Origin of the sequence: Actinomadura sp. NPDC048955, assembly GCF_040649435.1 — a bacterium.
Taxonomy (GTDB): Bacteria; Actinomycetota; Actinomycetes; order Streptosporangiales; family Streptosporangiaceae; genus Spirillospora; species Spirillospora luteofluorescens.
Window position 1 is genome coordinate 164875 of the sequence record NZ_JBEZJI010000005.1, and the last position, 57367, is coordinate 222241.

Here is a 57367-nt window from a genome sequence, read left to right on the forward strand (position 1 = left end):
GCTCTGAATCCCCGTGGTGGCTGGTTCTCAATCGCTGTGGCGGTCAGCAGGGTTCCCTCGATCCCCGCTGAAGTCAGCTGGTTGGTTGCTGGGTCTATCCAAAGTTAGCTTTAACTTTTCAAGATCCGCTATCAGATAATCTACTACAAAACTATCTCTTTTCATATAATATTCTATGAGATGAATCTCATTAAGATATAATCTTTGTAGACAATCTTGCTTGAGTCTATTGTGTATATATACATGTCATCTAATAGATTTTCTCAATCAAGATAGATGAGATGTAGGCCACTGAGGCGGGGCGCTCGAGAGTGTTTCCTGGGCCGGGCTTGTCTCGGGTGTGGTGAACTCTCAACCGAGTGATGCGGTTTCCCTAAGCCTGCGGTTCCGGTGTACATTGCCTATGGTTTCGCCTTCCCCCAGGGACTCTTCCAGCCCTGGTTAGCGGATCTTGCTTGAACAAATCGCACCTGCCAAGAACGAAAGGAGCCCCCTATGACGGGGCCCGTATTGCTGTTGCCTGGGGTTCTCGTGATCCTGGCCTACTTCTCCTTGATCGCCTTCGTCGTCTGGGTTCTGCGGCCGCAGAACGCCCAGCCGCGTCCGCTCGTCAAGGTCATCGTGGCTCTGTCCGTTGTGATGGGCGCGTTGCCGCCGATCGTCTATGGCTTGTACTGGATCTACTCGGTCTCCCAGGTCTAGCGCCCGCGCGGAACGGGAGCATCCCCACGGCGGAACGCCGTGGGGATGCTTGTCTGTTAGCTAGTGCAGGTCCAGGTTGCCGGCGACCGAGGTTCGAGTTCGGGGCCCGTTGGAACCGCTGGCCCGGGCGTCGATCCTGGCGGCCGGTTGACCCAAACCTAGTGCTAGAAATCAGCGGCACTCCCAGAGCGCTCCCAGAATCGGACATCTCGAAGAGGGAGCGTGGCGAAGGACGCGGAAAAGCCCTGGTCATCTTCGTGATGACCAGGGCTTTTCGCTGGGGTGAGTGAGGGGACTTGAACCCCCGACATCTTGGACCACAACCAAGTGCTCTGCCAGCTGAGCTACACCCACCGTGGCCGGGATCGCTCCCGGCTCCCAGTAGTGTAGCGGCTTCTTCGGGGTGGGTCAGCCGGAGGCGACCTGGGAGGCGATGGCGCGGGCCGTGTCGGAGTCGGGGCCGGGCTGCGGGACGAAGACGGCGGCGCGGTAGTAGCGCAGTTCCTGGATGCTCTCGGTGATGTCGGCGAGGGCGCGGTGGCCGCCCTTCTTCTCGGGGCTGGCGAAGTAGACGCGCGGGTACCAGCGCCGGGCCAGCTCCTTGATCGAGGAGACGTCCACCATGCGGTAGTGCAGGTGGGAGTCGAGGGCCGGCATGTCGCGGGCGAGGAACGAGCGGTCGGTCGCGATGGAGTTGCCGCACAGGGGGGCCTTCTTGGCGTCCTTCACGTGGCCCTTGATGTACTTGAGGACGATGTCCTCGGCCTCGGCGAGGGTGACGCCGCCGGGGAGCGCTTCCAGCAGGCCCGACGTGGTGTGCATGTCGCGGACGACCTTGGTCATCTGGGTGATCGACTCCGGCGGCGGTTTGATGATCACGTCGACGCCCTCGTCGAGGATGTTGAGCTCGCTGTCGGTGACCAGGGCGGCTATCTCGATGAGCGCGTCCTCACGCAGGTCGAGTCCCGTCATCTCGCAGTCGATCCAGACCAGCCGCTCGTTCATGCACTCACCCTACGGCCATGAACGACTGCGCGGGGCCGCGCGGGCGATCGAATTAGGAGGTCACACGCCGGGCGATATGTCCGGGGATGGGGATGCCGGGGCGCAGGAGGGGGTCGGGGTCCGGCGCGCCGAAGGTCCGGGTCACGGGCAGGACGCCGGCCCAGACGTCGAGGGCGTAGTCCTCTTCCTCGTCGCCGGGCGGGCCCTGCCGGACCTTCACGGACGCCTCGTCCAGGGAGAGCGCCAGGACGGAGACGCCTGCGAGTTCCTTGCGGTTGGGCTGGCGGGCCACGTCCCACTGGCCCGGGGTGAGTTGCTCGGTGATGACGCGGAGACCGGTCGTCTTCTCTTCTGGGTCGTCGACGAGGCGGGGCGTCCCGAAGACGATGGCGCTGCGGTAGTTGATGGAGTGGTGGAACAGGGAGCGGGCCAGGACGAGGCCGTCCAGATGGGTGACGGTGACGCAGACGTCCTGGGACGGCCCTGCCCTGAGGCTGCTCGCCCCGGTGGATCCGTGCAGGTAGAGGGTGTCGTCCAGGCGGCCGTAGCCGGTGGGGATGACGCGGGGTGAGCCGTCCACGATGACGCCGAGGTGGCAGATGATGCCGTCGTCAAGGATCTCGTACAGGACGGAACGGTCGGTGCTGGAGCGTTCCGGAAGGCGGCCGAGACGGGTGCGGGCGGTTGAGGAGAGCGGGTTCATGTCCGTTTACGCTAGGAGGCGAGTGGCCTGGCGGGTATGGCCACTTGACGCGTATAGCAGGTGACCACTTTGTCGATCGATCTGCCTCTTTCCGTGGAGCGGGACGCTCAGCGGCCGATGAGCGCGCAGCTCGTGGCGCAGTTGCGCGCCGCCATGGGGGAGGGACGGCTAGCCGCGGGCGAGCGGCTTCCGTCCAGTAGGGCCCTTGCCGGTCTGCTCGGTGTCAGCCGTACTGTTGTGACGGAGGCGTACGAGCAGCTCTATGCGGAGGGCTGGTTGGAAGGGCGGCATGGGTCCGGCACGTATGTGACCGAGGGTGTCGCCGCCGCGCCTATGCCGAGGCCACAGCTGGAGACGAAACCGGCGCAGAGGGCCGCGGCCCCTGAGGAGATCGACCTGAGGCCCGGTCTTGCCTGGATCGGGGCACTGGACACACCCGCATGGCGCAGGGCATGGCGGCTCGCTGCGGGGATGCCGCCGCAGCAGCGCCAAGACCCGCACGGTCTGCTCGGCCTACGGGAGGCACTCGCCGACTACATCAGGCGTAGTCGCGGCGTGACCTGTCCCTTGGACGGCCTTCTCATCACGCGTGGAGCGACGAACGGTCTCGATCTGCTTGCCGCGACCGTCCTTCGCCCTGGGGACCGGGTGGGTGTGGAAGAACCCGGCTATGGCAGAGCGCGTGCGGTCCTGAGAGGACGTGGCGCCGAACTCGTCCCCTGCCCTGTGGACGAGCACGGCCTCGTCGTCGATGCTCTGCCCGACGACCTGCGCATCGTCTACACGACGCCGTCGCACCAGTTTCCGATGGGCGGCGTGCTGCCCGTCCCGCGCAGGCAGGCCCTGCTGGCATGGGCGAGGCGCAACGGGGCGCTCATCGCGGAAGACGACTACGACGGTGAGTTCCGCTACGACGTCGCGCCACTGCCGGCGCTCTACGGACTGGACCCGGACGTCGTCGTCTACCTGGGCACGACCGCCAAGATCCTCACCGCGGACATGGGCGTCGGCTGGCTGGGAGGCCGGCCCGACCTGGTGGCGGAGGTGGCGCTCCGGAGGGAGGAGCTGAACGACCGCACCGCCGTGGTGCCGCAGGACGCGCTGAGACTCCTCCTGGAACGGGGTGACCTGGACAGATACGTCCGCCGGATGCGCGGGGAGTACGCGCGGCGCCGCGAGGTGGTGGTGCAGGCGCTGGACGGCCTGCCCCTGCGCGGCGACACGGCCGGCCTGCACCTCGTGGTGGACGTCCCGGAGGCGGCGGCCGCGCGCGCCGCGGGCGAGGCGGCCCGGCGCGGCGTCGTGGTGGAGACGCTGGAGCGCCACCACATGGGCCCGGTGCGCGCCTCGGGCCTGGTGATCGGCTACGGCTCCGCCGCGACCCTGGCCGAGCTGCGCAAGGGGTGCGAGATCGTCCGGACGCTCGCCGGGTAGCGCGTCAGTTGGACAGGGGGCCGACCGGGACGGGCTCCGACGCGGGCTGCAGCGGTCCGGGGCGCGCGGGCGCCGCGTCGCTCGGCGCCGGACGGACGGTCTCGGGCGTGCGGGACCGCGGCGGGACCAGCCGGGGGCCGGTGGGGGTGCCGGGAAGGCGGGGCTTCGGAATGGGGGCGACCGGGGTGTCGGGCCCTGTGATGCGCCGGATGTCGATCCCGCCGGGGTCGGGACGGTCCAGGAGCGGCACCTGGGACGCGCCGTAGTGCCCGCCGCGCGCCCAGTCCCTGCGGCTGCGCTGCGCGTGGTAGGACTGCGGCGACGGCAGCGGGGGGCCGGCGGGCCAGCGCCGCGCGACGCCCCACGCGTCCAGCCACTGGACGATCGCCTCGACGCCGGTGAGCGGCGAACCGGTGAACGGCGACCGCGACTGGCCGACCACCATGATCTGCGCGCAGACGCGGCCCTCCCTCCCGAGGGCGCCGCCGAGCAGCCGGGCCGCGCGGGTGATGGGCAGGAGCTGGACGATCTCGCCGGTGCCCGGGTGCCACACCAGGTGGGCCGGGCGGTTCTCCTTCAGCAGGTCGGCGGCCACCGAGCGCGCGGAGACCCGGTGCGGGTCGTGCTCCTCGGCGCACCAGACGACACGGGGAGCACCTCCCCGCAACGCTCCGCCATCGTTCGGTGCCGGTATGCGGCCGGCTCTTGGCAGCCATGCGTCTGCCACGGTGCGTCCCCCCCAATCGGGCGGTTTGACCCCCGAGTGGTCTCAGTTACTTCTCTTAGCCCAGCGAGACTCATAAGTCCAGCTCGCCGCCTCGTGGCGGGATGGCGGCTGACGTCCGGTCGACCGGGTTCGTTCCGGTTCCTTCGGCTGTGGCGGCAGACGGGCACCCCGCGTGTCCGAGCATTCCACCTTGTGTCACCTTTTTCCTCCCGGGGGTTCGGTCGAGTTGCTCACCCTGGGCGGAAGAGAGGCTGAGGCTCCCCGCGTTCGCGCAGGTCAGGGCCGAGTCTGAAAATCGGATTACCGCCGGCTGGAAGTCGGCCGGAAGTGGCCGGGGCACCACGGGCGGCGCGGCGGTACGGGGGTGGGGTTCACGGCCCTGGCCGAGCCGCGTTCTAATAGGGCCTCATGACCGTTGACGCAGAACTGCCCGCCGGGGTGCCCGGCATCGACGTCCCCCGGCTGGCGGCCTGGCTGGCCCGTGAGCTGCCCGGATCGGGACGGATCAGCGCGATCGACCTGATCGCGGGCGGGCGGTCGAACCTCACGTACGGCATCACCCTGGACGGCGGCCGCCGCGTCGTGCTGCGCCGGCCGCCGCTCGGCCACGTCCTGCCGACGGCGCACGACATGGGCCGCGAGTACCGCGTGCTGTCGGCCCTCGGCCGCGGGACGGCGGTGCCGGTGCCGGCGATGCTGGCCTTCTGCGACGACGAGGACGTCATCGGCGCCCGCTTCTACCTCATGGACTTCGTCGAGGGGCGCGTCCTGCGCACCCGGGAGGACGCCGCCGACATCACCCCCGAGCAGGCGCGCGGCCTCAGCGACGCGCTGGCCGAGGCGCTCGCCGCGATCCACACGGTCGACGTGGAGGCCGTCGGGCTGGGGGACTTCGGGCGCCCGAGCGGCTACATGGAGCGCCAGCTCAAGCGCTGGGGCAAGCAGTGGGACAGCTCGCAGGAGGCCGTCCGCGCGACCGGCGCCACCCGTGACCTGCCGGAGTACGACCGGCTCGTCGCGCGGCTGGCCGAGAGGCTGCCGGCCGACGCCCCGGCCCGGCTGGTCCACGGCGACTTCCGGCTCGACAACGCGCTGGCCCGGCTGGAGCCGCGCCCGGAGATCGCGGCCGTCGTCGACTGGGAGATGTCGACGCTCGGCGACCCGCTGTCGGACCTCGGGCTGACGCTCGTCTACTGGGCGGAGGCGGCCGACGCCGAGCAGCTCCCGGTGGGCGCCACGATCACCTCCGCGCCCGGCTTCCTCACGCGCCGCGAGTTCGCCGGCCGGTACGCGGAGCTGACCGGCTTCGACCTCGCCGACCTCGACTTCTACGTCGCGTTCGCGTGCTTCAAGCTCGCGGTCATCCTGGAGGGCATCCACGCCCGCTACCTGCAGAACGCGACGGTCGGCGAGGGCTTCGACCAGATCGGCGGCGGCGTGCCGCTGTTGCTGGAGCGCGCCCACAGCACGCTCGACGCGGGCTCGGTCTGGTAGGCGCCCCGCTCAGCAGCGGTAGGTGACCCTCGCCGAGGCGCCGGAGGAGAACGACACCGTCCCGGTCTGGCTGCCCCAGCAGAATCCGGAGGCGCGCGACACCTGCACGCCGCCGCTCCGCCCCGCGTCGAGGTGGCCGGAGCCGCCCGCCCTGACGGGCCCGGACGTGCCGGTCACCTGCCAGTTCACGTAGCCGCCCACGGCGGTGACCGTGACGGTGCAGGAGTCGTTCCTGCCCATGTCGCAGCCGCTCACCGACAGGGTGCCCGGCTTGGGCGGCCGCGGCGCGCTGGTCGTGGGCGGCGCCGGCGGCCTGCTCGTCGTCGGGGGCTTCGACGCGCTCTTGGACGCCGTCGGCGACGGCGACTTCGACGGCGACTTCGACTCGGTCGGGGACGCCGTCGGCGACGTCGGGGACGACGGGTCGGTCGGGATCGGCTCCGGCGGGGCCGAAGAGCCGGGCGGGGTGCTGCCGCCGGGGGTCACGGGGCTGGTCGCCGCCGCGTTCGACCGGTCGTCCCCGCCGCCCAGCCACGCCATCCCGCCGGCGAGCAGCACCAGGACGCCGACGCCCACCGCGACGGCGGCGAGCAGCGGCCCGCGCCGGCGTCCGGGCGCGCGGTCCCGGGCGCGCGGGGCGGTCGGCTGGTAGGGGAGCGGCCAGCCGTACTCGTCGAACGGCTCGGTCCAGGCGGCGATGGCGCGGCGGTTCCCGGCCCGGTCCTCGGCGGTCGCGGCGGTCAGCACGTCCAGCCGCAGGTCGGCGGGGATCGCCGCGATCGGCAGCACCGACAGCAGCCGGTCCGGCGGCAGCGGCGGCGTCTCCCGCGCCCCGCACACCGGGCAGTTCTCCACGTGCCGGACGAGCGCCGTCGAGGTCTGCGGGGACAGCGGCCACGACTCGGTCAGCGCCGCGACGCTCGGGCAGTCCTTCCAGTGGTTCTGCGCGATGAGGGACGCGTGCAGCGCGGCGGCGAGGTCCTCGCGGGCCTTCTGCGCCAGGGCGAGCGTCTCCTCCAGCGGCATGCCGAAGATGCCGGACAGGTCCACCTCGTCGAGCTCGTGGCGGACCGACAGGTCGATGGCCTCGCGCTGCCGCCCGTTGAGCGCGGCGAGCGCGCTGTGCGCGAGCAGCCGGCGCTCCTCGCGGCGGGCGAGCTGCTCCTGCGTCAACTCGTCCTCGGCCTCCGGGGCCTCCTGCCCGGTGTGCCGGTTCGGGCTGTCGCGGCGCCGCATGCACTCCTTGCGGGCGATCGCGTACAGCCAGCCGCGCAGCCGCGCCGGCTCGGTGAGCCGGTCCACGTGCTCGCGGGCGCTGATGACGACGTTGCGCAGGGCCCCCGACGCCTCGACGCGGTCGCGCAGCAGGCCGTGGCAGTAGTCGTAGAGGAACGGCGCGTAGGTGTCGTAGACCTCGGTCAGCGCGATGACGTCCCCGGCTCGCAGCGAGTCCGCCAGCCTGAGGTCGTCATTCTGCGCGGCCCCTGGCTCACCGGCCACGGGATCCCTCCCAGTCGAAATCGGTGTTCACGATCTGCCCCCGACGAGTCCCGACGCGCGTCGGCCGACTCAGGTTGCCTGATCTTGCCACCAAGTTGCTGGAATTTCTCCCATATGGGTGGATTTAAGTGACGAATCCGGTACGCCCCGTGGCCGTATCGCCTTGTGGGACGCCCCTCCCGCCATGCAAGTGATCTAGGTCACTTCCACGCTCAGCCGGGGCCCTGGCCGCCGTCCTCCGGCTGGCAGGACAGCGTCACGGTGCGCACGTCCCCGGTGGAGAAGCTGACCGTCCCGGAGCCGCCGGGCGGGGTGCAGGTGCCGCTGACGCGGGCGTAGCCGGCCTGGCCGCTGCGCAGCGTGCCGCCGCCGCTGGCGCTGAGCCCGCCGGACGCGCCCGTGACCGACCAGGTGGCCGTCCCGCCGACGGCCCGCACGGTGATGGTGCAGCTCCCCGGGCCCGGGCCCTGGATGGTGCAGGTGCCGATCGACAGCCGTCCGGGCTTCGGCTGGGTACGGGTCGCGGTCGGACGGGGCGTGCGCGACGGCGTGCGCGTTCTCGTCGGGGTCGGCGTCGGCGAGGTGGTCGTCGGCGTCGGGGTGGCCGACCGCGTGGGCGTCGGAGTGTCGGACGGCTCCTGCGACTCCTCGGGGGAGGACGGCGAGACGGTGGACGCCGACGTCGTGTCCGAGGGCCCCTGCGCCGCCGTCGGCTTGCCGGACGAGCCGGACATCAGGTAGTACGCCGCGGCGACGACCACGATGACGGCGGCGGCCGCGGCCAGCGCGGCCCACACCCCGCGCTGGCCGCCGCCTCCTCCGGGCGCGGCGCGCACGGGCTCCTGTTCGACCATGGAGGGCCAGCCCCAGTCGTCGAACGGCTCGGCCGCGTGCGCGACGGCGTCGCGGTCGGGCGCCAGCGCCGGGTCGGTGGCGGTCGCCATGACGAGCCCGCGCAGGTCGTTCGGCATCATCGCGACCGGCAGCACCTGCATGAGCCGCGCCGCCGAGACGCTGCGGTCGCACCGGGGGCCGCAGACGCCGCACGACCGGATGTGGTGGACGAGCCTGTCCACGACCGGCGGCGGGAGCGGCCATCCGGCGTCGTCGGCGATCGCCGCGGCCTCGGGGCAGTCGTCGCGTCCCAGCCGGGCGATGTAGGCGGCGGCGAGGGAGTCGTCCAGGAAGGCGCGGGCCTCGGCGGTCAGCTCCGCCGCCCGCCCCGCGTCCATGCCGAGGACGCCGCCGATCTCGTCGGCGTCCAGGCCGTGCCGCAGCATGAGGTCGAGCGACTCGCGCTCGCGTCCGCGCAGGCCGGAGAGGGCGGCGTGGACGAGCCGCCGGGCCTCCTGGCGCCGGGCGAGCTCCGCGTCGTCCAGGAAGCCGTCCTCGACCTCGGGCGCCTCGTGGCGCTGGGCGGGACGGTCCGGGCCGCGCAGCCGCCGCATGCACTCGTTGCGGACGAGCGCGTACGCCCAGCCGCGGAAGCGGTCGGGTTCGCGCAGGCGGGGCACGTGCGCGTAGGCGGCGATGAGCGCGTCGTGGAGCGCGCCCGCCGCCTGGTCCTGGTCGCGCAGCAGTGCGTGGCAGTAGTCGTACAGGCGGGCCGCGTAGCGGTCCATCACCTGGATGAGGGCGCTTGGATCGCCTGCCGCCAGCGTCCGCGCCAGACGCTCGTCGTCGGCGCGGTCGAGACTGGGCCAACCGGACACGAAGTCCTCCCGCGGGCTGTGCTGGGAATCCACGTCCGGGGCGTCCGGGACGCCGGGGACGGGCTGGAAGATCTCAGAGGGAGCGGTTCGCTCTCCCGGCCCCGGGTCGGTCGTCCGACCGGCGGCCGCCTCCCCGTCACGGGCCAGGGAGGGAAGAAGGTCGGAGGCCCGACGGCCCCGCTCCCCGTCGGGCCTCCACATAGATTGACGGCCGAATCCGGCGCCCGGTTGACATGGATTTCAGGGAAAAATCAAGAACTACCTGACGCATCCGGAAGATCACCGAGTGGTGATCACTGGATCCGGCGGGAGAGCATCTTCAGAAAGATCTTGGAGATCTCGCCGGGCGTCATGGCGATCTGCACGTTGCCGTTCGTCGCCTCGGCGATCTGCTCCAGCTCACCGCGGTCCACGCCCTTGCCGAAACCGATCATGTTCACCTGGATCGGCTTGTTCGGGTCCTGCATGTCCTTCAGCTGCTTCAGCGTGTCCTGCAGCGACGGGCCGTCCGGATCGTCGTTCTTGCCGTCGGTGAGCAGCAGGATCGAGTTGCCGAACTCCGGCTTGTAGGAGTCGTTCATGCTCTTGTACGCGGCCAGCATCGTCCGGTAGAGGCCGGTGTCGCCGTCCGGCTTCGGCTTCATCTGGTTCAGCGTGGACAGGACGAGGCCGCGCCGCGTGTTGGACCCGATCCGGTCGCCGAGGGCGCCGACCGGCACCGTCTCCTTGTAGGGCGTCTTGCCGTTCATGTTCGTCGAGAACAGCCACTGGCCGAGCTCGGTGTCGTTGGACATCATGCTGAGCCCGCCCTGCGACACCTGCGCGATGGCCTGGAGGCGGTTGACGTTCGGCCCGACCTTCTCGGCCATCGACCCGGACACGTCGATCAGCGTCAGCATGCGCAGGCCGAGCGACAGCTTCGACCACGCCTGCATGACCTTCGCGACGTCCTCGCTCTTCGGCGCGGGCAGCTGCCGCGGCCGGGCCGGGCTGACGCCGGCCGCCTCGCCGAACCCGGGCGGTGCCTTGCCGTCGGTCGCCCGGAACCCGGCGTCGAGGACGTCCTTGCGGGTCGCCTCGGTCCGCATCGCCTGTTCGAGCAGGCGGGCGGCCTTCCGCTGGGCGTCGCCCTTGGCGGTGACGGTGAACGGGTAGTCCATCGACAGCGTGCCCTCGATGGGGTACAGCGCGACGGCGGGCTCGGCGGGCCTGCTCCGGTTGTAGGAGTAGAGCGACTGCTCCGACGACAGCGAGATGGGCTGCTTGCCGGTGCGGTCCTTGCGGAAGTGCTCGAACTCCGCCTTGACGTTGGGGACGGTGCTCTCCCGGACGGTCCGGACGATGCCGGTGAAGATCGAGTCGCGGTTCGGGTCGTTCGCCAGCAGCGTGCTCGTGACCATCAGCGAGCCCATGCCCGCGGCGTTCCTCATCGGGTCGGGCACGACGAGCCGCACCGACCCCGCCGGGATCATCTGGTTCTTGGTGACGGCGCCGCCCGCGACGCCGCCCGCGGCCTTCAGCAGGTTGTCCCACGACGGGCTGGCGGTGATGCCCTGCTTCTTCAGGTCCAGCGCGAGCGTCCGCGGCAGCCCCACAACGATGGGGCTCGTCGCGAGCGAGGTCTTGGTGGACACGACGCCGCTCTTGTCGCCGCCGTCGCCCTCGGTCCGCGCCAGCGAGATCCACAGGGACGAGTCGGGGATCCACACGTCCGGCCGGTCGTTCGCCACGGCCTGCCCGGACAGCAGCGTCGTCACCGCGGAGGGCTCGACCCTCTTCACCGTCGCCTTGACGCACTTGCCGTCGACCTTGTGCTTGCCGTCGTTGAACCGTCCGGCGGCCTTCTCCACGACCGGCGCGATGTCGAGGGCGGACGCCACGGAGAGGTTCATCGCGTCGTCCCCGGAGCAGCCGCCGCCGCTCTCGGCGAACGCGTAGACGCCCACGCCGAGCAGCACGGCCAGGCCCACGGCACCGGCCATCGGCCCGATCAGTGCGGTCGCGCTGCGCTTGCGCCTGCGGCGCCCGTACTCGTAGCCGCCTGAGCCGCTGCCGTAACCCCCCGAGCCGCCGGAGCCGCCCGAACCACCGGAACCGCCTCCGTACCCGCCGGAGTCGCCCGGACCTCCGGAGCCGCCGAAGAACCCGGCCTGGCCGCCGTCCGACCTGCTGATGGCGTCGTACTCGCTGTACCCCGTCCCGGCCAGCGGCGAGGACGCGGGGGGAGGCCCCTGCGGGGACGCGGTCCTCGGCTCCTCGCCGTACCGGGCCTGCCCGTAGACCGGCTCCTCGGACGAGGTGCGGGGCGTGAACCACTCGGGCGTCTCGCCGGACGCGCCCGGCGCCATGCCGGGCGGGGCGCCCTGCGGGCCCGCCTGGGGCTGGGCGAGCGGCTGGCCCTGACCGTCCCGTCCTCCGAACCAGTCGGACGACCCGTCGTTGGCCGGGCCGAAGACGGGGGTCGACGGGTCGTACCCGCCTTCGCCCGTCCCTTCGGGGAAGTCATTGCGATGACGTCCGCTCACGGCTGCCCTCGATTCACCTGAAACCCGCCAATGTTCCCCGGCACTGTAGTAGTACGCCCCAGAGGTTACAAAGGACTCAAAACTGATGATGACGCAGGTCATGAGCGTGAGCCCCGACGAACCTGGCAGCGCGCGCGGCCGCCGAGCCCAGCGGTCGGAGGGGTAAGAGCGTACGCGAATCCCTCTCTAGAACCGGATTCAGAAGCCTCCCGCGGCCGGATCCGGCCGCCGCGCGGCCCGGGCACCGGGCGCCCGGCGGCAGACTTGGGAGATGGCCAGCCTGATCCCCGTCTCCGACCCCGCCGACCCGCGCCTCGCGGACTACGTCCGCCTCCGCGACGTCAACCTCCGCAAGAGCCTGGAGGCCGAGCACGGGCTGTTCGTCGCCGAGGGGGAGAAGGTGATCCGCCGCGCGGTCGGCGCCGGCCACCCCGTCCGCTCGCTGCTGACGTCCCCCCGCTGGACCGGGCCGCTGGCCGACCTGCTGGACGGCGTGGACGCCCCCGCCTACCTGGTCGACGACGCCACCATGGAATCGATCACAGGCTTCCAGGTGCACCGCGGCGCCCTGGCCTCCCTGGAGCGCCTCCCGCTCCCGTCCGTCGACGCCGTCCTCGCCACGGCGCGCCGCGTCGTCCTCTGCGAGGACATCGTCGACCACACCAACGTGGGCGCCATCTACCGGTGCGCGGCCGCGCTGGGGATCGACGCGATCGTCCTGTCGCCGCGGTGCGCCGACCCCCTCTACCGGCGCGCGGTCAAGGTCTCGATGGGCGCGGTCTTCGCGATCCCCTACGCCCGCATGACCAACTGGCACGACGACCTCGGCAAGCTGCGGGCGGCGGGGTTCGCCCTCCTGGCCCTCACCCCCGACCAGTCGGTGACACCGCTGGACGAGGTGCCCATCGGCGACCGCGCCGCGCTCATGCTCGGCTCGGAGGGGGACGGCCTGTCCTCCCACTGGCTGGACGAGGCCGACGAGCGCGTGTGCATCCCCATGAGCGCGCAGGCCATGGCCAACGGGGTCGACTCACTGAACGTCACCGCGGCCGCCGCGATCGCCTGCCACGCCCTGATGCGCTAGCGGGACCGTCCGAAGGCCGGAAGCGAAAGGTGCGGCCCTCCCACGCTGCCAGCGCAGGAGGGCCGCACCCGGACGGTCGGTTGTGGACGGTCAGCGGAAGGTCGCGCTGTGGATGTCCACCGGGTTGGCGGCCTGGCCGGTGGCCACGCCGTAGACGGCCACGAAGGCCGAGCCGGTCGAGACCAGGCCGGTGTAGTCACCGAGCATGCGGCCCGAGCTCGTCGACGGCACCGTGCGCGCGTCGAACGGGCCCTCGATGTGCCGCTCGCGCCAGGACCCGGGCTTCGCGCAGTCCGCCGCGCAGGTCACGGCCCAGAAGTCGGTGGGGAGGGTGGCGGCGGACGTGTTGTTCCGGAAGTCGTAGTAGGTGACCGCCACGGTGCCGCCGGGGGACACGGCGATCGCCGGGACCGCGGCCGAGCCGGTGGGCGTCCTGTCGACCCGGACCGGGGCCGACCAGGTCTTCCCGTTGTCCGCGGACCGCGCGTACGCGACGTGGAAGGTGCCGTCGGCGTCCTGGCTCTGCCAGACCGCGTTCACCGTCCTGCCGCCCGGCTGGGCCGCCAGCAGCGGGAGCGTCGCGTTGCGCACCGGGTCGCCCGAGCCGTCGGGGTCGGGGATCTTGGTGCCCACGGCGAACGGCGCCGCCACGTTCAGGGTCGGCGCGGACCACGTGTCGCCGCCGTCGGTCGAGCGGACGACCTGCGTGGCCGCGGTGGTGTTGGTCTCGTGGTGCATGCCGATCAGCAGCGTCCCGTCGGCCATGGGGACCAGCTCGGTGCCGATGACGCCGCTGTTGGCCGGGAAGTCGTACACCTTCTTCGTGGTCCAGGTGCGCCCGTCGTCGGTCGACTTCGCCAGGTAGACCGGCTGCACCCAGTCACCGTTCGCCTGGGTGTCGACCCGGTCCCACACCGCGTAGACCGTGCCCGGGTGGTACGGGTCGGCGGTGATCGCCGGACGGTCGTTGAAGAACCGCGGGTCGTCGTCGCGCTGCAGGGTCACCGGGGCGCCCCAGTGCCCGCCGCCGTCGCCGGACCGCGACACCAGGATCGCCGTCGTCTCGCCGGTGCGCGAGAGCGAGAACGACGCGGCCACCGCGGCGCCGGACGGCGTCATCGTGACCCAGTGGTCCGTCGTGACGTCGTAGTCCCCGCCGTTCGCGGCGGTACCGCCATCGCACCGGGAGAACGCGGGCTGGTCCGCCGACGGGCGCCAGGTCGCGCCGTAGTCGTCGGACACCGCGCTGGCGGTCCCGTTGCCGCCGTACCGGTTCCACCTGTCCTGCTGGTACATCGTGACGAGGTGCCACGGCCGCTTCGGATCGCGCGCCACCATGGGCTGGACCTCGGTGTTCGGGTTCAGGACGTAGCCGTCACCCTCGGGCAGCCCGCAACCCGGCGGGAGCGAGCTGGTGCCCGACACCGGCACCACGCCGGCGGGACCGGATCCGTCCGCCGAGGCGGACTGGACCGCGAAGGTGAAGGCGAACACGGTGGCCGCCGCGACCATGGCCGACCTGGAACGTCGTTTCAACGTGCCTTCCTCATCCTCGATGGGGGGTCTTGCGGGGGACGCCGCCGCCTCGCGGGCGGCGCGTTCCCGGCAGGCGCCGAACAGCACGGCCGACAGTACAGCTCAAGATCGTCTTTTGAGGGCCGCTTCCGTTAGGCGCACCCCTTTGCGCGTGACGGTGCGGGCCCGGTCGCGCGCATTGGACATCGTCCAAGCTGGTGACCGAATGGGCGCACCGATCAGCCAAACATGGGGACATCCCTAAATAGGATTCCGGCCAATCCGGATGTGGCGCCGGAGGTAGCGGCCAGAGCCTGTCTCGAACGGCCTCGGCCACGCGCGCGAACGCGTGAGCTGCCCGGTGGAGCGAAGCCGGAGGCGAGCGGAACCGGGCAGATCGCGAAGCGATGCCGCGTTCGCCAAGGCTCGGTCACGTAGCGAGCCGCTAGGCGAGCGCAGTGGGCCGGGACTTCGAAAACACCCCCTAGGCGACGGCGGCCTCGTCGTCCCGGTCGGCCAGGAGCCGGGCCAGCCGCTCCCTTTCCATGAACGCCCAGTCCTCCGGGTCGTCCTCCCAGTCGACGCGCTCGTCGATGTCGAGGCCGGCCATGAACTCCTCGTGGAGGCCGGACGGGTTCTGCCGGACCGGGTCGGAGAACTGCCACACCTCCACCGCGGCCCTCAGGTCGCCGCGATCGGCCAGCAGGTCGGCGAGCCGCCGCGTCGTCGGCGCGGCGTCGCCGTAGGCGCGGCCCCATACGTCCAGTGCGGCTGCCAGGTCGCCGTGCTTCGCCAGTAGCTCGCCCAGGCGTCCGGCCGCGTTCCGGTCGCCGGCCTCCGCTCGGGCGCGCAGCTCAACGATCTCGTCCTGGTTCGGTACGTCACCGTTTGTCCGAATTTCCATTACCGGTCACCTCTTCCGGGGGCAGCAAGGGCGCTGGCAAGGAACAGCCGCTTCGGGAAAGTAACCATTCCAGAGAGCCTCAAACCGCTTCCGACCGGGCAGTCGCCGGGACGCCCTCCCGATTCCTGGAGGACGCTCGCGCGGTCGCCGCCGTTTCACGGGGCATGCCGGACCTCCGCCGACGATCGGCAGGGCGCGCAACGCGAACCGGGGTATTCGCTCGCTTTGGAACGGGCCCGCCGGTGCCGCGCCGCCGCGCGGCGGACATGGACTTCCTCGCCCTCCATCAGTTTCGCCGGGCGGCGTCCCGGGCCGGCCCGGCCTCTTGATGTCACCGAGCGCGCGTATTTCCGGTCGCGTTCTCCGGCGACTCGGAAGGGCGGTCGTGAGATTCTCTGCCGAAGTCGCGCCGTTTCCAGGGGCGTTCCCGATGCGATGTGGAGTCGCCGGCGGCCGAGTTCCACGAGGCATGCCTATAAGGAACCCGCGCCGTCCGTCGAAAGCGTGACCGGCGCATGACCTGCGCTGATCATCTGGGTGAAGGACGCGGGCGTCCCGGAGTCACCGGCCGAACATGCCGCCCCGCGGTCGCCGGTGCGTTCCCCGGGGCCGCTTCGGGACCCCGGCGGGCAGCCGGCGGCGGCCGAGGCGCAGCTGCGTCAGCAGCAGCGAGAACGCCACCAGCAGCGCCGCCAGCCACGCGATCTGCGTGCTGGCCATCCGCTCGAACGTCAGATCCTGCGCGACGGGAGCCTGGTTGCCCTGGAGCCGGCTCTGCGGCGCCCCCGCGGCGGGGTCCGCGCTGGGCGCGACGGACGGGCTGGGCGCCTGGATGGACGGCAGCGCCACCTGCGGGTTCTGCGGCTCGAACGAGGAGTTGGGCGACGTCTGCACGGACCCGCCCGTCCCCCCGCCGTTGCCGGTCCCGTTCCCGGAGGAGCCGCTTCCCCCGCCGGACCCGCCGTGCGACGTCCCCGAGGACGAGGTCCGCGACGCCGTGGGCGACGGCGTGGTGGGCTTGCGCGACGGCGACTTCGTGGGCGTCTTCGTAGGCGTGGGGGTCGGGGTGGGCGTCTTCGTGGGCGGCTTCGCCGGGACGACGTACTTGAACGTCGTGCTCCCGGTCGCGGGGGAGAGGTCGGTCGCGTCGACGGTCACGATGATCGTGTAGACCGTCGTTTCCTCCGGCCCCTCCTTCGGGACCGTCACGTGCGACCTGACGGGCGCGCCGCTCTTCCCGGCGGCGAGGTCGCCGACGGCACACCCCGCCGACTCGAACGGCGCGCCGCAGTCACCGGTCACCGTCGTGCCCTTGAGGGTCGCCGTGACGTTGGTGACCTTGATGTTCGCGATGTCGCCGCCGACGGCCGTGACCGTCGTCGTGACGTCGAGCGAGTCACCGGGATCCAGCTTCGCCGCCGTCGAGGCGACGTTCACCTGGAGCCTGCCCGTCGCGGGGGACGCGGGATCCGACCCAGAGGGGGAGGGCGTGGCCTCGGCCACCGCGGACGCGCCGCCGGCGGCGAGGATGGCCGCCGTGCCGAGCCCAACAAAGATCGGTTTCACCGTCGCTCGGCAGATCACTGCCGCCGCACCTCCGTCGCGTCGCCGTTGAGCGCTTCCGTCCGAGGGATCGCCTCGGCACACATGCGAACACGGATCCAAGGGCCAAATCAACCCCGCTCGGGTCAGACGTACTCCTCCCGGACGTCCTCGATCTCTGACCCGGGCGCCCACGCCTGCCAGATGCCCTGGTCGACGCGGTCGAGCCCGAGACCCTCGGCGACCGGGGCCCGCCCGCCCGCGTACTCGACCCGAACCCACGTCTCGTGCTCCCCGACGATGACGAAGCGCTCGCCGCGCCAGCGGCACGTCGTCCGGACGTAGCGGAGTTCCTCGACCTCGGACGCGGGGACGATGCGGCGGAACCGCCCCGGCCGCAGCTCCTCGAACCCGTCCGTCGGGCCGGGCGCGTACAGCCTGATCTCGCCGTCGGCGCCCGGCGCGGCCTCGAAGTCGCGGCCGAGCCACCGCGCGACGTACCCGTCCCGGATCACTGCGCGGCCTCCGTCCGTCCGTCCCACGCCTCGGCGCCGGCGTCCGGCCGCAGCCAGGCGAGCCGGTCGGGGTCGTACATCGCGATGAACCGCTCGGACCGGTCTCTGCCGATGTAGTACATCTCCGCTCCGTACGGCAGCCGTACGCTGGTCACTTTGTACTCGCGGATGGACCCGGCGCTTCCCGGCGCGAAGCCGCTCCCGGTGAACGGCGGCCGCTCGATGACCCAGCCGGCCTCGCCCCACGACGCCATCTCCTCGTCGTCACGTCCGCCGAAGGGGACGCGGTACAGGTCGGGACAGTAGGCCGGCCACCGGATGACGTACACGCCCTCGTCGTCGGAAGAGAACGAGGAGTCGGAGAACAGCAGCCCCAGCGCCTCGTAGAGCTGGGCGGGCGTCTGCAACTCGGCCACGTCGTTCGTCGAGTGGACGAAGCCGCCGACGCGGTCGTACCCCTGCTCCAGGTACCAGGAGACGTGCCCGTGCGGGACGACCTTCTGCATGATGGCGGGCGAGGCGACGCGGTCCTCGGGGTCGGACGGCACCTGCGGCACCGGTTCCCGCCGCGGCGGCGGCAGCGGAACCTCCGGCCGCGCCTGGACGAGGCCGACCCGCACCGCCCACTCGCTGAGCGACCGCACCTGGTCGCCGTGCAGCGACGCCCCGATGTGCGTCCCCGGGTTGAGCACCATGGCCCAGTCCTCCCGGGGCCACGCGCCGATCAGCTCCCGGAAGTCGGCGTACACGAACCGGGACTCCGGCAGCACCTCGCGCAACCGGACCATCGACGTGAACACCTGCACGGACACCGCGTCCCGCATCGCCGCGTCCCAGCGGAACTCGCGCTGCACCGGCATCACTTCGAGCGGCGCGTCGTCGGGGATCGGCACGAGCACGTTCGCGTTCAGCAGCACCCGCAGGAACGCGTCGGAGTCGCCGCCCGAAGCCGCCTCGTAGAGCTCCTGGTCGATCCGGTTCCCCGGCTCGAACTCGGGCTCCGGCTCGCTGACGGCACGCAGCGCCCGGCCCGCCCCCGGCTCTCCCGCGCCGTCCCCGCCTGGGACATCGCGCTCCTCCGCCTGGTCGGGGCGCGCGGCGTCTGGGGGAACCGCCGCGAGGCCGGTCGGCGCCGTTTCACCGGGCACCCTGGGGCCGCCGGTATCCGCGCCGGGCGAGCCCTGCGGTGGTGTCGGCGCGCCGACCTGGTGAGCTTCCGCTTGCCCGGGGGCGCCGGATGTGGCACCTGGAGGTTCGCTGCCCTGGGCGCCGACGCCGGCGGGGCCGGTTGCCGGAAGGCCGACCGGGGACGGGTCCGACCCGCCCGCGTGGCCGGGCGCCGCCGCCTCGTGAGGCTTGACGGCCCCAGCGACACGGCGGTCGGCGCTTTCCGGCAGCCCTGGGAGGGCGCCGCCGGGTCCGGCCCCGTGGCCAGGATCGTCGATCGCGCCCGGTGGGACGCCGGGCGTGCCCGCGAAGGGACGGCCCGCGTCGTCTCGACCACCCGGCGCGGTGTTCGGCGGCTCGCCGCCCTGGGGCCCGGGGCCGGGAAGGCCCGGCTCCATGCTGGAACCCCTGGTCACGCCCGCGTCGTCGGGAGCACCCGGCGCGGCACCGAGCGGCGGGACGCCCTGAGGCGCGGGTTCGGGAGCGGTCGCGTCGGGCGGAGCGGCGGGCGCATCCGCGAGACGGCGTCCCGCGTCGTCCGGCATGTCCGGAGCGGGGCCCGGGGCTTCGGGGCCTTGGGGCGTCGCTCCGGAAAGGCCCGGCTCCACACCACCGATGGGCGAACCGGGTGCGGCGGGGCCGGTCGAGGCGGGCGCCTCCGCGTGGTGGCCCGCGTCGTCCGCAGGGCCCGGCTTGGCGTCGAGGGCCCCGGCGTTCTCAGGCGCAGGCCCGGGAAGGCGGGGCTCCGTGACACCACCCGGCGGGGTGGTCGTGCCGACCATGTCGGCGTAGGGGTGGCCCGCTTCCTCTCCGGTCGCGCCGGTCGTGCTGGGCACGTCCGCCTGGCGGCGGCCCGCTTCCGGAAGCGCCGGTCCGCTGGTCGGCGCCTCGGAAGCCTGAGAGGGGTTCGCGGGCAGGCCCGGTTCGACCGCGCCGCCGGGCGCGGCCCCGAGGGGGTCGGAAGCCTGGGGCGCGGGCCCGTGAACGGGGGCCGGCTCCGGCCCGGGGATGTGGCCGGGATCGACGGCCGTGCTGGACGGGTCCGCGAGGTGGCGGCCCGGTTCTCCCGGTACGGGGCCCAGGGGCGCGTCGGCCGGGACGTCACCCGCCTCGGGCACGGCCGGGTGGGGGACGGGCGCCTCGCCGAAGTGCGCGGGGGGCGGAGGCACGGCCTCAGGACGGACGGGCTGCGCGGCGCCGCCGGGCGTTCCCGCGTGGTGGCGGCCCGATTCCGCGGGAGCGGGGACGGTGGGCTCGTCCACCGGCGGCGGGCCCGCGTGGCGGCCCGGACCGGCGGCGGCGGCGGGGTCGGCCGGGACGGCGGGGGCCACCGGCACCGAGGGGGCGGCCGGTGGCGGCGGCGTCGCGGCGGACGGGGGAGCGGGCGGGCCGCTGAGGGTGCGGACCTGCTCGCCCGGCATGGACGCGTCGATGGGCGTGCCCGGGTTGAGGACCAGCGTCCACGCGGCGTCCGGCCAGGCGGTGACCATCTCCAGGAGGCTCGGCATGATGAAGCGCGACGAGCCGATCGCCTCGTTCATCCACTTCAGCGACGTGAAGATCTGGATCGACGTCCGGCCGTGGACGCGGACGGGCCGCCACGGGAACTCGGGGTCGCCGGGGACGATGCCCCACGGGGTCTCGGCGTCCACGGGCACGAGCACCTGGGCGCCGAGGAGGATCTTGAAGAAGGCCTCGGTGTCGCGGCGTCGGGCGGCGTCGAACAGCCGCTGCTCGATGTCGTTCTGGGGCTCGAAGCGGTCCGTCATCCGCTGGGCGGCGCGCTGGTCGGCCCAGGTCGCGAGGCCGGGGAGCTGCTGCGCGAGAACGGTGCCGCCCGCGGGCGAGCCGGAGTTGATGGCGAGCAGCCACTCGTGGTCGGGCCAGTAGCGCAGCGCGACGGTGAACGGCAGCGCGATGTGCTCGGTGCCGGGCCCGGACGCCTCGGCCAGGCGCTCCGGGGAGGTGAAGACCGGGACGACGGTGGAGCCGTCGACCTCCCGGGTCTGCCACGGGAAGCCGGGACGTCCCGGACGCAGCGAGAAGTCCATGTCCTCCGGGACGGGCAGCAGCACGTCGGTGGCCGCCAGCGTCTGCAGGAACAGGTCGTGGTCGTTGTTCGAGGCGGCCCGCAGCAGCTCGCGCTCCACGTCGTTGGCCGGCTGGAACTCCGGGCGCGGCGCCTCGCGGGGCAGGTCGCGGTGCTGGTCGCGCAGCTCCTCCCACGGCGGGGACGCGCGGCCGACCTGCGGGGGGCGGCCGTCGCCGTCGGCGACCTGCCGGACGAACCAGGCCGGCAGCCGCGCCTCGATCGGCAGGGCGGCGGGGACGCCGCGCGCGGGCGCGTCGACGGCGAGCCACCAGCGGCTGTCCGGCCAGCTCTCGGCGATGTCGCCGAACCGGACGGTCATGAAGTGCTGGTAGGACGGCCCGAGGCACGCCCGCATCGCCGCCGCCGACGTGTAGACCAGGACGTGGACCCGGCCGTCCTCCTCCTGCGTGGGCCAGGACGGCTGCGCCTCCCCCGCGAGGACGCCGTCCACCAGCTCGGGCGGAACGGGAACGACGAGGTCGGCGTCCCCGAGGAGGCGGAAGTAGCTCTCCTGGTCGCCGGCCCGTACGGTCTCCTGCAGCCGGTGCTCCAGTTCCGACGTGGGTCGCCACGCGTCGGCCACGGTCGCCACCCCCTGTATCTAGCGTGCTCGTCCCCGCGCGACTGCCTACGCTACATGGGCGAACAGGACCAAAGAGCATAATCATCTGACTGCGCGCGAGAGTTCGCAGGTCAGAAGCTGTCAGCGCGCAGTCAACGCGGCGAGGGCGGTGAGGAGCCGGTCGATGTGCTCCTCGTCCGTCCCGATGCCGATGCTCGCGCGGACCGCGCTCCGGTCCTCGCCCAGCAGGTGCCGGACGAAGGGGTGGGCGCAGAACTTCCCGTCGCGCACGCCGACGCCGTGCTCGTCGGACAGCGTAAGCGCCACGTCCCGCGCGTTCCAGCCGTCCACGGTGAACGACACGATTCCGACGCGCGGCGCCCGCTCGCCCCACAGCGTCAGCTCCCGGACGTGGGGGAGCGCCGCCAGTCCCGACCGCAGCCGTTCCACCAGCGCCTCCTCGCGGGCGGCCAGGTCGTCCCAGGCCGGGGACAGCGTCTCGCACGCGGCGGCCAGCGCGAGGGCGCCGAGGACGTTCGGGGAGCCCGCCTCGTGCCGCTGCTCTGCGGACGGGGCCCACCGGGTCGTCTCCCCGACCGAGGCGCTGGCGCCGCCGCCTCTGAGGTAGGGCTCGGCGGCGCGCAGCCAGTCGGCACGCCCGGCGAGCACGCCCGCACCGAACGGCGCGTACAGCTTGTGCCCGGAGAACGCGACGTAGTCCAGTCCCAGAGCGGTCATGTCGAGGGGGCGGTGTGGGACGAGCTGCGCAGCGTCGACCGCGATGCGGGCGCCGTTGCGGTGCGCGACGTGCGCGAGCTCCTCGATCGGCCACAGCTCGCCGGTGACGTTGGACGCGGCGGTGACGACGAGCAGCCGCGACCCGATCGGGCACCCGCGCAGCGCGCGGTCCGCCGCCGAGAGGGCCTCGGCCGGAGTGGCGGGCGCCGGGAGGCGCACGGCGCGCTTCCACGGCAGGAGCGACGCGTGGTGCTCGCTCTCGAAGACGACGACGCTCGTCCCGGCCGGGACGGCGTGCGCGAGCAGGTTCATCGAGTCGGTGGTGTTGCGCGTGAAAACCACGGCCGAGCGCCGCCACGCGCCGAGGAACGACCGCACGGTCTCCCGCGCGTCCTCGTAGGCGGCCGTCGTGACCTGGGACGCGTACCCGGCGCCGCGGTGGACGCTGCTGTAGTACGGCAGCGCGCGGGTGACGGCCTCGTGCACCGCCTCCAGGCAGGGCGCGCTGGCCGCGTAGTCGAAGTTGGCGTAGGGGACGTGGCGGCCGTCCCGCACCGGAACCGGGACGTCCGCCCCGATGACCCGGGGAAGCGGGCGAACCCGGACCCCCTCGGGGCGCGTCACAGCAGGAGTGATGGGGGAGCGGGCGAGCAGCGTGGGCATGCCGGGACCTTCCGGGGTCAGGGACCCCGGGACGTCCGCCGGGATCCGCGCTTGCCGGAACGCGGTGCCGCGTCCGGCCAGGTCCTCACCCGGGGCACCCCATCGCGGACGAAGGGTTGCCGGCCAGCTAGCCGGGGCTTTGCGCTGGCGCTCATGACCTCATGCGGAAGTATAGGCGGAGCCGAACGGGGATCAAGGGGAGGGTGCGATGCGGTACCGGGTGGTTCGGACGCTGGCCGGCGGCGCGCTGGTGCTCGGCGCCCTCAGCGGGTGCGGGGCGCTGGGCGGTGGCAACTCCGCCCAGGTGTGCACCGACACGAAGAAGGCGTTCCAGCAGTACGTCACCCAGGTGCGCGGCGTCCCGGCGGCGGAGCCCGAGCGGTGGCGGCAGCCGACCGAGCAGCTCGCCGGGCGCCTCGACGGGCTCGCGAAGCAGGCCGACGACGCCGACCTGGGCAAGGCGCTGAAGGCTGAGGCGGGTGAACTGCGCGCCGCCGCGCAGGGGGTCGGCGACGGCGACGTCTCCCGGCTCGACAGCGTGATCAGGGAGACGCCGGCCACCATCGGCGAGGCCTGCGACTGAGCGGCCCGGCTACCCGCCGGTGCCGAGCGGCCCGTCGCCCGTCCCGCCTCCGGGATCGCCTCCGGGGTCGCCGCCGGTCCCGCCGTCGCCGTTGCCTCCGTCACCGCCGCCGCCGGGCTGCTGCGGCGGGATGATCGTCGGCAGGTCGGTGGGGGGCGTCGGGACGTCGGGCCGCTGCGTGGACGGCGGCGGCTCGACCGGCCCGCCCGTGTCCGGCGGCTGCGGGCCGGTCGGCGGGGCGTCCTGCGTCGGCCCGCCCCAGCCGCCGCCGGGCGTCATCGACGGCTCCCCGAAGGACTCGGGGTCGTAGCCCTTGATGTTCACCGCCTCCGACATGTACGAGCGCCACATCTGCGCGGGCAGCTGCCCGCCGTACGCGCCGTACCCGGGGATGTTCAGCGGCTTGCCGTCGCTGCGGAACATCGAGACCGTCGTCGCCATCTGCGGGATGAAGCCGTTGAACCAGATCGCGCGGCCCGCGTCGGTGGTGCCCGTCTTGCCGGCGACGTCGCGTCCGTCGGGAAGCTGCGCGCCGGTGCCGGTGCCGCCCTGCACGACCTTCTGCATGGCGTAGGTGGCGTCACGGGCGACCTGCTGGCTGAACGCCCGCTCGCCCTTCTCGGTGAAGGTGCGCTTGTGGTTCTCGTTGTCGGTGACCGTCTTCACCACGAACGGCGTCCGGTGCACGCCCTCGGAGGCGAACGTCGAGTACACGCCCGCCTGCTGGACGGGGTGCAGCGACACGATGCCGAGCGGGAAGGTGGCGGCGTCCCGCTGCTCGGGCTTCATCTGCGAGGCGGGGATGCCCATCTTCTCGGCCATCGCGACGATCTTCTTGTTGCCGATGTCCTGGCCGAGGTTGATGTAGGCCGTGTTGATCGAGTGCTCGGTGGCGGTCACGAGGTTGACCGTTCCGAAGTTCTCGTTGCTGTCGTTGCGGATGGGCGTGCCGTGGAAGTACTGCGGGGAGCTGCCGTCGTAGCTGGTGGACAGCGTCTTGCCGTCGTCCAGCGCGGCCGCCAGCGCGATCGGCTTGAACCCCGACCCGGCCTGCGCCCAGTCGCCGAAGGCGCTGCTCAGCGCCTCCTCCAGGTAGCCGCGGCCGCCGTAGAAGGCGAGCACCTGCCCGGTCTTCGGGTCGACCGACACCGCGCCGGTGCGGATCTTCTTGCTCATCCCGTTCGGGGCGTTGGCCGCGACGGCCTGCTTCATCGCGTCCATCAGCCGCTTGTCGAACGTCGTGGTGATCTTCAGTCCGCTGCGGTTGATCTCGTCCTCGCTGTAGCCGCGGCGCTCGGTGAGCTCCTTCTTGGCCACGTTCACCATGTAGCCGCGCTGGCCCTTGAGGACGTCGGTGATCTTCTCCTTGGCGGGGGCCGGGAAGGTCAGCGAGGCCGCCTCCGACGAGGTGAGCGCCCCGTCCCGGACCATGTTGCCGACGATCGCGCGCCAGCGCTGCTCGGAGTAGGCGCGGCGGGGGCCGGTCGGGTCGGAGAAGTTGCTCGGCTGCTGGATCGCGGCGGCGAGGTAGGCGCCCTCCGCGGGCGTCAGCTTCGAGACGTCCTTGTTGTAGTAGGCGTGCGCGGCGGCCTGCACCCCGTAGGCGTCGCGGCCGAAGTAGATGGTGTTGAGGTACTGCTCGAGGATCCAGTCCTTGTCCTTCTCCCGGCCCACCTTCAGGGAGACCATGATCTCCTTGAGCTTGCGGGTGACCGAGCGGTCCTTGCCGATGCCGCCGTAGTAGTTGCGGACCATCTGCTGCGTGATCGTCGAGCCGCCCTGCAACTGCTTGCCGGTGGCGGTGGACCACAGCGCCCGCGCCGTGCCCTGGACCGACACCCCGGGGTCGTTGTAGAAGCTGCGGTTCTCCGCGGCGATCACCGCGGCCCGGGTGCTCTCGGGGATCTTGTCGAGCTTGACCGCGTCCCGGTTCATCCCGGTCTTGGCGATCTGCGTCTTGCCGTCGGAGTAGTAGAACGTCGGGCCCTGCGCGATCGCCTGCTCCTGCGCCGACGGCACCGGCGTGAACAGGTACGCGACGCCGAACGCGACGATGCAGAACCCGATGAAGCCGAGGATCAGGAACAGCGCCCGGCGCAGGAACCGCGACCTGCGGCTGCGCGGCTTGCCGGGCCCCTTGCCCCCGCCGCGACCGCCCTGGCCCGGCCCGGAGCCGGGCGGCGGGCCCCCGGGATGGGAGCCGCGCTGGGTCGAGTCGCGCTTGGAGGCGGCGGGCATGCTCTTGGTATCTCCGGTCACCGCCCCATCGACACCATCGACCGCGGTGGCATCGCCGGACGCACCGACCTCGTTCGCCGCTCCGACCTCGTCAGAAGCGGCCCCACCGCCCGCCACGACGCCGTCGCCGGACGCGACGCCCCCAGCGGCGGCGCCGCCTTCGCCGGTCGCGGCGGCGTCTTCGGTCGTGGTGGCGTCGCCGGTCGAAACGGCGCCGTTGGACGCGGGGGCCTCGCTGGGCACCGCGGGGTTGTCAGTCGCGGTGGCGTCGCCGGTCGGGCTCGCGCCGTTGGAGGTGGGGGCGCCGGTGGGTGCGGGGAGCTCGCTGGACGTGATGACTTCTTCGGTGTCGGAGGCGGGGGCGGGGGAATCCGCGGCGGTATCGGGGGAGGTCGTGGGGTCGTCCGCGACGACGGTGTTATCCGCGGCGCGCGATTCGGGACGCTCGCCCGCGTCGCCGCTCTCTTCGCGATCCTTATCTTCGTTTCGAGATATGTCGCCCTCGTCGGCGAATTCGGCGTCACCGGCGGATTCTCCGGCGCCGGATTCGGTGTCCGCGGTCAGCGTGGCGGTCGCGGGACCGTCCGTGCCGGCCGGTGCCCCGGCCTCGGTTTCGTGCCGGTCCGCCTGGCCCGTCCCGGAGCGTTCCTCTCGCTCCGGGATCTTCTCGCTGTCGCTCACAAGCCCCCCGTGATTAATGCGTTACAGACGATACCTGAGGGAATCCGTGCGCCGACCGCCCAATGCGCATCCGCGTCTCCCAAAGGAGGACGGGCAATCCGCCTCTCCGGTTGTCGTGACGGATGTCGCAGTGGGCGGTCTTTCGAGAAAAGCCGAGCGGCGGGGACCCGACCGGGTGCCCCGCCGCTCCCGCGCACGACCGCGCCTCGGTCAGCTCACTTGTAGACCTTCGCGAGGATGTCCACCACGAAGACCAGGGTGTCGTCGCCCTTGATCTTGGGCGGACTGCCCTTCTTGCCGTAGCCCTCGTCCGGCGGCAGGACGAGCAGCACGCGGCTGCCGACCTTCGCGCCGGTGAGCCCCTTGTCGAATCCCGGGATGGTCTGCCCCAGGCCGATCGGGAACGTCGCGGGCTGCTTGTTGTCCCAGCTGGAGTCGAACTTGTCGCCGGACTTCCAGATCTTGCCGGTGTAGTTGACGACCGCCTCGTCGCCCTTGGCCAGCGCGGGCCCGTTGCCGGCGACGAGCGTCTTGGCCTGGAGCTTCTTGGGCGCGTCCTTGTCCGGGACCGTCACCTTGGGCTCCTTGCCGGCGCCCTGGTCCTCGACCTTGGGAAGCGACTTGTCGTCCAGCTTCTGCGCGGTGCCCTGCGGCTGCTGGCTCTTCGGGACGACCGCCTGGACGTCCATGATGAACAGGATCGCGTCCTTGTCGGTGATCTGCTGCGGGCTCAGCTGGGTGAGCTCCTTGGACGGCGGGAGCTGCATGACGAGCCGGCTGCCGGCCGACTTGCCGACGAGGCTCTTGTCGATGTCCTTGAGACCGCTCTTGCCGATGACGAGGTGCATCGGGCCGCCGCCGCCCTGCTGCTGCTGGCCCTCCTCGTAGGAGGAGCGGACCTTCTCGCTGGAGCTCTTCACCCGCGAGTTCTCCTCGTCCTTGTCCTTCGACCACTTGTAGGTCGCGAACTGGACGTAGACGGTGTCGCCCTCGGCGGCCACGGGGCCGCCGCCCTTGATCGGGGTGCTGACCTTGAGCGTCTTGGTCGGCTCCAGCTTCTTCGGGATCTCGACCTTGGGCTCGGCGGCGAACTTGCCGGTCACCTCGACCTTCGGGCCGGGACGGCTGACCCACCAGTACACCCCGCCGGAGACCGCGAGCGCGACGACCACGATCCCCGCGATCATCATCAGCCGGCGCTTCTTGGCCTCCTTGGCGGTCAGCGCCGACGGCCGGTTCAGCCCGCTGCCGCGGCCGGCGCTGATGCCGTGCGGGGTGAACTCGGGGCTGCGGATGCTCTGGGCGTTCGGGATCTTCGCCTTCGCCTTGACCGCCGGCTTGCCCCGGGGCTTGTCATCCTCGGACATGTTTCCTCACTTGCTCCGGGTTCGACGACACCACAACCGTGACCACCCTTCCAGGGCCGGGCTAAGCACAGCGTGAAAACCGGGTAAAGGAGGCCGACCCGCAATCTACCGGTCACGTACGAGGAGCGGTGTCATCTGGCAGGGGACAGGGGAAGGCGTCAGGATATCCCCGCCGGACGTGTGGCACACGCCTCCACGCCGCCGGGAACGGCGGGCCGGGACGTTCAGAGCCATCCGCGGCGCTGGGCGACGATCGCTGCTTGGAAGCGGCTCGTGGTGCCGAGGAGGGCGAGCAGTTCGCTGACCCGGCGGGCGTAGGTGCGCGCCGACAGACCGAGGCGGGTGGCGGCGGCGTGGTCGGGGAGGCCGTCCCGCATGCAGGCCAGGATCGGGGCCAGGTGGGCCGGCGGCCGGTCCGGTTCGCGGTCGGGGACGAGGTCGTCGCCGGACGTCCAGGAGTTGTGGTGCGTCCGGGTCAGTGCCCTGACCACCGCGGGGTCGCGGATGACGAGCATGCCGTTGTAGAACACGTCCAGATCGAGCGGGATGACGGCCGTCGTGCGGTCGAACACGGCCAGGCGGAAGGGGATCTGCTCGATGAGCCGTGCCTGGCCGCCGTTGCGCCACTGGATGGTGTCCAGGTCGGTGTCATGGGCCAGGCCCTGCGGAGACGTGATCTGGCGGAGGGTGGGAACCTGGGCGGCGGCCTGGCGGACGCAGGCGGCCGCGTGCCGGAGCATGCGCTCGGGCACGCCCTGGCTGACGCAGCTAGAGGGGTCGTCGAAGGTCAGCAGTTCCTGGCGGGTGGCGCCGGCCAGGCGTGCGACCACGGCGCCCACCTTGGGCGGATCCACGCGCTGGGTCGGGGGCCGCAGGCCTCGGGCCGCATAGAAACCGGCTTCTTCCAAGGCCTGGCTCACGGCTTCGCGCTCGGCGGCGCGTCGCGGAAGCCGCGGCGTTCCGTCGCCTGACCGTGTCACCTGGCGGCCCCCCTCCGGCATCGCGTCGAGGCGTCCCTTCGGCATTGACGGTTCAACCGCTGGCATCTCTACGCCATGAGATTGTCCACTCACTCTAGGTAGCCGGAATATGGAGGGCAAGGGCGATGCCGCGCCCGTCCCCACGACGGGCCGGGCCGCCCGCGTCCGCACTCCAGGTGAGGGTCGACCATGATGAAGATCGTCAGCGCTGTGGCCGTCGTGATCGCCGCGATTCCGGCGACGCCCGCCATGGCCTCCCACGCGCCCGCCGCACCGGCCGCCGGGCGGGCCGCCGTCCCGGCACGCGCCGCCGACATCGGCGGTGACTTCACCGAGCCCGGCGTCAGGATCCGCGCGACTCCGCGGCTCAACGGATACGTCCGCGGGCTCGGCAACCCCGGCGACGGCTACACCTGGAACGGCGGCCAGAGTTTCGCCGACCCGGTGACCTGCCCGAACGGCGACGTCAAGGACCACTGGACCTACGTGATCAACGACAGGACCAGGGTCGAGGGCTACGTCTCGGACTGCTTCATCAGGGAGCGGCCGTGACCCGCCGCCGCCACGAACCGCAAGGAGCGCTCATGCCCCTGCTCGGAAAGATCGTTCTCGCCGCCTCCGCGGCCGCCGCCACCGCGGCGGGCGCGGTCCTGACGGCACCCGCCGCCACGGCCTCGGCCAGTCCGTGGTGGGCGCTGCGCACGGTGCAGCAGGAGGACGCGGTCGGCACGCTGTGGTACCACCCGGGTAGCAGATCGTGGCACGCCGACATCCGCGACGCCCCCGTCGGCTCCGAGGTCTCGGGCCAGGAGGAGCACGGCTTCCGAGGAGCGCGCGCGACCGTTCCCATGGGGGCCTCGTCGGTCAACACCGCGGACTGGTTCGGGGGCGGCTCGTTCCGGGTCTGTGTCCAACTACCTGCCCGCCCCCAGGCCTGCTCGACCTACGCCAACCCCGAAGCCCGGAAGAGGAGCGCGGGCCCGGCGAACGCGGCCCCGTACAGGGCCGTCGCCTCTCGCGGGGAGCCTTACACCGACTTCCGGGTTCCCGGCGTGGTCATCTGGGACAACCCGCTGAACACCGCCGGCCGTGTCGGGCTCGGCTATCCGGGCCAGAAGTTCGACGCGATCCGCGGCAGCGGCCCCTGGGACTACTACCGGTGTGACAACGGGGTGACCAGCAACTTCTGGATCTACGGGCGGAACGTGGCCACCGGCGTCGTCGGCTGGGTTCCCGACTGCAACCTGACCCCGTAGGTCCGCGGGTGGCAGGCTTGGAGGATGCGCCTCGCGACGTGGAACGTCAATTCCGTCAAGGCACGCCTTCCCCGCCTTCTCACCTGGCTGGACGAGACGAAGCCGGACGTGGTCTGCCTCCAGGAGACCAAATGCCGCGCGGACCTCTTTCCGGCCGCGGAGGTCGAGGAGCTCGGGTACGCCACCGCCGCGCACGGTGACGGGCGGTGGAACGGTGTCGCCGTCCTCTCGCGGGTCGGCATCGAGGACGTCTCGAACGGCTTTCCGGGCGAGCCCGCCTACGCGGGTGAGGCGGGGGCCGAAGGCGAGGACGAGCAGATGGAGTTGAACGAGCCCGTCCTGCTGGCGCCCGAGGCCCGGGCGATCGGCGCCACCTGCGGCGGCGTCCGGGTCTGGTCGCTGTACGCGCCGAACGGCCGCACCCCGGAATCGGCCCACTACGCCTACAAGCTCGCGTGGTTCGCGGCCCTCCGCGACGCCCTCGCGGAGGAACTCGCCGCGGGGGCGCCGCTGGTCGCCTGCGGCGACTACAACGTCGCCCCCACCGACGAGGACGTCTGGGACCCGGCCGTCTTCGTCGACTCCACGCACGTCACGCCCCCCGAACGGCAGGCGCTCGCCGACCTGCGGGCCCTCGGCCTCCGCGACGTCGTCCCGACGATCGAGAAGGGGCCCCACCCCTACACGTACTGGGATTACCGGGCCGGCGCGTTCCACAAGAACATGGGCATGCGCATCGACCTGTTCTACGCGAACGAGGACGTCGCCGGACGGGTCGCCTCCGCCTACGTGGACCGGGAGGCCCGCAAGGGCAAGGGCCCGTCCGACCACGCCCCGGTCGTCGTCGACCTCGATTGACCTCGCACGTTGCGGATGACGTGGAAGGCCGCACGGTCCAGGGCAAGGTCCGGCTGATCATTTCCAGCTGGACGCAACTGAGATGGAAGGAAGCTGGTCATGGCGATCAACAATGCCCCGCACCACGCCGACTACCCCCGTGCCCCGTACGGCCAGTACACCGGGTCGTCCGGGTCCGCCTCGTCCGGGTCCGGGTCGTCCGGGTCCGGGTCGTCCGGGTCCGGCTCGTCCGGGTCGGACGCCACGGCCAACCTGGACCCCCAGGTGGCCAAGGCCCTGGAGGAGGCCGCCAACGTCATCCGTGAGGACTGACGTCTGACTGACTGCCGTCCACACGGCAGGTGAACCAGTGTTCCGGCGAGCGAGTGGCTGCGTTACGCGCCCGCTCGCCGGAACATCTTCCCTCCGGCCCGCGTAGGAGGCGCTAGTCGCCGCGGCGGGCGAGGAGGCGGCGCTTGCCGCCGTCGTCGTACTGGTCGAGGACGGTGAAGCCGTCCGGCAGCAGCGAGGCGGGCTCACCGGGCTTGAGGCACCACGCGGCGGGCAGCCGCGGCCGGTCGCGGCGGGCGGCCTCGGTGAACGCCTCCCAGGCCAGCAGACCGCCGGGCAGCACGGCCCCGGCCGCGCGCTCGAACACGGCGCGGTCCCAGAACCCGGTGCACAGGACGAGCGCGTACCTGTCCGGGCCCGGCCGCCAGCCGCCCAGGTCGGCCTGGACGGGCGTGACCAGCGGGCCGAGCCCGCGGCGGCGGGCCTCCGCGCCGAGCCGCGCGAGGGCGATCTCGGAGATGTCCACGGCGGTCACGCGGCGCCCGGTCCAGGCGGCCAGCAGGGCGCTGCCGGACGGTCCCGACGCCAGGTCGAGCACTCCGCCGTCCGGCATCCCGAGCGACAGCGCCCGCTCCGCGAGCGGATGGGCCCGCGACGGGCCGGACGACTCCGCGTACTTCTCGTTCCACCGGAGCCTGTCCGGATGCCCCGCTAATTCCGCCGGCACGTCCTCCATGGAGACGACTTTAACGGCGCTCCGCGATCAGGAGCATGAACATGGCCGTGGGGAAGCCCTTGCGCCACCACGGGTCGTCGCGCATCTGCTCTTCCGTCGGGTGCGGTTCGCGCAGGTCGGCGATGACGAATCCGGCGTCTCGGAGCGTTCCAGCGTAGTACTCCAGCGGCCGGAGCCAGCTTGTGATCATCGAAGGGGATTCCAGGCCGTCCACCATGAACCGCTGGTCGATCCCGCGCGAGGTGAAGTACCGCGATGCCGGGACGCTGCTCGCCGCGCCCTGCTCGGCGTTCTCCACGTAGAAGCAGGGGTGCAGCGTCAGCAGGATCAGCCGGCCGCCGCTGCGCAGGACGCGCGAGAACTCGCCGATGGCGCGGGTCGGGTCCTGCAGGTGGCTGAACAGGTGGTTGCACAGGACGAGGTCGAACCGGTCGTCCTCCAGCGGCAGGTCCTCGACGCTGGCGCGGGTGAAGGTGGCCTTGCCCTCCTGCTCCGGGTGCGACGAGGCCGCGTCGATCAGGCCCTGCGCCGCGTCGACGCCCGTGACCTCGGCGCCCATGGAGGCGAGCCTGCGCGACAGGTAGCCCTCGCCGCATCCGGCGTCCAGGACGCTCTGGCCGGCGCAGTCGCCGACGGCGTCCAGGACGGCGGCGTCGGTCAGTTCGGTCCGGTACCGGTCGCGGCGCTCCCTGATGACCTTGACCCAGTACTGCGCGTTCGCCTCCCATCGCGCGCGCGTCAGTTTCGCGATGGCTTGCGCCGTGTCCTCCACCGGCTCCCCATTCTCCAAGGCCTGGTTCAGGCGAGGCCCTTGAGCCGCCGCACCAGCGTGTTGCAGGTCTGTCGGATCCTTCTGTCCCGGCAGTCGACCCCGCGCAGTTCCAGCGCACGGATCAACTCGGGGAGCTTCCCGCCGAACGCCGGGTCGCGTTTGAGCGCGAGCGGGATGTACGTCGACACCAGGTAGTAGAGGTAGGCGTCGTTGTAGACCGCGATCTCGCGGAGCACCTCGGTGGCCGTGTTGCGCAGCGACAGGGAGCTCGGGAGGGTGAAGTCGCTGCTGATGCGGCCGTCTCTCGTGTAGGTGGGGAACGACCATTCCTCGAGCGCCGCGTAGACGGGCGTCGCGTCGAGTTCCTGGCGGTAGCGCTCGGCCAGGTCGAAGTCGTTCGAGCTGATCAGGGAGCCCATCACCACGCCGCGCATCATGAAGGCGGTCTGCCGCCCGGGCACCTCGAAGCCGAGGTCGGCCTCCAGCGACCCGGTGACCTTGCTGACCTGGTGCGTGAGGATGTTGAGCGCGAGGATCGAATGGAACGAGTAGGTCTTGCGGTTCAGCCGCGGGGCCAGGTCGATGGACGAGTCGAAGAGCCTGCGAGGGTCCTCCAGGAGGCCCCGGCCGGCCTCGGTGGAGTAGAGCGCCTCCAGCGCGGTGTCCTGTTCGCGCCCCCAGAAGCGGGCGATGAACGAGGACGTCTTCTGCGTCGCCTGGCCGCGCATGATGTGCAGCCCGGCCTCCAGCGCGTTCAGCAGGTGCTGCTGCGCGACGGCCGAGTTCTGCAGGGCGTCCAGATCGACGGTGAGCCCTTCGCCGTGCAGGTCGGCGACGAGCCCGTCGCGCCTTTTCCGGACGGCGTGCGCCATCGAGTACTCGGCGATTCCAGGAACGGACGACATGAGGCTCTGCAGCGACCGCCCGCTGACCCGGTCGAGCCATTCCGCGTTGTCCCACAGCCGGAAGATCGTGCTCTCGTCGAGTCCGGAGAAGGCCGCCACGTCGGACATGTTGAGTCCCATGTCCCTGGTGATGTCGGAGAGAGACTTCGGCTCGCCGTCCGCTGTCATCACTCGCCCTAGATGTGGCAGTTGCTGGCGCTTCGATCGTAGCGAAGCGCCGCGCGGAAGGGACGGGCGATCAGCAGAAGTCTCGGCGAGCACCGCGGGCGACATGCCGTCCTCAATCCGCCACGCGCCCGACGCAGCCGATGAGCGGCAGCGGGCCTCGGTCGGCCGGGGCGGCGGGCGCCGCCAGCCGGGCGGGGTAGGGGTCGAGCATCCGCAGGCTCGCGCAGATGCGGGCGATCTCGTCCGTGCTCCGCGGCCGGAACGGGGTGTCGACGCCCTCGCACGGCCCGGAGATCGGGTCCAGTTCCGGCGACCTCACGGCGTGGCTGATCACCACGTGGCTGCCGGGGGCGAGGCCCGCGGCGAGCGCGGCGACGATCCCGGCCGGGTCGTCCTCGTCGGCGAGGAAGTCCAGGACGCCGAGCAGGAACACCGCGACGGGCTCGGAGAAGTCGATCAGGCGGCGCAGGCCGGGGTCGGCGAGCAGCGCGGCCGGGTCGCGGACGTCCCCGGCGAAGGCGCCCGTGCCGGCGTCCACGGCGAGCAGCGCCCGCGCGTGCGTGAGCACCATCGGGTCGTTGTCGACGTAGGCGACGCGGCACGCCGGGTCGGCCCGCCGGACGAGGTCGCCGAGGTTCTCGGCGGCGGGCAGCCCGCAGCCCGCGTCGACGAACTGCCGCAGCCCGGCCTCCCCGGCGAGCAGCGCGGCGGCGTGGTCCAGGAAGCCCCTGTTCGCCTGGACGAGCCGCGGCAGCGCCGGGCAGCCGCGCAGCGCACGCTCGGCGGACTCACGGTCCGCGGCGTAGTTGTCCTTGCCGCCGAGGAGGTAGTTGCACATGCGGGCGACGCTGGCCTGCGCCGTGCCGAGCCCGCCCCCGGGAGGGGACGGTTCGGCTCGGCGGGCCGGGCTCAGCGCCGCCCCGGAGGTCACGGCAGCCGCCATCCGTCCCGGACACCGACGCCGAACCAGAAGGTCGAGGCCCCGCCCTTGCCGCGGCAGGTGCCGTAGTCGGTGGCGAGGGCTTTGATCAGGGCGAGCCCGCGGCCGCCCGTCGGCAGCGCCTCGTCCACCGCCCGCGGCGGCCCCTGGGCGGCGCCCCCGTCGGTGATCTCGACGCGCACGTAGCGGTCGACGTGCAGGACGGTCAGCGTGATCGTGCCGTCCCGGCGGGGCCGCGCGTGCAGCACCGAGTTGGTCATGGCCTCGCTGGTCAGCAGCTCCAGGTCGCCGAGCTCGGACCGGTCGGCGCCGAAGTGCTGCCCGACGAGCTCGCGGACGTAGGAGCGGCCGAGCCGTACGGCGGGCGGCGTGGCGGCGAGGTCGATCTCACCGATGAGGCGCCCCGAGGACTTGCCGTTGTGGTTCCAGGCGGACGGGATCCCGACTTCCAGCGAGGGAGCGGGTGCGGGCACCAGCACGGGCGCCCCGGACCATGTGTCTGATGCGTTCATGGCGGTGTCGGCTTCACGTCTCCGTGTCGGGCTGTAAGCGAACATGTGCTTCTCGGCCAAGTCGATGTCGGACGTGGAAGTGAAACAACACACACTCTTACGCAGGCTCCGGGGACCAGTCACCAACGCTTGCGCGCATGCAAGGGCCTTGCCGCACCCTGCGGGACGTCACACGCCGTCCAAGATCCGCCACATGGCGGCGCCATACCGGTCGCGCCGGACTTGCGCAACCGGACGGGCGTCAACCACCGGGCCTGCGGCCCAGGACGGAGATCAGCGGCGCGAGCGTGAGGTCGAGGCGCCCCGCGGCGATGGCGGCCAGCAGGTGGCGGATCTCCTCGGCGGTGGCGTGCCCGCCCTCGATGAGCCGCTCGCGCACCTGGAGGATGGACGCGGTCTCCAGGACGCCGCAGGCGGGGGACGCGAAGGGGAAGTAGGCGTCGGCGCGCACGTCCTCCAGGCCGGCGTCGCGCAGGAGCCGGGGGAGCCGGCGGCCGTAGGCGAGGTCGGCGCCGCGCTCGGCGAGCAGCGCGCGGAAGCCGCGCCGGACGGCGTTGGCGAGGCGCTCGTCCGGACCGTGCTCGTCGGGGCAGGCCAGCGGCTGGAGCCCCGGGTCGGCGTCCTCGACGAGCAGGACGCCGCCGGGCCGCAGGGCCTCGATCATCGTCCGGAGGGCCCGGTCGCGGTCGGGGAGGTGGACCAGCACGAGCCGGGCGTGGACGAGGTCGAACGGCCCCTCGGGCGGGGCGTCGCGCACCAGGTCGTGGCGCTGGATCTCGACCGGGGCTCCGGCGAGCTCCGGCGCGTCCGCCAGCCAGGACACGTCGATGTCGGTCGCCAGGACGCGGCCGGTGGTCCCGACGCGGCCCGCGAGCCAGGACGGCACGGTCGGCCCGCCGGCGCCGACCTCCCAGACCCGCCAGCCGGGGCGCAGGCCCGCGTCGTCCATGTGGCGGAACGTCCACGGGTCGAACAGCTCGGAGATCGCCTTGAAGCGGACGCCCGCCTCGGCCTGCCGGTTGTCCAGAAGGTAGTCCACCCGTCCGATGATCCCCCCGCCCGGCGGCGCGGGCGCCCTTTTCAGGGGATCAGTTCCGGAAGGAGGGCGTCGCGGAGCTTCGCGAGGGCCGCGCTCTCCGCGGCGGCGGCCTCCACCCGGCGGGCCAGCGCGGCGGCGAAACCGCCGAAGGCGCGGGCGGCGCCGTCGCCGGGCCAGGGGACCGTGAAGGCGGCGATGTCCTGCCACCGGGCGCGCGGCATCCGCGTGCCGTCGCTGACGGCGCGGGCGTGCGCGACGACGTCGTCGCTGGCCAGGGCGGCGAGAAGCCACCCCCGGCGGTCGGCGTCCTTCGCGCGGACGACGAGGATGTCCGACGAGGCGACGCCGTCGACGAAGGCGAGCCCCACCTTGTGGAAGGCGGGGCGGAGCTTGCCGAACAGGACGTCGCCGGCCGCGAACCGCCGCTTCGCGCTGGTGACGCCGGACGCGTCGGTCCAGGTCGAGAGCCACATGTGCCGCTTCGGCATGTGCTCCAGCGCGATGTAGTTCTCGTCCCGCCCGATCCGCTGCGGCGGGACGCCCCGGCGCACGAGGTCCCCGAGCTCGCCGATCGCGATGACGGCCCCGGCCCCGGCGGCCGCCTCGTCGTAGCGGGCGCGGACCAGCGCGTCCCCGGCGGCGGCGATCCGGCCGTTCACCTCGATCTTGTCGTCGAGCGCCCCGAGGACGGACGCCGCCGCGTCCTGCTCCGCCCTGCCCAGCCGCGGAACGCGGAGGCCGTTCAGGATCGCGTGGGTGAGGAGCGGCTGCCCCGAGCCGATGCGGTACCTGTTCAGGTCGAGCCGCTTGAGCAGGTAGTGGACGTAGCGGGGGTTCACTCCGTCCCTGGCCGTGGCGATGATGGCGTTGTCGGTGACCCAGCACCGGCCGGGGCTGTAATGGACGGTGCCGCAGTAGCTCCCGACGCGGCCGACGACGGTGGAGCGGGGCCCGGCGTTGAACTCGCCGGACGTCCCGATGACGCCGTTCGCGCCGTACGTCCGGTAGCGGGTGCCCGCGGCGGGACGCGCTCGGCCGTTCGAGAACGTGACGAGCTCGCCCAGCTCAGCCACCGAACCGCTCCAGCTCGTCCCGGACGACCCCGTCCAGCCGCGCCGACTCCTCCAGGTGCGTGAGGAGCTCCTTGGTGAGCCTCTCCACCCGGTCGGCGGCGGGCTCGTCGCCGCGGTCCGCCTCGGCGGCGCCGACGTAGCGGCCCGGCGTGAGGACGTGGCCGTGCGACCTGACCTCGTCCAGGCCGGCCGCGCGGCAGAAGCCGGGGACGTCGCGATGGCCGTGGTCGCGCCAGGCCCGGTACGCGCCGGCGATCCGGGCGATGTCGTCGGCGGTGAGGATCCGCTCGGTGCGGTCGACCATCGTCCCCATGGCGCGGGCGTCGACGAACAGCACCTCGCCCGGGACGCTCTCGCGCCTGTCCAGGAACCAGAGGCAGGCGGGGATCGGGGTGGTGCGGAAGAGCCGGTCCGGCAGCGCGACGACGCACGAGACGAGGCCGGCCTCCACCAGCGCCGCGCGGATCTCGCCCTCGCCCGACTGCCGCGACGACATCGACCCGTTCGCCATCACCACGCCCGCGCGGCCGCGCGGCCCGAGCTTGGCCACGATGTGCTGGATCCAGGCGAAGTTGGCGTTGCCCGCGGGCGGCACGCCGTAGCGCCAGCGCGCGTCGCCGGGATCCCGGTACCAGTCCGACATGTTGAACGGCGGGTTGGCGAGCACGTGGTCGGCGGCGAGCCCGGGATGGGCGTCCTCGTAGAAGGTGTCGGAGCGGCGGACGTCGCCCGCGATCCCGTGCACGGCCAGGTTCATCCTGGCCAGCCGCCACGTCCGCTCGTTCGCCTCCTGCCCGTACACCGCTATGTCGTCCGGCCGCCCCCGATGGCTCAGGACGAACCGCTCCGCCTGCACGAACATGCCGCCGGAGCCGCAGCACGGGTCGTACACCCGTCCCCGGAACGGCTCCAGGACCTCCACCAGCAGCCTGACCACGCCGGCCGGGGTGTAGAACTCGCCGCCGCGCCTGCCCTCGGCCCGCGCGAACTTCTCCAGGAAGTACTCGTAGACCTCGCCGAGCACGTCCCGCGCGGGCCGCTCGCCGGGCCGCGCCCCGAACCGCACCCGGCCGATCAGCTCGACCAGCTCGCCGAGGCGCCGCTGGTCGATCCCGGTGAAGATCTGCGGGAGGGCGCCGTCCAGCGCGGGGTCGGCGCGCATGACGGCGCCCATCGCCGCGTCGATCCGCGCACCGATGTCGCCGGCGGCGGGGGAGAGGTCCGCCCACCGCGCCCCGTCCGGCACCCGGAAGCCCCCGTCCTCGGACGAGTCGGACACGTACTTGAGGAACACGAGCCCGAGAACGAAGTCCCTGTACTGCGCCGCGTCGACGGATCCGCGCAGCTTGCCGGCGGCCTTCCAGAGGACGTCGGCGTTCCAGAGGGCATCGCCTTTCCCGAGGGCATCGCCTTTCCCGAGGGCATCGCCTTTCCGGAGGACATCGTCCATCCGCGTGACTCTAGCGTCCGGCCCGCCACGCCGCCGGGACGCCGTCGGTGGACGGGAGGCGGGCGCGGTGCGAGGCTGCGGAACGTGATGGTCGTGGGCGTCCTGGCGCTGGCGGCGCTGGCCGGGTGGCTGTACCTGGCGTTCGCGCACGGGGGCTTCTGGAGGACCGGGCCGGGCCTGCCCGGCGCGCCGGAGCCGGACGAGTGGCCCGAGGTCGTGGCCGTCGTCCCCGCGCGCGACGAGGCCGCCGTCCTCCCGGAGACGCTCCCGACGCTGCTCGCCCAGCGGTATCCGGGCGCCTTCCGCGTGATCCTGGTCGACGACGGGAGCGGCGACGGCACCGCCGAGACCGCCGCCGCCCTGGCGGGCGGCGACCCGGCCCTGACGATCGTGCCCGCGAGGGAGCGCCCGCGGGGATGGGCGGGCAAGGTCTGGGCGATGTCGGAGGGCGTCCGGGCGGCGGGCGAGCCGGACTTCCTCCTCTTCACCGACGCCGACATCGCCTACGCCCCCGGCACCGTGGAGCGGCTGGTGCGCGCCGCCGTCGCCGGGCGCCGCGACCTGCTGTCGCAGATGGCGACGCTCAGCACCCGCACGGGCTGGGAACGGGCGATCGTCCCCGCCTTCGTGTACTTCTTCGCCCAGCTCTACCCGTTCCGCCGCGTCGGCCGGGACGGGACGCGCACGGCCGCCGCCGCGGGCGGCTGCGTGCTCGTCCGCGGCGCCGCCCTCACCGGCGCGGGCGGCCTCGCCCGGATCCGCGGCGCGCTGATCGACGACGTGGCGCTGGGGCGGCTGCTCAAGCGCGCGGGCGGGCGCTGCCGGCTCGATCTCAGCCGCGACGTCGTCAGCCGCCGCCCCTACCCGCGCCTCGCCGACCTCTGGGCGATGATCGTCCGCAGCGCCTACCACCAGCTGCGCTACTCGCCAGCCCTGCTGGCCGGGACCGTCGCGGGCCTGCTGCTCCTCTACGTGGTCCCGCCCGCCGCGACGGTCGCGGGCCTGGTCGCGGCTTCGTCCGGCGGCGTGCTCGCCCTCGTGGCGGGTGCGCTCGCCTGGGCGCTCATGGCGGCCACCTACGCGCCGATGCTGCGCTTCTACGGCCTGTCGCCCGTGCGCGCCCCGGCCCTGCCGCTCGTGGCCCTGCTGTACGCGGCGATGACCGTCGACTCCGCACGCAGGCACCGCGCCGGCCGGGGCGGTGCCTGGAAGGGGCGGACTTTGTCAGGACGGCACAAATCCGGTGCCGCCGATGCGTCCCGGGCGACATTGGAGTAAGTGTCCAATTACGTTACTGTCGGGCTGCCGTCACGCCGACGGCAGGCGCGGAGACGCCGCCGCCACGTTGAAGGGTTACCCGCCATGTCCATCACCGTTCGCCGGGTCGTGCGCGCCGCGGTCGCGTCGTGCCTCGGCCTCGCCATGACGGCGGCCGCTCTGCAGGGCACCGCCGCCGCGGCGCCGCAGGACCCCAAGCCCCCGGCCGAGGATCCGTTCTACCAGCCGCCCTCCCCGCTCCCGGCGGGCGCGCCCGGTGACGTCATCCGGTCGCGTCCCGCGGTGTTCACCGTGGACCCGGTCGGCCACTCGCCGTACGCGGGCGTCAAGTCCTGGCAGGTCCTCTACCGGTCGGAGACGGTGCAGGGGCGGCCGACCGCCGTGTCGGGCATGGTCCTCGTCCCCACCAAGGAGTGGACGGGCCAGGGCGAGCGGCCGCTCGTCTCCTACGCCGTCGGTACCCGCGGACTCGGCGACGCCTGCGCCCCGTCCTACACCCTCACCCAGGGCATGGACTACGAGGAGCTGTTCATCGCGGACGCGCTCAGCCGCGGCTGGGCCGTCGCCGTCACCGACATGGAAGGCCTCGGCACCCCGGGGCAGCACACCTACGAGGTGGGCGGCTCCCAGGGCCGGGCCCTGCTGAACGTCGCCCGCGCCGCGCAGCGCCTCCCGGACGCCGGGCTCGGCGGAGCGCCGGTCGGCCTCTGGGGCTACTCGCAGGGCGGCACCACCGCGGGCTGGGCGGCGGAACTGGCGGCGACCTACGCCCCCGACCTGGCGATCAAGGGTGTGTTCGCGGGCGGCGTCCCGGCGGACCTCCAGGCCGTCGCCAAGAGCCTGGACGGCTCCCCGTTCGTCGCGCTGATGTTCATGGCCGCCGTCGGCTACGACGCCGCCTACCCGGAGCTCGACCTGGCCGGCTACCTCAACGACAACGGCCGCGAGCTGCTGGCCAAGGCCCAGGACATGTGCCTGGTCAGCTTCGACGGGCCCCTCACCGTCGTGCAGACCGCCTTCAAGCACATCAGCGACTACACGACCAGCGACCCGCTGGCCACGCCCGAGTGGCAGCGGCGCCTGGACGCCAACAAGCTCGGTTCCACCGCCCCGAGCGCCCCGGTGCTCCAGACACAGGCCGTCTACGACGAGATCATCCCCGCCGGGCAGGCCGACACCCTCCACAAGGCGTGGTGCGCGAAGGGCGCCAACGTCACCTGGAAGACCTACACCTTCGCCGAGCACGCCACCGGCATGCTCTGGAGCGAGCCCGACGCGATGACGTTCCTCGGCGACCGCTTCGCGGGCAAGCCCGTCACCGGCAACTGCGCCGCCTGACCTCTGTGCGGCCTGACCTCTGTGCCGCCTGAAACCCCTTTGCCATAGGGCCGTCCCGCTCCCCAGGGGGCAGGATGGCCCTATGGATTTGGTGGAGTTCCTCCGCGCCCGGCTCGACAGGGACGAGCAGATGGCCCGCGCCTGCTCCGGCGCCGCCTGGAGGGCGGCCCCCTCCGGCACGGTCAGCACCGACACCGGCGATCCCTCCGACGACGGCCCCTCCCACGTCGCGACGGCGGACAACGACGCTTACGCCGAGCACATCGCCCGCCACGACCCGTCGCGCGCGCTCGCCGAGGTGGCGGCCAAGCGCCAGATCCTGGACGACTACGAGAAGCAGGCCTGGATCCTCGGCCAGGGCCACCGCACCCCCGAGCTCGAAGCGGCGCGGTCCGTCCGCGAGTCGGTGCTGCGCCTCCTCGCGCTGCCCTACGCCCACCACCCCGCCTACCAGGAGGAATGGCGGCCCTAGACGTCAGTGATCAGCGCCGGGTGGCCCGGATCGTCCACCTTCAGGACGACGTCGGCGGTGCGCACGGGCGCGACCTCGGCGTCATAGCGCGCGTAGGCGGGAAGCGTCCACGCCTGGTCGCCCGCCGTGCGGCGGGCCAGCGCACCGCGCGACAGGGACAGGTGGACGGTCAGCTCGAACGGCAGCCCCCGGCCGAGCAGCAGCGAGCCGTCCAGCAGCAGGACCCCGCCGGGCCGGACGCGCACGTAGTCCGCCCTCGTCGCCCTGTCGAGCGCCGCGTCCCACAGGCTCGGCAGCACCCGCCCCGTGCCGGACGGCTCCAGCGGCCCCAGCACCTCCCGCACGAGCCCGCCCACGTCGAGCCACTCGTCGTAGAGGACGTCCGGATCGTCCCGCCCGTGCTCGAAGCGCAGCGACGCCGGGCGCAGGAAGTCGCGCGCCGACACCCGCACGACGTCCCGTCCCAGGGCGCGCAGCGGCGAGACGAGGGCGTCGGCCAGGTCCGAGGGCGCCGCGGGCGGCGCCCCGTCGATCACCACCCGCGACCAGGAGCCCGTCCCGGACGCCGTGATCCGGTCGGCCAGCTCCTCGACCACCAGGGACGGCGAGATCGGTCGTGCGCGCACCACCTCATCCTGCCCGCAACCCCGGGCGCGCCTGACACACCGGCCCCTCGGAATGTAACCTCGGTACCGGGCCGAGAGGCGCTGCAACGGGCGAGAGCCCGCCACGCTCGGCCCGAGACACCCGACCCCGCAAGGGCGCCTCCCAGATTCCATGGGAGGTGCTCGAAAACAATGACTCAGACTCCATTGCGCGAACTTCTTGAGCAGCGGATCGCGGTGCTGGACGGCGCCTGGGGCACGATGCTCCAGGGCGCGGGCCTGACCCCCGGCGACTACCGCGGCGACCTCATCGGCGACGACCACGCCAAGGACGTCACCGGCGACCCCGACCTGCTGAACCTCACCCGCCCCGACGTGATCCTGGACGTCCACCGCCAGTACCTGCGGGCCGGCGCCGACATCACGACGACCAACACCTTCACCGCGACCAGCATCGGGCAGGCCGACTACGGCCTGGAGAGCCTGGTCCGCGAGATGAACGTGCACGGCGCCCGGCTCGCCCGGCAGGCCGCCGAGGAGTTCGGCGGCCGCTATGTCGCCGGCTCCATCGGCCCGCTGAACGTCACGCTCTCGCTGTCCCCGCGGGTCGACGACCCGGCCTACCGCGCCGTCACGTTCGACCAGGTCAAGGACGCCTACGCCGAGCAGATCGGCGCGCTCGCCGAGGGCGGCGTCGACCTGCTGCTGATCGAGACGATCTTCGACACGCTGAACGCGAAGGCCGCGATCGCCGCCGCCCGCGAGGTCGCCCCGGACCTGCCGCTGTGGATCTCGGTGACCATCGTCGACCTGTCCGGCCGGACGCTGTCCGGGCAGACCGTCGAGGCGTTCTGGCGGTCCATCGAGCACGCCGAGCCGCTCGTCGTGGGCGTGAACTGCTCGCTCGGCGCCGACGAGATGCGCCCGCACGTGGCGGAGCTCGCGCGCCTGGCCGGCACCTACACCGCCTGCCACCCGAACGCGGGTCTGCCGAACGCCTTCGGCGGCTACGACGAGACCCCGGAGGAGACGAGCGGCAAGGTCGGCGAGTTCGCCGCGTCCGGCATGGTCAACGCCGTCGGCGGCTGCTGCGGGACGGGCCCCGACCACATCGCCAGGATCGCCGAGGCGGTGCGGGGCATGGCCCCCCGCGAGGTCGCCGCCCCCGGCGCGGCCAGCCGGTTCAGCGGCCTGGAGCCGTTCGCGATCGGCGCCGACACCGGCTTCGTCATGATCGGTGAGCGCACCAACGTCACCGGCTCCAAGAAGTTCCGCAAGCTCATCGAGGCGGGCGACCACCAGGCCGCCGTGGACGTGGCGCTCGACCAGGTGCGCGGCGGCGCGAACCTGCTCGACGTCAACATGGACGCCGACCTGCTCGACAGCGAGCGGGAGATGACGACCTTCCTCAACCTCATCGCCACCGAGCCCGAGGTCGCCCGCATCCCGATCATGGTCGACAGCTCGCGGTGGAGCGTGCTGGAGGCGGGGCTGAAGACCGTCCAGGGCAAGGGCGTCGTCAACTCCATCAGCCTCAAGGAGGGCGAGGGCCCGTTCCTGGAGCAGGCCCGCCGCATCCGCGACTTCGGCGCCGGCGTCGTCGTCATGGCCTTCGACGAGACGGGCCAGGCCGACACCACCGAGCGCAAGGTGGCGATCTGCGCCCGCGCCTACGACCTGCTCACCCGGGAGGTCGGGTTCCCGGCCGAGGACATCATCTTCGACCCCAACGTCCTCGCCGTCGCGACCGGCATCTCCGAGCACAACGGCTACGCCAAGGCGTTCATCGACGCGCTGCCCCTCATCAAGGAGCGCTGCCCGGGCGCCCGCACGAGCGGCGGCATCTCCAACCTGTCGTTCTCCTTCCGGGGCAACGACGTCGTCCGCGAGGCGATGCACTCGGCGTTCCTTTTCCACGCCGTCCGGGCCGGGCTCGACATGGGCATCGTCAACGCCGGGCAGCTCGCCGTCTACGAGGACATCCCCGCCGAACTGCTCGAACTGGTCGAGGACGTGCTGTTCGACCGCCGTCCCGACGCCACCGACCGGCTCGTGTCGTTCGCCGAGAACGTCAAGGGCGAGCGGACGAAGCGCGAGGTCGACCTGTCCTGGCGGGACGCGCCGGTCGCCGCGCGCCTCTCCCACGCCCTCGTGCACGGCATCATCGACTTCATCGAGGAGGACACCGAGGAGGCCCGCCAGGAGGCCGAGCGTCCCCTCGACGTCATCGAGGGCCCGCTGATGGACGGCATGAAGGTCGTCGGCGACCTGTTCGGCTCCGGCAAGATGTTCCTCCCCCAGGTGGTCAAGAGCGCCCGCGTGATGAAGCGGTCGGTCGCCTACCTGGAGCCCTTCATGGAGAAGGAGAAGCAGGAGGCGCTCGCCGCGGGGCGCGCCCACAGCGACCGCGGCCAGGGCAAGATCGTGCTGGCGACGGTCAAGGGCGACGTGCACGACATCGGCAAGAACATCGTCGGCGTCGTGCTCGGCTGCAACAACTACGACGTCGTCGACCTCGGCGTCATGGTCCCCGCGGCCAAGATCCTGGAGACGGCCGTCCAGGAGGGCGCCGACGCCATCGGGCTGTCCGGGCTGATCACCCCGTCCCTGGACGAGATGGTCTCCGTCGCCGCGGAGATGGAGCGCCGCGGCATGCGGCTGCCACTGCTGATCGGCGGCGCCACCACGTCCCGGCAGCACACCGCCGTGAAGATCGCCCCCGCCTACGAGGCGACGACCGTGCACGTCCTGGACGCCTCCCGCGTCGTCGGCGTCGTCTCCGACCTGCTCGACGGCAAGCGCGCCGCGGCGCTCGACGCCGCCAACCGCGAGGAGCAGGCCCGGCTGCGCGAGCAGCACGAGAACAAGCAGCGCCGCCCCCTGCTCACCGTCGAGAGGGCCCGCGAGAACCGGGAGCGGGTCGACTTCGGCGACCTGCCCGCGCCCGACTTCACCGGCGTGCGGATCGTCCGCCCCGAGATCTCCGCGATCCGCGAGATGATCGACTGGCAGTTCTTCTTCCTGGCCTGGGAGCTCAAGGGCAAGTACCCGGCGATCCTCGACGAGCCCGTCGCGCGCGAGCTGTTCGACGAGGGCAACGAGCTGCTCGACCAGATCATCGCCGACGGCGCGTTCGAGGCGCACGGCGCCTACGGCTTCTGGCCGGCGCACTCCGACGGCGACGACATCATCCTGCCCGGCGCCGCGCGCTTCCCGATGCTGCGCCAGCAGACGTCCAAGCCGGCGGGACGCCCCAACCGCTGCCTCGCCGACTACATCGCCCCGTCCGGCGACCACCTCGGCGGCTTCGCCGTGACGATCCTCGGCGCCGAGGACCTCGCCGCGAAGTACGAGCAGGACAACGACGACTACAAGTCGATCATGGTGAAGGCCCTCGCGGACCGCCTCGCCGAGGCGTTCGCCGAGTACGTCCACCTGGAGGCCCGCCGCGCCTGGTTCGAGCCCGGCGCCGAACCCGCCCTGGAGGACCTGCACGCCGAGCGGTTCCGCGGCATCCGCCCGGCCCTCGGCTACCCGGCGAGCCCCGACCACAGCCTCAAGCAGACCCTGTTCGACCTGCTGGACGCGGGCCGCCTCGGCATGAAGCTCACCGAGTCGTACGCGATGGCCCCGGCCGCGAGCGTCAGCGGCCTGATCTTCGCGCATCCGGCGTCGCGCTACTTCACGGTCGGGCGCGTCGGCAGGGACCAGATCGAGGACTACGCCCGCCGCTGCGACCTCCCGGTCGCGGAGGTCGAGCGCTGGCTCGCCCCCAACCTCGCCTACGACCCGTCCTGACGGCCCTTCCCCGTCCCGCCGGTGCGTCCCGGCGGAACGGTGGAGGCGGACCGGTGCCGCGTCCGTTTCGGCCGGAACGGCCGTGGATGTCACCGGGTGATGGCACGATGCCCGCGTGGAGATACAGGCACTGATCGACCAGCTGGCCGGGCCCGGCCACAAGGCGGCGGGCGACGCCCTCGTGGCCGTTGGCGAACCCGCCGTACGGCCCGTCCTGGCCGTCCTCTGCGACGAGGACTCCCCGGTCGACTGGGTCACCAGCGCCACCGTCCTGCGGCGCATCGGCCTTCCCGCCCTGGCCCCCCTGGTCGAGGCCATGGCGTCCGCGCCCACCGGCGAGGTCGCCCGCCGCTGCGGCTGGGCCCACTGCGGCCTGGAGATCGCCGATCTGGCGGCCTTCGTCCCCGACCTGAGCCACCCGAGCCCCGAGGTCCGCGCGAACACCGTCTACGTCCTGCAGCTCAAGGGAGAGGCGGCCCTCCCGCACGCCCCCTCCCTGCTCGCCCTCCTGGACGACCCGGACGACGACGTCCGGCAACGCGTCATCTGGGCCATCGAGGGGATCGGCCCGGGCGTCATCCCGTTCCTGCGCGAGATCCGCAGTTCCCGCGGCACCGTCCGCCGCCGGGCCCTGGAGGCCCTCGCCGCGATCGGCGGCCCGTCCGCGCTCGACGACCGTGACCTGGCCCTGATCCGGCGGCTGATCCGCGTCAAGCTCGCGACGGAGACGCCCGAGCCCATGCACCTGTGCGGCACCTGGTACGCCGTCCCCACCGGCGACCGCGACGCCGTCCTCGACGCCTTCGGTCTCTCCGAACCCGAACCGGTCACGATGCGGCTCGGCGCGTCCGCCTGGAACCACGACCACCACGTCTCGCGCGGCGACCACGGCCCCTGCCGCCGCGTCTACGTCACCCCGTCCCTGGACGGCTGGACGCTCGTCTTCGGCGACCCCTTCCCCGACCATGAGGACGACATCGACCCCTCCGTGATCCAGGAGCGCTGCCGTGCCCTGAGCCGCCGCTTCGGCGCCGCCCACTGGTACGGCGCGAGCTGCGGCGACGAGTGGACGGCCTGGTGCGTCGCCGAGGGCGGCGACTTGGTCCGCTACTACGACGTCTTCGAGCCGGACGACCAGATCGGCTCCCACCCCGCCGAGGACGGCTACGTCCTCCCGCATGACGACGCCTTCCCCGACGACGCCTTCGACGGCATCGACCTCCACGACAGCGCCGGCTTCCAGGCCCGCTACTTCCAGGTCAAGAAGGATCTCGGCATCCCCGACGATTGCCACGCCACCACTTTCGCGGCCCGCGCCTCGGTCGACCCGTCCGCTCTGGGTCCGCGAACGTCCGTCCAGGGGCACGCCGTCCTTGCCCTGACCTCCTGCGGCCTCCGCCACGGCCACCCTCCCGGCGCCCTGCGGATCTGACCCGGCGGGCGCCGGTAGGATCACCTGCCCATGGACGCGAGCGCCGGAATCGAGATGGTCGACGTCCCGGCGGGGACGGTGACGCTGTCGGACCGGCGGACGCAACGCAGCTGGCGGGTCGACCTCGCGCCGTACCGGCTGGGCGTGTACCCGGTCACCCGGGCGCAGTATGCCCAGGTCAGCGCCGAGCGGCCGAGCGCCGTCGGAGAGGGGCGGCTGCCCGTCGAACGCGTCTCGTGGCTGGACGCGGTCCGGTTCTGCAACGCCCTGTCCCGGCGTGAGGGGCTGGCGCCCGCGTATCGGCTCGACGCCGACGGCGAGGGCGCCGAGTGGGACGCCTCCGCCGACGGGTACCGGCTGCCGACCGAGGCCGAATGGGAGCACGCCTGCCGCGCCGGCACGACCGGCCCGCGGTACGGGCCGCTCGACGAGATCGCCTGGTATCGCGGAAACGCCCAGGAGCAGGTCCACGACGTGGGCGGCAGGCGGCCCAACGCCTGGGGCCTGTACGACATGCTGGGGAACGTCTGGGAGTGGTGCTGGGACCTCTACGACGCCGAGGTCTACGGCGCCTACCGGGTGCTCCGGGGCGGCGGCTGGTCCGACGAGCACTGGAGTTGCCGGGCCTCGGTGCGGCGCCGCAGCCACCCGACGTTCCAGATCGACGACGTGGGCTTCCGCCTGGCGCGTTCCGCCGCCCGCTGAGGGGTCCTTCGAGGAGGCCTCCGCCCGCACGCCTGCGGACGGTAGATCATTCGTTTTTGCTGGCCAGTGGCGCTTTTTGTCGTTTTAGTCCCGATTCCTCGGGCTATGCCGTCAGTGACGGGGGAAACCGGCAGGGAAGCGAAGGCTGATCATGACGGAATCGGGCACGGGGGGCAACGGCAACGCGCAGGACCTCCCGGTCGACCAGCTCAAGGACGCCGCCCGCGCCCTGGCTCAGGCGCTCATGGTGCGGGCACTGGAGAAGGCGAGCGGCCAGATCGGGAGCCTGACCGAGCGGCTGGACGGCGGTGACGGCGGGGGAGTCGCCGGGAAGGCGGCGGCCACCGGCGCGAAGAAGCTCGCCGAGGGCGAGTCGCCGCTCAAGGCCGGCCTCAGCGCGGGCGCCACCGGGGCCAAGGAGATGGTGAAGGACAAGGTGAAGAGCGCCGTCGGCGGCGGCGGCAAGGACGGCAAGGGCGGCGGCCAGGGCAAGATGAAGGTCACCAACATCATGGAGGAGTTCGACGTCGGACTGCCCCGGCGAGTGGCCTACGACCAGTGGACGCAGTTCGCCGACTACCCGAGCTTCACCAAGAAGGTGGAGAGCGTCGAGCAGGAGTCCGACGAGAAGACCAACTGGCGGGCGCAGGTCTTCCTGTCCCACCGCACCTGGGAAGCGACGATCATCGAGCAGGTCCCCGATGAGCGGATCGTCTGGAAGTCCAAGGGCCCCAAGGGCTACGTCGACGGCGCCGTGACGTTCCACGAGCTGACGCCGGACATGACGCGGGTCCTGCTGGTGGCCGAGTACCACCCGGACGGCTTCTTCGAGAAGACCGCGAACATGTGGCGCGCCCAGGGCCGCCGCCTCCGCCTGGACTTCAAGCACATCAAGCGCCACATGATGACCAAGACGCTGCTGGAGCAGGAAGAGGTCGAAGGCTGGCGCGGCGAGATCCGCGACGGCGAGGTCGTCAAGACCCACGAGGACGCCCTCAAGGAGGAGGAGCAGGCCGAGGAGGCGAAGTCGGAGGCCCAGGCCGAGGGCGAGGAGAAGAAGCCGGACGAGCGGGCCGAGGAGCCGAAGGCGGAGCGGGAGGACGAGAAGGAGAAGCCGGAGGCCGAGCAGGAGGAGAAAGAGGCGGAGAGCGCCCGCGCCTGACGTCTTCGCTGGTGGAAGGTGGCGCTGAGGGGGCATGTCAACCCTCGGGGCCAGGATCGAGCATCGGGGGGAACGATGAGCGACGGCGAGTCCGGCAAGGCTGATCGCGAGCGGAACGAGTCCCGCGATGACTCGGAGGGCCTGACCGGCAGGACCCTGCAGCCTGACCGGCGGGCGCAGCCCGCGGAGGGCCCGGACGTCCATCTCGACGTCCCGCAGCTCAAGGTGGAGGAGATCTCCCTGGAGGTCGAGAACCTGGAGGCGCACGTCTCGCTCGTCGCCGAGGTCCTCGACCTGCTCAAGCTGAACGTCGGCGCGGACGTGTTCCTCGGCAGGGTCAAGCTGGAGATCAAGGGCGTCGAGGCGGAGGCCGAACTCCAGGTCCGGCTCGACAACGTCGCCATCATCGTCGACCGCGTCCTCACCACCCTCGACCGCAACCCGGAGATCCTCCAGCACATCGGCCGCGGCCTCGAGTCGGCGGTGAGCGACATCGGCTCCGGCACCGGCAGCGCCGTGGGCGAGGTCGGCAAGGGCGCCAGGGGCGCCGTGGAGGACGTCGGCCGCGGAGCCGGCGGCGCCGTCGAGAGCGTCGGCGAGGGCGCCGGGGGCGCGGTGAAGGACGTCGGCGAGGGCGCGGGCGGCGCGGTCAAGGAAGTCGGCAAGGGCGCCGGCGAAGGCGTCAGCGAGGTCGGCCGAGGCGCCGGGCGAGCCGCCGAAGAGGTGGGCGAAGGCGCCGGCGAGGGCGTCAGCCAGGTCGGCAAGGGCACCGGCCGCGCCGCCGAACACGTAGGCGAAGGCGCGGGCGAAGGCGTAGGCGAAGCGGGCAAGGGTGCGGGCCGTGCGGCCGAGCAAGTCGGCCAGGGCGCGGGCGAAGGCGTTGGCGAAGCGGGCAAGGGCGCGGGCCAAGCGGCCGGACAGGTGGGCAAGGGCGCAGGCCGCGCCGCCGAAGGTGCAGGAGAGGGCGTCCGAGACGCAGGCAAGGGCGCCGGACAAGCCGCCGAAGCAACGGGCAAGGGCGTCCAGGACACGGCGAGCCGAGCAGCCGAAACAGCAAAAGGCGCCACCGACACGGCGACGTCCGAGGACTCCTCCGAAGAACGCGAGGAGAAGGCAGAGCCCGAACCCTCGTCAGAGCAGACGGAGTCAGAGCACCCATCCGACCAAGACAAGGAAGAAACGGAGCCAGAGAACTCCTCCAACCGGGACGCGGAAGAGGCGGAGCCAGAGCCCTCCGACCGGGGGGATCAGGAGGGAACGGAGCGAGAGGACTCCGCCAAGCGAAACGAGGAGAAGGCAGAATCAGAGAACGGCACTGAGCAAGGCCGGGAGGCAGCGGAGCCGGAGAAGCCGTCCGAAGACCGAGACAAGACGGAGCCGGAAGAATCATCCTCCGACCGGCACGAGGAGGAAGCGAAGTCCGGCGACTCCTCCGGCGACGAGGACAAGCCGGAGGGCGAAAAGAAGCCGGAAAGCGGAGCGGACAAGCCCGACGGAGAGCAGGAGATCACGGCGCTGCAAGGCGCCCTGCGCGAGACAGAGGATTCCGTCCGTGAACTGGGCAAGGCCCTCCTGCGGATGCTCTCCCAGCAAGGCACGCGCTCATGAGCCCCGGCGACCTCCCCGACGCCGACCTGCAGCGCACGGCGGACATCCTCTTCACCGCCAAAGTGAAGGCCGACGAACTCCGCTTCGAAGAGGTCCCCGACGTCTCCGTGACCTTCACCGAAGGCTCCTCCGACGACTCCACCTCCGGAAGCACCCGCACCAACCTCCCGGACAAGGTCAAATCCCAGACCACCTACCAAGACATCCAGATCGACTACGCCATAGCAGCCAAATTGCAGACTGATATGGATGTCGATATGGATCGATGATCCATCTTAATATTGGACATCGTATTGGTATTCATGATCTTCTCTCGGCATGACCCGACACCTGGGATTGCGACTGGGAGTCGCGACACTGACCGCGTCCGCGCTGCTGGGTGGCCTCGCCTATGTAGTGGCAGCCGCTCCCGGCGAGACGAACGCCGCGACCGTCGCCACTCGGACGGGCGGCAAGGACGCTTCGAGCCTGGACAGCACGCTGCAGGAAATTGAGAAGTCCTACGACGGGCGTATCGGTGCCGTGGGCATCGACCTGGGAACCGGGAGAACGGTCGGTTATCGCGCCGGCGAGCGTTTTCCGTTCAATTCCATGTTCCAGGTGTTCGCGTGCGCGGCGGTGATGCGGAAAGCGCGCACCGGCGAACCCGGGCTGATGGACAAGGTGGTCCGCTGGAAAGCCGCCGACATGGCCGAACTCACCACGAACTCCCCGGAGACCACCGAATACACCGACACCGGCATGACACCGGCCCAACTCTGCCATGCCGGAGTCACCAAGTCCGACGGTTTCGCGGGCAACACGCTGCTCGGGCAGATCGGCGGGCCGCGCGGGCTGACCAGGTTCTTCCGCGCCACCGGTGACGAGACGAGCCGCCTGGACCGGCCGGAGCCCCAACTGATCGAGTGGAGGCCAGGGGAGGAGCGCGACACCACCACCCCCGCGGCGGCGGCGCGCACCTTCACCGGGATCACCACCGGCAGGACCCTCCATCCCCGCGATCGGGCGAGGCTGGTCGGCTGGCTGAAGGCCAGCCTCACCGGCGCCAACCGGATCCGGGCGGGGCTCCCCAAGGACTGGACGGTCGGCGACAAGACCGGCACCGGCGGCGCGGGCAACTACGGCACCGCCGGCGACATCGCGATCGTGTGGACGCCCGGCTCGGACGCGCCGCTCATCATGTCGGTCTTCACCAACCGCAACCGCCGGGCCCCGCACGACGACAAGGTGATCGCCTCCACCGCGACCGCTCTCGCCAAGGCGCTCGGCAGACTGTGACCCCGACCCTGGAGTGTCCTCCTCCCGCCGCGGCCGGGCCGGCGCCCGTCCATGGCTCGCCCAAATGTTCGAGACTCGGGAGTCTGCCGTCGCTCGGCGGTCTAGGGTCGCGGGGTGGGGAACTCTGGGAATGCTGAGCCCTGTGGCGGGTTCTGGGCTGATTCGGCCCGGATACGGGCCGGTTACCTTGCTGGTGTGCCGACGCATGCGCTGGTGATGAAGGTCGCCGAGGAGGTCGGCGAGGTCGTCGAGGCCTATCTGGGAATGACCGGCGGCAATCCCCGCAAGGGCGTCCACAAGACCGCCGCGGACGTCCTGGACGAGTTGGCCGACGTGATCCTGTCCGCCGCCGTGCCCATGGTCGAGCTGGCCGGAGGCCCTGAACAGGCCGCACAGCACATGGCCAGGCGGCTCGGCGTCGTGTCCGCCCGCGAGGTCGCCGGGGTGGCGGCGAGCGGCTGGCACGGATCTTTCATCGCGCCGCACGTCCTGTTGCGGCGCGAGGACGGTGCGGTGCTCATGCTGCGCCGCCACAACACCGGTTACCGCGACGGCTGGCTGTGCCCGCCCGCTGGACGGATCGAGCCCGGCGAAGACGTCCTGGCCGCGGCGATCCGCGAGGCCAGGGAGGAGACCGGCGTGACGCTGCACCGCGACGACGCCGAGTTCAGCCACGTCCTGCACCGCACTGCCGCGTCGTTGCCGGGGCCCTGCCATGCGATCAGCGACTACTGGTTCACCTTCCGGCGCTGGGTGGGCGAGCCGCGCGCGGCCGAACCCGACAAGGCTTCGGAGGCGCTGTGGATCGACCCGGCGGCCCCACCCGCCGACGTGATCCCCCACTGTGTGCAGGCGCTCGCGGCCATCGGCCGCGGGGAGACCTTCGGCGTCCACGGGTGGACGCCGGAATCCTGAACGCGGAGTCGCGGCGCGCCGTCCGTCACGACCCCTCCCCATGACGGCTGACACGCCGCGACCACTGGTTATTCGTCGGGACGGTCACCCGCGGATGCGGCACCGACCAACTTTCCGCCGGTCAGACCGCCGGGACCTGCAGGGCTGTTTCACCGGCGGCCTGCGGCAGGCCCTCACCGCGACCCGGACGGCGGAGGGCTGGCGCCTCCGCGAAGTGCAGATCACGCCCGTCTGGACGAGGGAAAAACTGATCGCTGTCCGCGTCGTGACGTCTCCCGCTGAGTCAGCGCAGCAGTGTGTTCCGCAACGTGATGCCGTGCAGGAGGCGCAGCCTGCGCAACTCGTAGTAGGCGAGAGCGGACACCGTCAGCGGCGCCCCCAGCAGCAGCACCAGGGTCAAGACATGCGGAATCCCCTTGAAGGAGTCGTTGAACAGGTTGACCACGGCCATCACCCAGGACACCGACACGTTCACCAGAGGCGGCACCACCTCGTGGATGTCAGCCGTCCGGAACACGTTGGTCAGTGACAGGACGATGCCGTAGAGGACGAAGGGGAGCATCCAAAGGACGAGGACCACTCCCACAGGGATCATCACCGCAGGTCCCGCCGCGTCGCGCGCACCCTCCAGGTCGGGTACGGCCGCGAGCACGAACGTGAACATGGAGCCGAACATCGCCGCGACCGCGATCAACGGGTAGCGGATCCGGCGCGCGAACGCGCCCCGGTTCGGAGGCCGGGCGGCCAGGACGAAGGCTCCCACGACCACCGGCAGGACGCAGGTGAGGATCAGGACGTTGATCCAGGCGTCGTCGAACCGCTCGTCGGCCAGGGCTTGGGGAGCGGTGACCCGGTAGATCGCGGCCACGGCCAGGGTCACCACGATGCCTGCCCAGGCGCGAACGACCTGCAACTTCCGGACGCGGGCGTCGACGATCAGGTCCGGCCGCGAAGGCTGGAACACCGCCCGTGCGGCGAGGAACGGGTTCAGTTTCCGGAGGATCCGTCCCGCCCGGGACGGCGGCCGCGGGGGCGGCGGAGGTCCGGGTGGCCGGTACGGCGGGTACGGGGGCGGAGGCTGTGGCGGGTAGGGCGGCTGCGGCGGAGGGCCTTGCCGCCAGGGCGGCGGAGCTCCGTATCCGGGATGAGGCGGCCTGTGTCCGCCTTGACCCCATGACGGACCAGCAGGACCTGTCACCAAGGGCTCCTCAGGGGTGTTGTCGCAGATGCGGGAGATGTCTGGCCCGGAACGTGTTCCGTCGGGAGCAGGCGAAGGGACGGCACGGGCGGGTTCCGGACCTCGTGGGTCGGACGTTCGTGGCCTCACCACGTCCTCGGGCCCTACCGTGCCGAGAGCGCCCCTCCCGGCAACGGCTGCGATCCGCGGAGAGGACCGTCGACCGGCGACGAAAACGGGGGCCTGGCAGTGCCAGGCCCCCGTTGGGCGAGGACCGGCCGGTGCCGGGCCCCGCGAGCAGATCAGTCGCGGGCGCGGACGGCGCCGACGACGACACCCGCGGCCACGCCGCAGGTGCTGATGATGAGGTTCCCGAGGCTGCTGACGAGGGTGTCCCCGCCGATGGGCCCGGGCAGAGTGATGACGGCGACGCCGGAGGCGGCCAGGGCGACGCACGCCACGGCGGCGGCGACCCCGGCGATGACGGTGCCCAGGGCGATGCGGAAGACGTTCTTCCGCATGCGGGCGCTCTCGATGCCGACGAAGGCGCTGCAGTACGCGCCCCCGGCACCGGTGATGACGCCGATGCAGGCGCCGAGGACGGCCTTGTAGACGAGGAAGGCGGGGTTGCCGGCCTCGAAGGGGTCGATCCCGTAGCGGTGGTGGAGGTCGGCGAGGAGGACGGCGTAGTCCATCACCTCGATGAAGCCTCCGACCAGGGCGCCGGCGAGGGCGCCCATGACGAGCGAGATCAGCCGCCGCCTGTTCGCCGAGATCGACCGGCCCGCGTTCTTCGCGATGAGCCGAAGCTTTTCCATCTTGACACCCCTGTTTGGGTCGGGGGTGCGCGTGCCTGGCACGCACACCGGGTTGGTTGTCGGACGTTCGTGGCCTCACCACGTCCTCGGGGCCTACCGTGCCGAGCGCGACCGTCCTCGCAACGTCCCGGGCCGCAACGGCGCACGGGACGAGCGCCGCGCCCGAGCCGAAGGGACCTTGGTCAACGGGCCTCGGCGCTTGACTCCGGGTCCACTCCCCGGACTGTCCGCAGGGATGTAGCTCAGCTCTTCACCCGCCCATCCGATGGGAGACAAACCATGACCACGAACTTCACCCTCGGCACCCCCGCCGACCTGCGTCGGCGTCTCAACGACCAGGACCGTCAGGCGGAGCAGAGGAAACTGAAGGAGTGGGCGGAACTCGGCATCGTCAAGCCGGCGGACGTCCATCGCCTGACCAGGCTCATCGCCCTCCTCTCGGACGGGTGGATCAGCATCGGGCAGGAGCGCCCGGCGCGGCGCCTCATCAGGCAGACTCGAGAGAGGCTGTACGAGATCGCTCGCGTCTGCGACGATGACGACCCCATCCAGAGCCTCGGCGGTCGTTGGTACGACCTCCTCCAGGAGGACGTTCCGAGCAAGAGGCGGCCCGGCTTCCGGGACATCATGCTGCGGAATCGGTGCGCCGCACTCGCGCTCGCGCGCGAGACGAAGTTCCTGCTGGCGGCCAAGTGCCCCGGCATGGAAGGCGCTCCGAAAGGCGGGGTGGAAGCCGTCGGTGTCCAGCCGACGGACCTCGCCCTTCTGGCGGCGCTCGGCATGCTGTTCGCAAGGGCAATCGGCTCGCAGGATCCCGCCTGGGAGCAGGAGATCCAGAGCCTCGTCAGCACCATCTGGGGGAGGCTCCAGCAAATCGCCGCCACCGAAGCCGACGACGCGCCGATCCAGGACGTCGTCGCTCAGTGGCGGAAGTTCTACCAGCTGGACATGCCGCCTCAGAGGCGGATCGGAATCCGGCGGTTGCTGAGGACGAACCTCGGCTTCGCCATCGGACTCACCGAGGTCACGAGCTTCGGCCTGAGCCTCAAGTGCCCCGACGGGGCAACCGGCGCCCTCTCGGAGCACGCCTTCGGGTAGACGCCGCGCACCTGGAGCGCGGCACGGGACCCCCCCGTGCCGCGCTCCACCCTCGCCCGCCCGCGCTGCCCGGCAGGGGAAGGGGCGATCGCGGTCACGCGTCAGGCGAGCAGGTCCTCGGGGCTGATCGAGGCCGGAAAGCCGGTGACGGCCCCCCAACATTTCCGCGAATCGGCCGCCTTCGAAGCGGAAGATCTCGAACAGTTCGCGCCGCGCCTCGCCGCCGGGCAGGGCGAGGCCCTCGACGGCCGAGCGGACGGCGGCCCCGTCGCCGTCGACCAGAACGTCCCGGGCGACGAGCACGCGCCAGGCCATGCCCGCCTCGAACCCGGCGGCGCCGAGCGGGTGGCCGAAGAAGTCGGGCGCGTGCAGCGCGGCGGCCTCGTCGAACCGTCGGCTGTCGAAGCATCCCCGCATCCGCCGCACCAAGGTGCCGGCGTCCTCGCCTGTGGTCATCGGCGCGATACCTCGGCCCCCCGACGCGGCCCGTCCGGCCGCTGCCCGCCGTCGACAAAAGCGTAACTTGTAGGTTACGCTTTTACGGTGGACGACGTGGTGAGAGCGATCGCGGACCCCGTGCGCCGGGAGATCCTGGTCATGCTGCGCGGCGGCCGGCTCACGGCGGGGCAGATCGCCGGACGCTTCGAGATCAGCAGGCCGGCGGTGAGCCGCCACCTGCGCGTGCTCCGGCAGAGCGGCCTGGTGCGCGACGAACTCGTCGGCCGGGAACGGCTCTACGAGATCGACCCGGCGGAGCTGACCCACCTCGCCGGATGGCTCGCTCAGTTCGTCCAGCCGCGCGGCTGGGAGCACCGCTTCGACGCCCTGGAGACGGAGGTCCACCGGACCCGCCGCGAACGCCGCGCCACCGGCACCCCCGACGAGAAGAAGGAGAACACCGCATGAACCCTCGACCCACCGGCAGGCTGGTTCGTACCGCCACTGGAAGTGATCTCGTCCTGACCCGTTCGTTCCGGGCCTCCGTCGAGGACGTGTGGGCCAGCGTCACCGAGCCCGAGCGCACGGCCCGCTGGTTCGGCCCGTGGAAGGGCGACGCCGCGCCGGGCCGGACGATCCAGGTGCAGATGTCGTTCGAAGACGAGGCGCCGTGGTTCGACATGCACATCGACGCGTGCGAGCCACCGCATCGTCTGGCCATTTCGGCGACGGACGAGCACGGTACCTGGCGCATCGAGTTGCTGCTGTCAGAGGCAGACGGTTCGACCCGGCTGGAGTTCGTGGAGCATCTCGAAACCGAAGAGCAGATCGGC

Annotated in this window: 50 protein-coding genes, 1 tRNA gene and 1 riboswitch (1 of these 52 cut by a window edge); of the genes, 24 read left to right on the forward strand and 27 right to left on the reverse strand. The window is 72.0% G+C overall.

Features of this window, described 5'->3' with window-relative positions; translation table 11 throughout:
- Positions 1-495 precede the first annotated feature (495 nt).
- Positions 496-702, forward strand: a complete 207-nt coding sequence (locus tag AB0C84_RS07705; RefSeq protein ID WP_361062394.1) for a hypothetical protein — start codon at positions 496-498, stop codon at positions 700-702.
- Between the two features lie 278 nt (positions 703-980).
- On the opposite strand, the gene AB0C84_RS07710 is transcribed toward AB0C84_RS07705, so the two are convergent.
- The 3 genes from AB0C84_RS07710 to AB0C84_RS07720 form a co-directional block, all read right to left on the reverse strand.
- A tRNA-His gene (locus AB0C84_RS07710) sits at positions 981-1056 on the reverse strand.
- Positions 1057-1110: 54 nt separating this feature from the next.
- Positions 1111-1707, reverse strand: coding sequence for an oligoribonuclease (gene orn / locus AB0C84_RS07715; protein ID WP_361062397.1), 597 nt, complete (start codon positions 1705-1707; stop codon positions 1111-1113).
- A 52-nt stretch (positions 1708-1759) separates the two neighbouring features.
- Positions 1760-2410, reverse strand: a complete 651-nt coding sequence (locus AB0C84_RS07720) for a pyridoxamine 5'-phosphate oxidase family protein (protein ID WP_361062400.1) — start codon at positions 2408-2410, stop codon at positions 1760-1762.
- Positions 2411-2527: 117 nt separating this feature from the next.
- Here AB0C84_RS07720 and AB0C84_RS07725 point away from each other — a divergent pair, with 117 nt between their 5' ends.
- Complete coding sequence (locus AB0C84_RS07725; protein ID WP_361062403.1) at positions 2528-3844, forward strand: PLP-dependent aminotransferase family protein; 1317 nt, start codon at positions 2528-2530, stop codon at positions 3842-3844.
- A 4-nt stretch (positions 3845-3848) separates the two neighbouring features.
- Here AB0C84_RS07725 and AB0C84_RS07730 read toward each other — a convergent pair whose 3' ends face one another.
- The gene (locus tag AB0C84_RS07730; RefSeq protein WP_361062406.1) at positions 3849-4511 is read right to left on the reverse strand and encodes a hypothetical protein; all 663 of its coding nucleotides are present in this window, start codon (positions 4509-4511) and stop codon (positions 3849-3851) included.
- Between the two features lie 468 nt (positions 4512-4979).
- On the opposite strand from AB0C84_RS07730, the gene AB0C84_RS07735 reads away from it, so the two are divergent.
- Positions 4980-6065, forward strand: coding sequence for a phosphotransferase family protein (locus tag AB0C84_RS07735; protein ID WP_361062409.1), 1086 nt, complete (start codon positions 4980-4982; stop codon positions 6063-6065).
- A gap of 9 nt (positions 6066-6074) precedes the next feature.
- Here the strand turns inward: AB0C84_RS07735 and AB0C84_RS07740 are convergent, their stop codons facing one another.
- The 3 genes from AB0C84_RS07740 to AB0C84_RS07750 all read right to left on the reverse strand — a co-directional run bounded on the left by AB0C84_RS07740 (position 6075) and on the right by AB0C84_RS07750 (position 11802).
- On the reverse strand, positions 6075-7565 hold the full coding sequence (locus AB0C84_RS07740; protein WP_361062412.1) for a sigma-70 family RNA polymerase sigma factor: 1491 nt from the start codon (positions 7563-7565) through the stop codon (positions 6075-6077).
- Positions 7566-7777: 212 nt separating this feature from the next.
- Entirely contained in the window at positions 7778-9277 is a 1500-nt protein-coding gene (locus tag AB0C84_RS07745; protein WP_361062415.1) for a sigma-70 family RNA polymerase sigma factor, read from the reverse strand.
- Between the two features lie 293 nt (positions 9278-9570).
- Positions 9571-11802, reverse strand: coding sequence for a substrate-binding domain-containing protein (locus AB0C84_RS07750; protein ID WP_361062418.1), 2232 nt, complete (start codon positions 11800-11802; stop codon positions 9571-9573).
- 271 nt (positions 11803-12073) lie between these two features.
- Here AB0C84_RS07750 and AB0C84_RS07755 point away from each other — a divergent pair, with 271 nt between their 5' ends.
- Positions 12074-12886, forward strand: coding sequence for an RNA methyltransferase (locus AB0C84_RS07755; RefSeq protein WP_361062421.1), 813 nt, complete (start codon positions 12074-12076; stop codon positions 12884-12886).
- Positions 12887-12976: 90 nt separating this feature from the next.
- Here AB0C84_RS07755 and AB0C84_RS07760 read toward each other — a convergent pair whose 3' ends face one another.
- From AB0C84_RS07760 to AB0C84_RS07785, 6 genes are all read right to left on the reverse strand, one after another.
- Positions 12977-14422 carry a sialidase family protein gene (locus tag AB0C84_RS07760; protein WP_361062424.1) on the reverse strand — a complete coding sequence of 482 codons (1446 nt, stop codon included), beginning with the start codon at positions 14420-14422 and terminating at the stop codon, positions 12977-12979.
- A 463-nt stretch (positions 14423-14885) separates the two neighbouring features.
- The gene (locus tag AB0C84_RS07765) at positions 14886-15305 is read right to left on the reverse strand and encodes a hypothetical protein (RefSeq protein WP_361062427.1); all 420 of its coding nucleotides are present in this window, start codon (positions 15303-15305) and stop codon (positions 14886-14888) included.
- 561 nt (positions 15306-15866) lie between these two features.
- Positions 15867-16889, reverse strand: a complete 1023-nt coding sequence (locus AB0C84_RS07770) for a hypothetical protein (RefSeq protein WP_361062430.1) — start codon at positions 16887-16889, stop codon at positions 15867-15869.
- Between the two features lie 104 nt (positions 16890-16993).
- Entirely contained in the window at positions 16994-17362 is a 369-nt protein-coding gene (locus AB0C84_RS07775; protein ID WP_179846733.1) for a hypothetical protein, read from the reverse strand.
- Positions 17359-21213 (reverse strand): SseB family protein, encoded by a 3855-nt coding sequence (locus AB0C84_RS07780; RefSeq protein ID WP_361062434.1) that lies wholly within the window; start codon positions 21211-21213, stop codon positions 17359-17361. The genes AB0C84_RS07775 and AB0C84_RS07780 overlap by 4 nt, the downstream gene beginning before the upstream one ends.
- Positions 21214-21324: 111 nt before the next feature.
- Complete coding sequence (locus AB0C84_RS07785; protein WP_361062437.1) at positions 21325-22584, reverse strand: aminotransferase class V-fold PLP-dependent enzyme; 1260 nt, start codon at positions 22582-22584, stop codon at positions 21325-21327.
- 42 nt (positions 22585-22626) lie between these two features.
- A riboswitch (SAM riboswitch) is annotated at positions 22627-22743 on the reverse strand.
- Between the two features lie 49 nt (positions 22744-22792).
- Between AB0C84_RS07785 and AB0C84_RS07790 the strand changes: the two genes are divergently transcribed.
- Complete coding sequence (locus AB0C84_RS07790; RefSeq protein ID WP_361062440.1) at positions 22793-23167, forward strand: hypothetical protein; 375 nt, start codon at positions 22793-22795, stop codon at positions 23165-23167.
- A 9-nt stretch (positions 23168-23176) separates the two neighbouring features.
- Here the strand turns inward: AB0C84_RS07790 and AB0C84_RS07795 are convergent, their stop codons facing one another.
- From AB0C84_RS07795 to AB0C84_RS07805, 3 genes are all read right to left on the reverse strand, one after another.
- Positions 23177-26086, reverse strand: a complete 2910-nt coding sequence (locus AB0C84_RS07795; RefSeq protein ID WP_361062443.1) for a transglycosylase domain-containing protein — start codon at positions 26084-26086, stop codon at positions 23177-23179.
- A gap of 215 nt (positions 26087-26301) precedes the next feature.
- Positions 26302-27453 (reverse strand): FKBP-type peptidyl-prolyl cis-trans isomerase, encoded by a 1152-nt coding sequence (locus AB0C84_RS07800; protein WP_361062446.1) that lies wholly within the window; start codon positions 27451-27453, stop codon positions 26302-26304.
- Between the two features lie 224 nt (positions 27454-27677).
- Positions 27678-28283, reverse strand: coding sequence for a hypothetical protein (locus AB0C84_RS07805; protein ID WP_361062449.1), 606 nt, complete (start codon positions 28281-28283; stop codon positions 27678-27680).
- A 339-nt stretch (positions 28284-28622) separates the two neighbouring features.
- On the opposite strand from AB0C84_RS07805, the gene AB0C84_RS07810 reads away from it, so the two are divergent.
- From AB0C84_RS07810 to AB0C84_RS07825, 4 genes are all read left to right on the forward strand, one after another.
- Entirely contained in the window at positions 28623-28985 is a 363-nt protein-coding gene (locus AB0C84_RS07810; RefSeq protein WP_361062452.1) for a hypothetical protein, read from the forward strand.
- A 32-nt stretch (positions 28986-29017) separates the two neighbouring features.
- Positions 29018-29689 carry a hypothetical protein gene (locus AB0C84_RS07815; RefSeq protein WP_361062455.1) on the forward strand — a complete coding sequence of 224 codons (672 nt, stop codon included), beginning with the start codon at positions 29018-29020 and terminating at the stop codon, positions 29687-29689.
- 24 nt (positions 29690-29713) lie between these two features.
- Positions 29714-30547 carry an exodeoxyribonuclease III gene (locus tag AB0C84_RS07820; RefSeq protein WP_361062458.1) on the forward strand — a complete coding sequence of 278 codons (834 nt, stop codon included), beginning with the start codon at positions 29714-29716 and terminating at the stop codon, positions 30545-30547.
- Positions 30548-30646: 99 nt separating this feature from the next.
- On the forward strand, positions 30647-30859 hold the full coding sequence (locus AB0C84_RS07825) for a hypothetical protein (RefSeq protein WP_361062461.1): 213 nt from the start codon (positions 30647-30649) through the stop codon (positions 30857-30859).
- Between the two features lie 112 nt (positions 30860-30971).
- Here AB0C84_RS07825 and AB0C84_RS07830 read toward each other — a convergent pair whose 3' ends face one another.
- The 8 genes from AB0C84_RS07830 to AB0C84_RS07865 all read right to left on the reverse strand — a co-directional run bounded on the left by AB0C84_RS07830 (position 30972) and on the right by AB0C84_RS07865 (position 38412).
- Positions 30972-31553, reverse strand: coding sequence for a class I SAM-dependent methyltransferase (locus AB0C84_RS07830; protein WP_361062464.1), 582 nt, complete (start codon positions 31551-31553; stop codon positions 30972-30974).
- Between the two features lie 10 nt (positions 31554-31563).
- Positions 31564-32325, reverse strand: coding sequence for a class I SAM-dependent methyltransferase (locus AB0C84_RS07835; RefSeq protein ID WP_258940507.1), 762 nt, complete (start codon positions 32323-32325; stop codon positions 31564-31566).
- Between the two features lie 26 nt (positions 32326-32351).
- Entirely contained in the window at positions 32352-33350 is a 999-nt protein-coding gene (locus AB0C84_RS07840) for a hypothetical protein (RefSeq protein ID WP_179846745.1), read from the reverse strand.
- A 160-nt stretch (positions 33351-33510) separates the two neighbouring features.
- Positions 33511-34341, reverse strand: coding sequence for an SAM-dependent methyltransferase (locus AB0C84_RS07845; protein ID WP_361062468.1), 831 nt, complete (start codon positions 34339-34341; stop codon positions 33511-33513).
- A complete protein-coding gene (locus AB0C84_RS07850) occupies positions 34326-34850 on the reverse strand; it encodes an ATP-binding protein (RefSeq protein ID WP_179846747.1) in 525 nt (174 codons plus the stop codon). Before AB0C84_RS07850 ends, AB0C84_RS07845 begins: the two co-directional genes overlap by 16 nt.
- 241 nt (positions 34851-35091) lie before the next feature.
- Positions 35092-35889: a methyltransferase domain-containing protein gene (locus AB0C84_RS07855; protein ID WP_361062471.1), complete on the reverse strand. Its 798-nt coding sequence runs from the start codon at positions 35887-35889 to the stop codon at positions 35092-35094.
- A gap of 41 nt (positions 35890-35930) precedes the next feature.
- Positions 35931-36962: a hypothetical protein gene (locus AB0C84_RS07860; RefSeq protein WP_361062474.1), complete on the reverse strand. Its 1032-nt coding sequence runs from the start codon at positions 36960-36962 to the stop codon at positions 35931-35933.
- A complete protein-coding gene (locus AB0C84_RS07865) occupies positions 36955-38412 on the reverse strand; it encodes an N-6 DNA methylase (RefSeq protein ID WP_361062477.1) in 1458 nt (485 codons plus the stop codon). The genes AB0C84_RS07860 and AB0C84_RS07865 overlap by 8 nt, the downstream gene beginning before the upstream one ends.
- An 87-nt stretch (positions 38413-38499) precedes the next feature.
- Between AB0C84_RS07865 and AB0C84_RS07870 the strand changes: the two genes are divergently transcribed.
- From AB0C84_RS07870 to AB0C84_RS07880, 3 genes are all read left to right on the forward strand, one after another.
- Positions 38500-39690, forward strand: coding sequence for a glycosyltransferase (locus AB0C84_RS07870; RefSeq protein WP_361062685.1), 1191 nt, complete (start codon positions 38500-38502; stop codon positions 39688-39690).
- A gap of 84 nt (positions 39691-39774) precedes the next feature.
- On the forward strand, positions 39775-41028 hold the full coding sequence (locus AB0C84_RS07875; RefSeq protein WP_361062480.1) for a lipase family protein: 1254 nt from the start codon (positions 39775-39777) through the stop codon (positions 41026-41028).
- A gap of 82 nt (positions 41029-41110) precedes the next feature.
- Positions 41111-41500, forward strand: a complete 390-nt coding sequence (locus AB0C84_RS07880) for a DUF6221 family protein (protein WP_361062483.1) — start codon at positions 41111-41113, stop codon at positions 41498-41500.
- Here the strand turns inward: AB0C84_RS07880 and AB0C84_RS07885 are convergent.
- Positions 41497-42126: a uridine kinase gene (locus AB0C84_RS07885; protein ID WP_361062486.1), complete on the reverse strand. Its 630-nt coding sequence runs from the start codon at positions 42124-42126 to the stop codon at positions 41497-41499. The two genes, AB0C84_RS07880 and AB0C84_RS07885, sit on opposite strands and share 4 nt — an antisense overlap.
- 171 nt (positions 42127-42297) lie before the next feature.
- On the opposite strand from AB0C84_RS07885, the gene metH reads away from it, so the two are divergent.
- From metH to AB0C84_RS07925, 8 genes are all read left to right on the forward strand, one after another.
- A complete protein-coding gene (gene metH, locus AB0C84_RS07890; RefSeq protein ID WP_361062489.1) occupies positions 42298-45903 on the forward strand; it encodes a methionine synthase in 3606 nt (1201 codons plus the stop codon).
- Between the two features lie 115 nt (positions 45904-46018).
- Complete coding sequence (locus tag AB0C84_RS07895) at positions 46019-47335, forward strand: HEAT repeat domain-containing protein (RefSeq protein ID WP_361062492.1); 1317 nt, start codon at positions 46019-46021, stop codon at positions 47333-47335.
- Between the two features lie 30 nt (positions 47336-47365).
- Entirely contained in the window at positions 47366-48040 is a 675-nt protein-coding gene (locus AB0C84_RS07900; RefSeq protein WP_361062495.1) for a formylglycine-generating enzyme family protein, read from the forward strand.
- Positions 48041-48191: 151 nt separating this feature from the next.
- A complete protein-coding gene (locus AB0C84_RS07905; RefSeq protein ID WP_361062498.1) occupies positions 48192-49202 on the forward strand; it encodes an SRPBCC family protein in 1011 nt (336 codons plus the stop codon).
- Positions 49203-49277: 75 nt separating this feature from the next.
- Positions 49278-50810, forward strand: coding sequence for a hypothetical protein (locus tag AB0C84_RS07910; protein ID WP_361062501.1), 1533 nt, complete (start codon positions 49278-49280; stop codon positions 50808-50810).
- Complete coding sequence (locus tag AB0C84_RS07915; RefSeq protein ID WP_361062504.1) at positions 50807-51079, forward strand: hypothetical protein; 273 nt, start codon at positions 50807-50809, stop codon at positions 51077-51079. Before AB0C84_RS07910 ends, AB0C84_RS07915 begins: the two co-directional genes overlap by 4 nt.
- Positions 51080-51128: 49 nt before the next feature.
- Complete coding sequence (bla, locus tag AB0C84_RS07920; protein WP_361062507.1) at positions 51129-52088, forward strand: class A beta-lactamase; 960 nt, start codon at positions 51129-51131, stop codon at positions 52086-52088.
- 195 nt (positions 52089-52283) lie between these two features.
- Complete coding sequence (locus AB0C84_RS07925; protein ID WP_361062510.1) at positions 52284-53003, forward strand: NUDIX domain-containing protein; 720 nt, start codon at positions 52284-52286, stop codon at positions 53001-53003.
- Between the two features lie 283 nt (positions 53004-53286).
- On the opposite strand, the gene AB0C84_RS07930 is transcribed toward AB0C84_RS07925, so the two are convergent.
- Together AB0C84_RS07930 and AB0C84_RS07935 are read right to left on the reverse strand one after the other, a co-directional pair.
- On the reverse strand, positions 53287-53967 hold the full coding sequence (locus AB0C84_RS07930; protein WP_361062513.1) for a hypothetical protein: 681 nt from the start codon (positions 53965-53967) through the stop codon (positions 53287-53289).
- A 515-nt stretch (positions 53968-54482) separates the two neighbouring features.
- Complete coding sequence (locus AB0C84_RS07935; protein WP_361062516.1) at positions 54483-54998, reverse strand: hypothetical protein; 516 nt, start codon at positions 54996-54998, stop codon at positions 54483-54485.
- A 279-nt stretch (positions 54999-55277) separates the two neighbouring features.
- On the opposite strand from AB0C84_RS07935, the gene AB0C84_RS07940 reads away from it, so the two are divergent.
- The 4 genes in view from AB0C84_RS07940 to AB0C84_RS07955 are tightly spaced (at most 36 nt apart) and all read left to right on the forward strand, a layout consistent with a single transcriptional unit that may run on beyond the window.
- The gene (locus AB0C84_RS07940) at positions 55278-56096 is read left to right on the forward strand and encodes a hypothetical protein (RefSeq protein ID WP_361062519.1); all 819 of its coding nucleotides are present in this window, start codon (positions 55278-55280) and stop codon (positions 56094-56096) included.
- Positions 56097-56132: 36 nt separating this feature from the next.
- Entirely contained in the window at positions 56133-56618 is a 486-nt protein-coding gene (locus AB0C84_RS07945) for a hypothetical protein (protein ID WP_361062522.1), read from the forward strand.
- Positions 56619-56639: 21 nt separating this feature from the next.
- Positions 56640-57002 (forward strand): metalloregulator ArsR/SmtB family transcription factor, encoded by a 363-nt coding sequence (locus AB0C84_RS07950; RefSeq protein WP_361062525.1) that lies wholly within the window; start codon positions 56640-56642, stop codon positions 57000-57002.
- Positions 56999-57367, forward strand: the 5' portion of a protein-coding gene (locus tag AB0C84_RS07955; protein WP_361062528.1) for an SRPBCC family protein. The gene runs 141 nt beyond the window's last position; the window shows 369 of its 510 coding nt (coding positions 1-369); its start codon is at positions 56999-57001; its stop codon lies beyond the right edge, outside the window. The genes AB0C84_RS07950 and AB0C84_RS07955 overlap by 4 nt, the downstream gene beginning before the upstream one ends.

Coding starts and splice junctions, on each gene's coding strand:
- AB0C84_RS07705 (WP_361062394.1), top strand. CDS start 496: ATGACGGGGCCCGTATTGCTGTTGCCTGGGGTTCTCGTGATCCTGGCC.
- orn (WP_361062397.1), bottom strand. CDS start 1,707: ATGAACGAGCGGCTGGTCTGGATCGACTGCGAGATGACGGGACTCGAC.
- AB0C84_RS07720 (WP_361062400.1), bottom strand. CDS start 2,410: ATGAACCCGCTCTCCTCAACCGCCCGCACCCGTCTCGGCCGCCTTCCG.
- AB0C84_RS07725 (WP_361062403.1), top strand. CDS start 2,528: ATGAGCGCGCAGCTCGTGGCGCAGTTGCGCGCCGCCATGGGGGAGGGA.
- AB0C84_RS07735 (WP_361062409.1), top strand. CDS start 4,980: ATGACCGTTGACGCAGAACTGCCCGCCGGGGTGCCCGGCATCGACGTC.
- AB0C84_RS07755 (WP_361062421.1), top strand. CDS start 12,074: ATGGCCAGCCTGATCCCCGTCTCCGACCCCGCCGACCCGCGCCTCGCG.
- AB0C84_RS07765 (WP_361062427.1), bottom strand. CDS start 15,305: ATGGAAATTCGGACAAACGGTGACGTACCGAACCAGGACGAGATCGTT.
- AB0C84_RS07785 (WP_361062437.1), bottom strand. CDS start 22,584: ATGCCCACGCTGCTCGCCCGCTCCCCCATCACTCCTGCTGTGACGCGC.
- AB0C84_RS07790 (WP_361062440.1), top strand. CDS start 22,793: ATGCGGTACCGGGTGGTTCGGACGCTGGCCGGCGGCGCGCTGGTGCTC.
- AB0C84_RS07800 (WP_361062446.1), bottom strand. CDS start 27,453: ATGTCCGAGGATGACAAGCCCCGGGGCAAGCCGGCGGTCAAGGCGAAG.
- AB0C84_RS07810 (WP_361062452.1), top strand. CDS start 28,623: ATGATGAAGATCGTCAGCGCTGTGGCCGTCGTGATCGCCGCGATTCCG.
- AB0C84_RS07815 (WP_361062455.1), top strand. CDS start 29,018: ATGCCCCTGCTCGGAAAGATCGTTCTCGCCGCCTCCGCGGCCGCCGCC.
- AB0C84_RS07820 (WP_361062458.1), top strand. CDS start 29,714: ATGCGCCTCGCGACGTGGAACGTCAATTCCGTCAAGGCACGCCTTCCC.
- AB0C84_RS07825 (WP_361062461.1), top strand. CDS start 30,647: ATGGCGATCAACAATGCCCCGCACCACGCCGACTACCCCCGTGCCCCG.
- AB0C84_RS07830 (WP_361062464.1), bottom strand. CDS start 31,553: ATGGAGGACGTGCCGGCGGAATTAGCGGGGCATCCGGACAGGCTCCGG.
- AB0C84_RS07840 (WP_179846745.1), bottom strand. CDS start 33,350: ATGGGACTCAACATGTCCGACGTGGCGGCCTTCTCCGGACTCGACGAG.
- AB0C84_RS07845 (WP_361062468.1), bottom strand. CDS start 34,341: ATGGCGGCTGCCGTGACCTCCGGGGCGGCGCTGAGCCCGGCCCGCCGA.
- AB0C84_RS07850 (WP_179846747.1), bottom strand. CDS start 34,850: ATGAACGCATCAGACACATGGTCCGGGGCGCCCGTGCTGGTGCCCGCA.
- AB0C84_RS07865 (WP_361062477.1), bottom strand. CDS start 38,412: ATGGACGATGTCCTCCGGAAAGGCGATGCCCTCGGGAAAGGCGATGCC.
- AB0C84_RS07870 (WP_361062685.1), top strand. CDS start 38,500: ATGGTCGTGGGCGTCCTGGCGCTGGCGGCGCTGGCCGGGTGGCTGTAC.
- AB0C84_RS07875 (WP_361062480.1), top strand. CDS start 39,775: ATGTCCATCACCGTTCGCCGGGTCGTGCGCGCCGCGGTCGCGTCGTGC.
- AB0C84_RS07880 (WP_361062483.1), top strand. CDS start 41,111: ATGGATTTGGTGGAGTTCCTCCGCGCCCGGCTCGACAGGGACGAGCAG.
- metH (WP_361062489.1), top strand. CDS start 42,298: ATGACTCAGACTCCATTGCGCGAACTTCTTGAGCAGCGGATCGCGGTG.
- AB0C84_RS07900 (WP_361062495.1), top strand. CDS start 47,366: ATGGACGCGAGCGCCGGAATCGAGATGGTCGACGTCCCGGCGGGGACG.
- AB0C84_RS07905 (WP_361062498.1), top strand. CDS start 48,192: ATGACGGAATCGGGCACGGGGGGCAACGGCAACGCGCAGGACCTCCCG.
- AB0C84_RS07910 (WP_361062501.1), top strand. CDS start 49,278: ATGAGCGACGGCGAGTCCGGCAAGGCTGATCGCGAGCGGAACGAGTCC.
- AB0C84_RS07915 (WP_361062504.1), top strand. CDS start 50,807: ATGAGCCCCGGCGACCTCCCCGACGCCGACCTGCAGCGCACGGCGGAC.
- bla (WP_361062507.1), top strand. CDS start 51,129: ATGACCCGACACCTGGGATTGCGACTGGGAGTCGCGACACTGACCGCG.
- AB0C84_RS07935 (WP_361062516.1), bottom strand. CDS start 54,998: ATGGAAAAGCTTCGGCTCATCGCGAAGAACGCGGGCCGGTCGATCTCG.
- AB0C84_RS07940 (WP_361062519.1), top strand. CDS start 55,278: ATGACCACGAACTTCACCCTCGGCACCCCCGCCGACCTGCGTCGGCGT.